Raw genomic sequence first — 54326 nt, forward strand, 5'->3', positions numbered from 1 at the left:
AAGCGCTGATCGTGTCAGCGCATCTCAGTCGCACGCCGGACTCCCTTGAAGAGGAAATCGTTGCGGTGCTCGAGGACAACTCGAATGCACGCTTGATTGGTCTGGTCATGACGCTTGTCGGCGCAGTCCTGTTGCCAGGACTCGGCGGCGCGATTGTCGCAGTGATCGGCAATGCAATCTTCGCAATGACAGGACAAGCCGATCTTAAAGACCGGCTCGAAACCTATCTTGGCTCGGTCGAGAATTTCTTCGAGCTGTACCGGCAATCGGTCCTGTTGACAAAGTATCAGGTGATCGCCCTGTTGGCCAAACACAGGCTGAGTTATGTCATCAAGATCACAGAACGCATCCGGCTGGACGCCAGTCCCGCCTAGAGGATGAACTTGGACAGGTCCGCGTTTCGCGCCAGCCCGCCCACTTTCTCACCGACATAGTCCGCATCGATCGTCAGGCTTTCGCCGGAGCGGTCCGAGGCGGTGTAGCTGATCTCCTCGCACACCTTCTCCAGAATGGTCTGGAGCCGTCGCGCGCCGATATTCTCGACGCTCGCGTTCACCTCGGCGGCGAAGTCGGCGATGGCGTCAATCGCGCTGTCGTCAAAGCTCAGCTCGAAGCCTTCGGTTTTCATCAGCGCCACATACTGAGTGATCAGGCTCGCTTCCGGTTCGGTCAGGATGGCGCGGAAATCATCACGGTTCAGCGCCTGCAATTCGACGCGGATCGGCAGGCGGCCCTGCAGCTCGGGCAGAAGATCGCTAGGCTTTGACACATGGAAGGCGCCCGAGGCGATGAAGAGGACGTGGTCGGTCTTCATCGGGCCGTACTTGGTGGACACCGTCGCGCCCTCGATCAGGGGCAGCAGGTCGCGTTGCACGCCCTCGCGGGAGACATCGGCGCCGCGCGCATCGGCGCGGGCGGACACCTTGTCGATCTCATCCAGGAAGACGATGCCCTCGTTTTCGGCAAGGCGAATGGCGTCGGACTGGATCTGGTTCTCATCGAGCAGCTTGTCCGCTTCCTCGTTGATCAGCGGCTCATAGGCTTCTTTCACCGTGGTGCGCAGGGTTTTGGGCTTGCCGCCAAACCCTTTGCCAAGCATGTCGCCAAGATTGATCACGCCCATCGAGCCCATGCCCGGCAGGTCCATGCCCTGGAACGGGTTGGCGCTGTCATCGATGATCTCGATCTCGATTTCCTTGTCATCGAGCTCGCCCGACAGCAGCTTCTTGCGGAAGGCGTCCCGCGTGGAGCTGCCGGCGTCCTTGCCCACCAGCGCATCCAGAACGCGCTGTTCGGCAGCGCCATGGGCCTTGGCTTTGACCTCTTCACGCTTTTTCTCGCGCACCAGCGTGATGGCGACTTCCACGAGATCGCGGGCGATGGAATCCACATCCCGGCCCACATAGCCCACTTCGGTGAACTTGGTGGCCTCGACCTTGAGGAAGGGCGCGCCTGCGAGTTTCGCCAGACGGCGGGAGATTTCGGTCTTGCCGACGCCCGTCGGGCCGATCATCAGGATGTTCTTCGGCGTGACCTCTTCGCGCAGCCCCTCGGGCAGGTGCTTGCGGCGCCAGCGGTTTCTCAGCGCAATGGCGACCGCTTTCTTGGCGTCGCCCTGGCCGATGATGTGGCGATCGAGCTCATGGACGATTTCGCGCGGAGAAAACTCAGTCATGACGCCCCATGTCTTTTGTTCGATTGGGTGGTAAGCATTGCAGACATGTAGGGGCTTACCGCCCCGAACACAAAGCCCGCATCTGCAGGGCCTGATGAAGGAGTGTGTGATGTCCCGTCCCCGTTTCCATCTGGCCTTCCCCGTGGATGACCTTGAAGCGGCGCGCCGCTTCTATGGCGAGGTGCTGGGCTGCCCGCAGGGCCGCGAGAGCGAGCACTGGATCGACTTTGACTTTCTGGGCCATCAGATCGTCGCCCATCTGGCCCCCGAAGAGTGCCATCTGGCCAGGACCGGCGCCGTGGATGGCAAGAACGTCCCCGTTCGCCATTTCGGCCTGATCCTCGACTGGGACCAGTTTGATCCGCTGGCCGAGCGCCTGCGCCGGGCCGGCACGCCCTTCGTCATTGATCCCTATGTGCGCTTTGCCGGCAAAGCGGGCGAGCAGAAGACGATGTTCGTCCATGACCCGGCGGGCAACGCCCTGGAATTCAAGGCGTTTCGCGATGATGCCATGGTGTTTGCGACAGAGCTTGATACCTGAACGCGCTTGCGGGCTGGCGCTTCTCCCCCAATTCACTTAATGAGTGAACTAACCAGTCAGGGAGGAGACCCGAATGTCGAACGCAGAATTTGACGTCGTGATCTATGGCGCAACCGGCTTCACCGGGCGCCTGGTGGCGGAATATCTCGCCAGCGAATATGGCAAGTCGATCAGCTGGGCCATGGCGGGCCGGTCCGAGGACAAGCTCAAGAGCGTGCGCGACGAGATCGGCGCGCCGTCTGACACCCCGCTCATTGTGGCGGACGCTTCTGATCCCGCCTCGCTCAAAGCCATGGCCGGGCGCACACGCGCCGTGATCACCACGGTCGGCCCCTACCAGCTTTATGGCGAAGCGCTGGTCAAAGCCTGCGTCGAGACCGGGACCGATTATGTGGACCTGTCGGGCGAACCGGCCTGGATGCATGACATTATCGCGGAGTATTCGGGCAAGGCGAAGGCCTCTGGCGCACGCATCGTGCATTCGTGCGGCTTTGACTCTGTGCCCTTTGATCTGGGCGTCTATTTCCTGCAGCAGCATGTGAAAGAGAAAACCGGCAAGCCGCTGTCGCGCATCAAGGGCCGGGTTCGCGCCATGAAGGGCACCTTCTCGGGCGGCACCGCGGCGAGCTTCGCCGAGACCATGAAACGGGCCGCCAAACAGCCTGAAATCATCGACTGGCTGAAAGACCCCTTCTCGCTGTGCGAGGATTTTGAAGGTCCCAAGCAGCCCCATGGCGCCAAGGTGATTTTTGAAGAGGATCTGGGCGTCTGGTCCGCCCCCTTCGTGATGGCGACGATCAACACCAAGAATGTGCATCGCTCGAACGCCCTGATGGGGCACGCCTATGGCGCGGACTTTGTCTACGACGAGATGTTCATGACCGGCCCCGGCGACAAGGGCGAGCAATTTGCTCACGCCATCGCCAATGATCGCTCCATGCAGGACAATCCGCCCAAGCCCGGCGAAGGCCCCTCAAAACAAGAGCGTGAAACCGGCTTCTATGATGTGATGTTCACCGGCGAGACCGCCGACGGCCAGCGCTTCACCGCGTCCGTGAAGGGCGACAAGGATCCGGGCTATGGCTCGACCTCGAAGATGATCGCTGAAAGCGCGCTGGCGCTGGTGAAGGATGTCAGCCGCGACCAGACGCCGGGCGGGGTTTACACCACCGCCCCCGCCATGGGCGACGCCCTGATCAAGCGCCTGTCAGACCATGCCGGCCTGACGTTCGCGATCGAGGAATAGGTTTCTTCTGTGAACTGTCATCCCGGACGCCACAGGCGATCCGGGATCTGGCGAAAACGCTCTGTTCTGATCATAGAGACGCTGTCACCAGATCCCGGCTCAGGGCCGGGATGACAGTTGAGAATGTCAGCCTAGATGTATGTTTGACCGTGCAGCCATCTAGAGAAAAACCCCGGCGCAAGGCCGGGGTTTTTTTAGTGTTCAGCTCTGAGCGCCCGGCTCTAACCCAGCGTCTCGACGGTCAGATTGCCGTTGGAATAGACGCAGATCTCGCTGGCGATCTTCATGGCCTTGCGGGCGATCACTTCAGCGTCTTCCTCGTATTCGAGCAGGGCGCGTGCTGCGGACAGGGCGTAATTGCCGCCCGAGCCGATGGCGGCGACGCCGTCTTCAGGCTCCAGCACATCGCCTGCGCCGGTCAGGGTGAAGGTCTCGGTCTTGTCCGCCACAATCAGCATGGCTTCCAGCCGCCGCATATAGCGATCGGTGCGCCAGTCCTTGGCCAGCTCCACACAGGCGCGCGCCAGCTGATCGGGATATTGCTCAAGCTTGCCTTCAAGGCGCTCGAACAGCGCAAAGGCGTCGGCCGTGGCGCCGGCGAAGCCGGTGATCACCTTGCCGCTGGCGATGGGGCGCACCTTGCGGGCGGTCGCCTTGACCACCGTGTCGCCTATGGACACCTGGCCATCGCCCGCCAGAACCACCTTGCCGTTCTTGCGCACGCTCAGGATCGTCGTGCCGCGCCAGCCGGGAAACTTGCGTTCGGTATCTGCCATTATGCAATCAGTTCAGGGTCTTCAGAGAACTGGCCGCCCTTGCGATAGCGCACCAGATAGGTCGGGGTGATGGCTTCGACGGTCTCAAGATCAATGTCGAAATCCGCCGTCGCGCCCAGATCCTCACCCGAGGCGCCGACCACATTGTCCGATTTCAGCAAGGTCACCTGATCACGGGTCAGGAAAGGCTGCACGAACGGGATCGCGCCCAGAATCTCACCCATCAGGCCCAGCGGGTAAGCCGCGATGAAGGGCACAGGCGCGAGGAACCGCTTGCGGCGGATGGTGGTCAGGATGAACTCCATCAGCTCCTTGAAGCTGTAGGTGCTCGGCCCGCCCAGCTCGAACGTGCGCCCGGCGTATTTTGAGGGCGCATCCACGGCTTTGAGCACGCACTCGGCCACATCGCCGGCGAAGATCGGCTGGAAGCGGGTCTTGCCGCCGCCGATCAGCGGCAGGGCCGGCGCAAAGCGTGCCATGGAGCCGAACTTGTTGAAGAAACCGTCCTCGGTGCCGAATACGATCGAGGGGCGCAGGATCACAGCAGACGGGATCGCCTCGCGCACGGCCTTCTCGCCCAGCGCCTTGGTGCGGGCGTATTCGGACTTGCTGTCCTCATCCGCGCCAATGGCCGAGATCTGCACGAAATTGGTGATGCCGGCCTCGGCGGCGCATTTGGCCACAAGGCCCGCGCCGTCCGCCTGCAGGGATTTGAAGCTCTGCTTGCCGCTCTGGGACAGGATGCCCACAAGATTGACCACCGCATGCGCGCCATCCACGGCGCGGCGCACGGAGTCTTCATTGCGCAGATTGGCCTGCATCAGCTGGACCTGGCCGACAACGCCCATGGGTTTGAGCTCATGGGCCAGATGCGGACGGCGGGTCGCGGCGCGCACCCGGTAGCCGGCCTTGGCCAGCTCACGCACCACATACCGGCCGATGAAGCCCGAAGCGCCGAAAACAGTGATCATTTCATTGCGAAGAGTCATGGTCCGCCCCTGAAAGGCTCGCGCGCGAAGCTGCGTGCGACATGTAAGATAGGTTTGATAGGGCGATAGACCAAAACGGGGTGACATGTCCATGCGGCGCAGTGATCGCGGCCCGCGCGTGCGGCCCGGCAAATGCAAGCGCCGCAGCCATCTGCACAGGATGTGCAGATCAACGGCGCCATCCCCGTTGACAGCCGCCATCCATCGCCGTATCACCCCCGCTCCTCACCTGCCCAGGTGGCGGAATTGGTAGACGCGCTGGCTTCAGGTGCCAGTTCCCGCAAGGGAGTGGAAGTTCGAGTCTTCTCCTGGGCACCATCCTTCCAAGGATGATCGAGACCAAAAAAGCCGCTGCACAAGCAGCGGCTTTTTTCGTTCCGGGCTGGGGCGGTGCGTATCTGCCTGCCAATTGGGCGTTGACGCATGAAAGCCAAGTTCGCTGACGAGTTTATGAGTTGAATCAACGCCCCAGTATTGCTTTAGGCAACCTTGTCTATATGATGACTATAAGTATCACCTGGAGAATCGGATGCTAGGCGCTTTTGACCTTAACGCCGTTTATGAGGGCGATTGCTTGGAAATGATTGAGAGTCTTCCAGACTCATCGATAGATATTGCGATTACCTCGCCCCCCTACTGGGGGCAGCGTCTCACAATAGGGATGGGAGTCGAGCCGGACCCCCGAGACTATCTTCTTTTTCTTAAAGAGGTTTTTGGGAAGCTTCTTCCGAAACTAAAACCGGAAGGCATTCTCTGGATTAATATAGGCGATGCCTATAATACGCCTGTGAATTGGCGAGTGGATGACCGTCAGTTCAGTACTTTAGGAGCTAAAAAAACGGGCCTACCTGAGAATAATTCAGCATATATAAAGCCACGAGCAAAAAGAAAGGCTTTTATAGACAAGAATCAAAATTGGCTTTCATACGGCAATTTATTGGCTCTACCCTATAGAATGGTAATTGATCTGTGTGACCAAGGATATTTATACAGGGGGGAGGTAATTTGGCGGAAGCGAAATCCCATGCCTGAAGGAAGATGCCGTCGTCCACATCGATATCATGAGTCTGTATATTTGTTCGCACGGGGGGAGAAACACAGCTTTCGAGTAAACCCGCCAGTTAAGAGTGTTTGGGATATTTCCAACGAGAAAATTGAAGGCGTCAAACATTTCTCACGGTTTCCTGAAGAGTTGCCCACACGTTGTATCGACGCATACGGCAAATCAGGTAAAGATGTGATAGTTTTTGATCCATTTTCTGGTTCAGGTACAACAGGTATTGCTGCATTGAAGCTTGGCTGCTCTTACATTGGCTTTGAAATCGACCCAGAACAGGTGGTGGCTTCCAATGAGCGCATGAAGCAAACGATTGAAGTAGAGAAGCAAAAACTCATTTAAAGCGATCGCTTTCAGATACTATAAATTCTAGAAAAGCGTCTTCTGGATTAGAGAAATCGCAAACTCTCACCTTTGCCTTCGCATCTACGAAGTCGGCGGGGGTCGGCGCAGTATTGCGATTATAGGAGAAGCAAGCAGAGAAATAAGCATCGTCTTCTATGTCTCTACGCTTGGCGCTTCTGCTATCGGGTCCAGAGCCTTTGTATGGCTTACCAAGTTCACCGCGGTTTTTAGGCTGAGCCGAGGGAGTGCTTTTACAATCCATTGTCCAAAGCGGAGAAATATATCCGGCTTCTACGAATGCTTGGCTCATTGGCACGTCATCTGTCCGCCTTTCTGCAAAGCTTGCTTTTACATGGACGACGCCAATTAGCTTTTCTTTTGAGCCCGTTCCGATTGTGAGTGCGATATCAATTTTATCGGCCTCGATGCGGTGACCGTTGAGCTCAAAACCCTTCAGTAATCGTGTTTTCTGCGCGCCATCTGCGATGATTAAGTTAACACCTTTGGCTGCAAGGGCTGGTCCATAGTGCCGCTCCAGAATTCGTTCAAGCGCCCAGCCACCAGTTCGTTTCCAGCTTTGTGTGAAATCGAGACGACAGTGCTCGGAGGGATGATTATACTGGTCGCAATATGCTCGATAAATCAAAAACCACCAAATATCGGACGGATTGGCGTGAGGCCATAAATTTACGGCCTTTAAAAAGGCGTTTGCGACACTTTCCGTTTTGATCGACTTCTCAATCTCTGTGCTAAGGTTCTCGGCGCTAAGTTGCGCGAGACCGTTGCGCATTGTGAGGATCACTTCGTTGTATTGTTCTATTGATGCATCGGCCAGATGATAGACTGCATCATACTTCGCATAATCAAAATGGATATCTATACCTCCATCGGCCTGAACTGCTTGGATTGTGCGGCTGATAGAAGGAACGCCACCTTCAACGCCTTTAGCCAAATCAGCAAGTGTCATTCCGTAGACCGAGATCATGCTTGTGACGAAATCGAGACTTGGATGAATATCGCCTCTTTCTACAGCTGATACCCAGCCAGGTCCGACGATCAAAGATTTTTCGACCTCCGAAACAGAAAGCCCACGTTCTTCGCGAGCTTGCTTTAAGCGATTTAATAGTTCTCCGAGATACTCAGAGTTCGAAATTGTCATCGAATAACTCACAAATGGAAATCTCTAAAGCGTCAGAGATTTTCTTTACATTTTTGAGGCCAATGTTTCGCTCGCCTCTTTCAATTCCACCCACATAAGTTCGGTCTAGTCCAGCAGTGTCAGCGAAAACTTCTTGCGACAGTCCGCGACTCAATCTGAGAGCGCGGACGCGGGCACCAAACCACCAAAGGATTGCATCAGAATCTGAAATCATGTCTTTTGATAAGCTGCATGATGCCGATAAGAACACGGACTATCCGTATCTTTATCAGGCCTGGCTCGACCATGCGCATCAGGCGCTGGATGAGGCGGTGGCCGAAGCCTATGGCTGGCCCGTTGAGCTGTCAGAGGATGACATCCTCGCCCGCCTGTTCGCGCTCAATCAGGAGCGCGCCAAGGCGGAGGCGAAAGCGGGTAAAGCCTAGCCCCCCGCGGATTGCGCTTTTTTCAGCGCTTCGGTGCGCAGATGGCCCAGCGCCTTGATCCAGGGTTTGAGATCCACATTCGCTTCGCTGGCCATGGCGTGCACGCAGGCAAGCGCGTCTGAGGCTTGCGCCTGCAGGGCGCGGCCCTGATCGGTCAGGCGGATGCGCACCACGCGCTCGTCCCTGGGGTCCCGCGTGCGGGTCAGATGACCCATGCCCTCAAGGCGTTTGAGCAGCGGCGTCAGCGTATTGGTGTCCAGAAACAGGCGCTTGCCCAGCGCGCCCACCGTCACATCGTCGGTCTCCCACAGCGCCAGAAGCGCGATGTATTGCGGATAGGTCAGACCCAGCTTGCTCAAATAGGGCCGGTACATGCGGTTGATCGCGGTGTTGGCCGAATAGATCGCAAAGCACAGCTGGTCATCCAGCGTGGCGAGATCGGGGGTCAGGGGAGGCGACGGGCTCATGCTCGGGTCCATGCTGGAAAATCGCACACGATAATATCGCTGCGCCTTGACGCCCGCAAGACGGTGATTATATCGTGCTCAGTAATATCGCACACGATATAAAGGAGCGACCCCATGCCTATCCTCTACACTGCCCGCGCCTCTGCGAACAAAGGCCGTCAGGGCCGCGCCTGGTCTGATGACGAGCGGCTGGATGTGCAGTTGTCCACCCCGTCCGAACTGGGGGGCGATGGCGGTCAGGGCACCAACCCCGAGCAGCTCTTCGCAGCGGGCTATGCCGCCTGCTTCATGAGCGCGATGGGTCTGGTCGCCCAGCAATCGAAGATCAAGCTGCCCGAAGGCGCGAAAGTGGACGCCGAAGTGGGCATAGGTCCGCGTGAAGAGGGCGGGTTCGGCCTGGAAGTGACGCTGATCGCGGATTTGCCGGGTCTGCCGACTGACCAGGCCAATGAATTGATGGCCAAGACCGAACAGGTCTGCCCCTATTCCAACGCCACCCGCGGCAATGTGAAGACCACGCTCAAGCTGGCCTGATCCGCAGACGGGAAAACGGGGCGCGCCTGATGCGCGTCCCTACCACCCGTAACGGACGCCGGCGCGCGCGCCCACGCGTCCGGTCTGGTCGCCATAGCCCACGCCCATATTGGCCGACAGCCGGGTGTTGATCCGTGCGGTGGCGGAGACGGCCAGCGCGTTGGAGCCGTCATACAGGCCCCAATTGGCGGTCAGGGCGAAATTCTCATCCGATTGCAGCCAGCTCGACCCGGCCAACGCATTGGCGATGGCGATGCCATCGGTATGCGCGTCGATCTGCCCGGACAGGGAATTGAACTGGCTGGCGAGATCTTTCACATCCATCTGAAGCGCGCTGACATCCGTGCGCAGGCCCGCAATGGCGCTGGTGTTGATGTCGATATCGGCGCGGTTGGCGGCGATGCCGGCCCGGTTCAGGGCGATCCCGGCTGTGTTTGTGTCGATATCGGCGCGATTGTCAGCAATCCGGGCGGTGTTGGCGTCAATATCGGTGCGGTTCACCCCGATGGCAGTCGTATTGGCGTCCACATCCGCCTGGGACGCCCCGCCCGTAGCCCCCAGAGCCGCCAGCTTGGCGTCGAGCGCCGCAATGGCGCTCATATTGGTGCTGATGCCGCCGGTATTGGTGGTGACCTGGGATTTCAGGCTGGTCAGGTCGGCTTGCAGCGCGGTGACGCTGGCCAGGCTCGCCGTGCCCGATTGCAGCAGCGAGATGGCGCTGGTGTTGGTGGAAATCTGGGTCAGGGCGGTGCTGTCATAGGCGATATTGCCATCCGCATCCGTGGTCAGAATGCCGGTCACCGGCCCCTGGGCGGTCTGGGAGGCGGCGCTGGTCACGCCCGCCAGCGTCAGGGTCTGGGTGCTGCTACCGATGGCGATCTGGTTGGCGCGGCTGGTGACGACGCCGCTGCCCAGCGCCATGGAGTCATCGTGCAAGGCTTGCGCTTCCGCGCCCAGCGCAATGGCGTGCTCGCCGTCCGCTTCAGCCAGAAAGCCGATGCTGATGGCTTCTTCCCGGCTGGCGAGGGCGTCGCCGCCAATGGCGATGGCGTCGGTGTCGCTGGCTTCTGCGCCGGTCCCGTCCCCGTCATAGTCCGCGCCGATGGCGATAGAGCCGTCCCCGAGGGCTGTGGCGTCTGCGCCGAGCGCCACAGAGCCCAGCCCGTTCGCCCAGGCGTCATTGCCGAACGCCGAGGCGCCGCCCTCATCGGCGGTCGCGCTTTCCCCGAAGGCGCTGGCGCTGTGGCCGGACGCTTCAGCGGCCTGGCCGACGGCGGTGGCGTTCTCGGCCAGCGCCCAGGCGCCTTCCCCGACCGCGGTCGTATCATCTTCGCTGGCTTCGGCGTTTGTCCCGATGGCGACCGATTGCGTGCCGGTCGCCAAGGCGCCTGCGCCCAGCGCGGTCGCATCTTCCTCGCTGGCCTCGGCCAGGAAACCGACCGCAGTCGTGCCATCATTGATGGCCGTGGAACCGGCGCCCAGCGCGGTCGCCCCGTATCCATTGGCGTAAGAAAACGCGCCGACCGCCGTGGAGGCTTCATCCGCCGCTTCCGCCACAGCGCCAAGGGCTGTGGAGCCTTCCCCGCTGGCAAGCGCATCCGTTCCCAAAGCGGTCGCGCCATTGGTGGCGGCGTCCGCGCCCGTGCCGCACTGGGTTGAGTCCACGCCCGCGCCATCCGCGCAGTCCGGTCCGGCATTGGCGACGAAGGGGGCGGAGACGCCCATGGGTTTGAGTTTGAGGGGGCCGGTCTGCACGCTCTGCAACGCCTCGAGCGCCTGGCTCAGGCCCGCGCGGGCGTCCGGTTCGAGCGCGTCAGAGCGTTCCAGCGCAATCACCAGACCTTCAAGCGCGTCCACAAGCGCCGGGTCGGTCATCTGCAGGGAGGGTGTGATCACGCCATGCGTGTAATCAGCAGGCGCGGAGGCGGTCTGAAGTCCCGCGCTGTCCTGACCCGGGGGCTGGGAGCGTTCGAGCCCGGCGGGGGCGCCTGCGCCGCTGTGATAGGACGGGCCGGATTTGGACTCCGGCGCCTTGTGCAGGGACAGAATGCTGGAAACCGCATTCTCCGACAATATGCTGGCGCTGGCCTGCACGGAGAGCCCCAGAACAAGCCCCGCACTGACGCAAACGATGTATTTCGTACTCATGATCCGCCCCCCGGCTTCACGTCCCCACCTGACGCGTTAAGAAGTTATAAAGGAAATACGCCCTGAAGGGCGAGTCAGAAACGCCTGGACGGGGCGCGATGACAGGCCGGTGATGCGCTGATGCGTGAGTCCAGATTGACGCTTCCCGGCGAACGTCCGATACCCTCGGGGTCTATGAGGACTGAAGCTGTGGAGCGCCAAGCATGACCATTCACTTCCATCGCGGGGATTTGCCGGACGGGCTGGATCTGGGCAAACGGGTCGCGATCGACACCGAAACCCAAGGCTTGTCGCTGGTGCGTGATGGGCTGTGCCTGGTCCAGCTCTCGGCCGGGGATGGCGAGGCGCATATCGTTCAGCCTGACCGCGCCACCTATGACTGCCCCAATCTCAAGGCCCTGCTGGCGGATACGAGCGTGGAGAAGCTGCTGCACTTCGCGCGGTTCGATCTGGCGATCATCGAGCGTGATCTCGGCGTCACCATGACGCCGGTCTTCTGCACCAAGATCGCCTCCAAGCTGGTGCGCACCTATACCGACCGCCATGGTCTCAAGGATGTCTGCCGCGAGATCGCCGGGGTTGAGCTGTCCAAGCAGCAGCAAAGCTCGGACTGGGCCTCTGAGGATCTGAGCGAGGCGCAGCTCAACTACGCCGCCTCTGACGTTCTCTATCTGCACGCCATTGCGGACGGGCTGTCGGCCATGCTGGAGCGTGAGGGCCGGATGGAGATTGCGCGGGCCTGTTTTGACTTCCTGCCCCAGCGCGCGCGCCTGGACCTGATGGGCTGGGACGAGACCGACATCTTCGCCCATTCGTAAGCCTGCTTGCGTGACGCGGCGATGACCGCCACAAAGGTCAGTTCAGATTTCTGCTTCGGAGCCCGCCTTTATGCCTGCGGCCCTGTCATTGTCAGATGGCCAGATGATCGGCCAGCGCCGCGCCAAGTCGCTGGCGACCGCCCGGGCGCGCTCGCGTTTTGTGGCGGGCCTGCGTCTGGTGCTGATCGCGGCGGCGGTGCTGGTGGCGCTCAACGCGCTGGTGCAGATCGTCCTGTCAGGCAGCCGCAGCACGCAAACCCCTGAAATCGCGATGAGTGCGGCGGGCGGCGAGTCCGAGCGCATCATCAATCCGCGCTTTACCGGGCGGGATGAGGGCGGCACGCCCTATGTCATCACCGCAGAGACCGCCGAGCGTCGCTCGGGCGCCGAACAGGCCCTGATCGACCTTGAGCAGCCGACGCTGGACTACGCCTTGCTGGATGAAGGGGCGGACGCCTCGCAGGTTCTGGCCCGGCACGGCGTGTTTGATGACGCCAACCTGTCCTTGCACCTTGAGACCGATGTACGGCTGACCACGCGCTCGGGCTATGTCTTCGACACCCAGTCCGCGACCTTGTATCTGCGCGAAGGCGTGGTGACGGGCCCCCGGCCCGTGCATGGCCTTGCGCCCTGGGGGGCGGTGCGCGCGGATGAATTTGAAGTGCGTGAGGATGGTCAGCATATCATTCTGAGAGGGGATGTGCGCACGCGCTTTGATGCGCCCGCCAACCCGGACACGCCCAACGATCCCAGTTCTGACGCCGGCGCGGGCCGGTCAGAGGAGAATGAGCCATGACACTGCGTTTCCTGATCGCCGCCTGTGCGGCGGCGCCGCTCCTTCTGACCGCTCCGGCGATGGGGCAGGCGCTGGGTTCGGGCGAGGGCCCGGTCGATATCAGCGCTGATGATTTCGAGGCCTTCGACGCCCAGGGCATGGGCGTTTACACCGGCGATGTGAATGTGGTGCGCGGCAATGTCCGCCTGCGCGCGGACCGGCTGGAAGCCTATTATGTGCGCCGTGAGACGGGCGGTCCCGAGCTGCGCCGCATCGTGGCTGAAGGCGATGTGTTCTACATCACCGAGAACGAGATCGCCCGCGGCGATCGCGGCACCTATGACCTGATGGGCGAGGTTATCGAGCTGATGGGCTCGGTGGTGCTGACCCAGGGCTGCAATGTCTCCACCGGCGAGCATCTGCACGCTGAGCTGGCCACGGGCGTCGCCCGTCTTGAAGGCGGCCAGAACAGCTCGGGCCGGGTGCGGTCGGTCTTCTTCACCGATGACGCCGCCGCCGCTGCGCAATCGTCCCAGGATTGCCCGCCGCCGGTCATTCCGGGCGATGGTCCGCGTCCCTATGAAGCGCCCGAAGGCTGAGACCGCGCGCTGAAAGCGCCGGACTTCACAGTTTTTTAGGCCGTCGGAGTTAAACATGACGACCATGGAATACGAGCGGATCGACACGCCGTCCGAGGCGTTCGCCGGGGAAGGAATTCAGGTTGAGAACCTGGGCAAGTCCTATGGCAAGCGCACGGTCGTCAAGAATGTCTCCCTGTCGCTGAAACGCGGCGAAGTGGTGGGCCTTCTGGGACCGAACGGGGCCGGCAAGACGACCTGCTTTTACATGATCACCGGCCTGGTTTCGGCCGATCACGGACGCATCATGCTCGACGGCGAGGACATCACCGGCTTCCCAATGTACCAGCGCGCGCGGCTGGGCATCGGGTATTTGCCGCAGGAAGCCTCGATCTTTCGCGGGCTTTCGGTCGGCGAGAATGTGGCTGCGGTCGCTGAAATCGTCGAGCCCGATCCCAAGCGTCGCGACACGCTGGTCGATGAGCTTCTGGAAGAGCTGCATATCGGACATTTGCGCCACAGCCCGGCCATGGCCCTGTCGGGCGGCGAACGCCGCCGGGTGGAGATCGCCCGGGCGCTGGCGGCGCAGCCGAGCTTTATGCTGCTCGATGAGCCGTTCGCGGGCATCGACCCGCTGGCGATCGCAGATATTCGCGATCTGGTGGATTACCTCAAGCAGCGCGGCATCGGCATTCTGATCACCGATCACAATGTGCGCGAAACGCTCGAGATCACCGACCGCGCAACCATCATTCATGATGGCGAAGTGCTGTTTGAAGGCGCCCCCGAGGCCGTTCGCAACGACCAGGATGTGCGCCGCTATTATCTGGGCGAACGGTTTTAACCAGGGACTTTAATGGCCGGACTGGGACATAAGCTTGAGGCCCGACAGGGTCAGGGTCTGGTGATGACCCCTCAACTGCAGCAGGCCATCAAGCTGCTGCAGTTGAACAATATCGAGCTGGCCGAGTTCGTGGAAACCGAGCTGGAGCGCAATCCGCTGCTGGAGCGTGATGAACGCTCGGACGTGCCTGCGCTCGATGAATCCGCCCCGTCCGAGCCTTCGGAGAAGACCCGCGACAGTGGCGACGAGCTGAGTTTCGATGCACCGGGCAAGGCCGATGAGGCCTTCGACGCGGATACCGAGGCGATGTATTCGGATTCCAAATCCGACATGGCGGGCGCGGATGCGACCGGCGGCGCGGTGGACTGGTCGCGCGCGGGTTCTGGCGGTTCCTTCAATCATTCCGAATTTGACGCCGCCGACCATGCCAGCCGCGAAAAGACCCTGCACGAGCATCTGCATGACCAGCTGGCCGATCTGGCCTTGCAGCCGGCGGATCGCCTGATCGCGGCGCATCTGATCGATCTCGCGGACGAAGACGGCTATCTGCGCGCCGACCTTGGTGAAACCGCCGAGCGTCTGGGCGTCACCCGGTCCGAAGTGGAAGCGGTGCTGGCGGCGCTGCAGAAGTTTGAACCCACAGGCGTCATGGCCCGCACTCTTCAGGAATGCCTGGCGCTGCAGCTGCGGGAACGCGATCGGCTCGATCCGGCCATGGCGGCGCTGGTGGACCATCTGCCGCTTCTGGCCAAGCATGACTATGCCGGGCTCAAGGCGCTGTGCGGGGTGGATTCCGAAGATCTCGAAGACATGATCGCCGAGCTCAAGCGCCTCACCCCCAAGCCGGGTTTGGGCTTTGGCGCCGATGGCGCGCGGGCGGTGGAAGCCGATGTCATGGTGCGCGAGCGCCCGGATGGCGGCTGGGCGGTGGAGCTCAATACCGATACCTTGCCGCGCGTCCTGATGAACAACCGCTATGCGGCCCAGATCAGCAAGTCCGCGCGCTCTGAAGACGAGAAGGTCTTCATCAGCCAGTGCACCCAGAACGCCTCCTGGCTCGTCAAAAGCCTCGATCAGCGCGCCCGGACGATCCTGAAGGTCGCCAGCGAGATCGTGCGCCAGCAGGACGCCTTCTTCGCCAAGGGCGTCGCCTGGTTGCGCCCGCTGAACCTCAAGACCGTGGCCGACGCGGTGGGCATGCACGAATCCACCGTCAGCCGGGTGACGTCGAACAAATACATGGCCACCCCGCGCGGCCTGTTCGAGCTGAAATACTTCTTCACCTCCGCCATTGCGTCTGCAGACGGGGGCGAGGCCTATTCCGCCGAGGCGGTCCGCTTCCGCATCAAGGCGATGATTGATTCCGAGACGGCGGACGACGTGATGAGCGACGACAAGATCGTCGAGCGTCTTCTGGCTGATGGCGTTGATATTGCGCGCCGTACGGTGGCCAAATACCGCGAGGCGATGAACATCCCCTCCTCGGTCAAGCGTCGGCGCAAGCTCAAGGGCATGAACGGCTGAGGCCTTTGCTGCACTGCATGATGCGATTGGCCTACCTGCCGTTCACCGTGTCGCACCAGTTCTCATTGACGGGCCCGCTTTGCTGCCTCTACCGTGAATGTCCGGTCTTTCTGACAGACCGGCCGCGCCCGGCGCGGGAGTGACCCTTGAGGGGTCCAACGCGCCGAAGGCGCGCTCTTGGACCCCCAGTTGAAGGGAGCTCTCATGTTTATCCAGTTCGTCTCCAAAGGCATCGATGTTTCCCCGGCTCTGCGCGAGCGCATGGAAACACGCATTACCGACGCCGGTTCGAAATATTTCAATCGACCGGCCGAAGCCTTTGTCGTCGCGAGCAAGGAGGGGTACGGCTTCAAAGTGGACATCTCGCTCCACCTGCCGTCAGGGGCTTTTCTTCAGGCGTCCGGTTCGGCCGAGGACGCCTATGGCGCAGCGGAAGACGCCGCCGGCCATCTCGAGAAACGATTGCGCCGTTATAAAAGACGCCTGAAAGATCACCATTCAGACATCAAGTCCGATTTGCCGGCCGCCGAACCGACCCCGGTTCTGGTGCTCCGCTCGGATCGTCGTCAGGCCGAGCTGCCCGATGATGATCATGACGAGGATGATGGCGGCGCGGTGGGCGGCGATGAGCCGGTGATTATCGCCGAACAGGCGGCCGAGCTGAAAACCCTCACGGTTTCAATGGCGGTCCTTGAAATGGACCTTGCAGACGCGCCGTTTGTGCTGTTCCGCAACGCCGCCAATGGCGCCATGAATTTCGTCTATCGCCGTCCTGACGGACATGTGGGCTGGATTGATCCGTCCCGAGGCGCTAAAGACGCGGCCAGCGCGGCTGCGGAGTAAATGAAACTCACAGCCGCTGGGGCAGCCAGCAGTTGAGCGTTTCATGGCTCTGAGCACTCTCATTCCGCCAGGCGGCGTTTCCGCCGAACTGGCAGCGACAAGTCGCAAGCAGGCCCTGGTGGGGCTTGCCGAACTCGCAGAACGGGCTCTGGGCGTCTCCGCACGGCCGGTCCTGGATGCGGTGATCGAACGCGAGAAACTCGGATCGACCGGGGTGGGGGATGGCGTGGCCATTCCCCATGCCCGCACCGATCTGGTGGATCGGGTGTGCGGCGTGTTCGCGCGGCTCAAGAACCCGGTGGATTTCGACGCCATCGATGGTCAGCCTGCCGATCTGATCTTCCTGCTGCTTGCGCCTGAAGACGCGGGCGCGGATCATCTCAAGGCGCTGGCCCAGGTGTCGCGCTTCTTCCGGCGTGAGGAACTGCGTCGGGCCGTGCGTGCGGCCCCGGATGCAGACGCGGTCGCCGCCCTGCTCAACAATGGCGTGGAAAGCGACGCGGCCTGATCCGCTGACCGTCCTGCAAAAGACCAAAGCCCCGACCTGATGGCCGGGGCTTTTTCTTTCTGGATCAGCTCATCTGCACATCGATGCGGCCGTCGGGATGGACGATGGCGCGCTTCATGCCCGGCGAATTGAACTGGGCGGTCACAGCGCCCGAGGCGTCCACAGCAATCAGCCCGCCTTCACCGCCCAGCCGCGCCACATCGCCAAGCGCGCCTTCAACGGCTTCGGCCAGCGGGCGTCCGGCGTATTTGACGCGGGCTGACACGTCCGCGGCAGCGTTGGCGCGCATGAAATACTCGCCCTGCCCGGTGCAGCTGACGGCCACGCGTTCATCCGCCCAGGTGCCCGAGCCGATGATTGGGGTATCGCCCACCCGGCCCCAGACCTTGTTGAGCGTGCCGCCCGTGGAGGTCGCCGCCGCGAGCCGGCCGTCGAGATCGAGCGCCACAGCCCCCACTGTTCCGGTCGGGATCGGGCGCGGATCAGGGTCGGCGGCGGATTTGTAATAGCTGTCCGGGTCTTCAACCTGCGCCAGGCCCGTCTTCTCGGCAAAGGCTTCCGCGCCCTTGCCGGCCAGCAGGACGTGCGGGGTGTGCTCCATCACGGCGCGCGCCGCCCGGATCGGAGACAGAAATCCGGTCAGCGCCGAGACCGCCCCGGCATTGCGGGTCGGGCCGTCCATCACGGCGGCGTCCAGCTCATACCGGCCCGCCGCGTTCGGGGCGCTGCCCTTGCCCGCCACATAAAGGCCCGAGGCTTCGAGATCGGCGACCGCCTCGACCACCGCGTCCAGCGCGGACTGGCCGGCCATCAGCGCGGCGCGCGTGCGATTGGCCAGATCGGTGAGGTGCGCGATCTCGCGCTCATAGCTGCGATCGGCCAGAACGCCTGCGCCGCCGTGAAGAACCAGAACCGGTGTGGTCATGCCGTCCTCGAAACTCGATGAATGAACTCAATGGATCGTGTGGCATTAACACCGTGTGAGGCGGGGTGAAAGCGCGGCGTCATGCCCATGTGACATGCATTCCAATTTGCCGGGCGAGGCGCTATGTCAGAGGGGAGATCGGCGAGGGCTCCATCCCGTCGCCTCCAAGCCTTAGAACACTCACACCCAGGGGAGAGAGACATGGATTTCAAAGGCATTGCAGCCGTCGTCACCGGCGGCGCATCGGGTCTGGGCGAAGGCACCGCCCGTCGTCTGGCCGCTGAAGGCGCCAAGGTCACCCTGTTTGACCTCAATGAAGAGCGCGGCGAAGCCGTGGCCAAGGAGATCGGCGGCGTGTTCGCCAAAGTGAACGTGGCGGACGCCGAGAACGTCAAGGCCGGCTTTGAAAAGGCCCGCGCCGCCCACGGTCAGGAACGCGTTCTGGTGAACTGCGCCGGCATTGGCTGGGCCGAGAAGACCGCGCGTCGCGCCTCCTCTGGCGATATCGTTATGCACCAGCTCGACAAGTTCCAGCTGGTGGTCAACGTCAACCTGATCGGCAGCTTCAACTGCGCCGCCATTTCCGCCTCGGGCATGCTGACGCTGGACCCGACCGAGTCCGGTCGTGGCGTCATCATCAACACCGCCTCGGTCGCGGCTCAGGACGGGCAGATCGGCCAGGTCGCCTATTCCGCCTCCAAGGGCGGGATTTACGGCATGACCCTGCCGATGGCGCGCGATCTGGCGCGTGAAGGCGTGCGGGTGAACACCATCCTGCCGGGCTTCTTTGAAACCCCGATCTACGAGCAGATGCCGCCGGAAGTGAAAGTGAACCTGGCCGCGAACCTGCAATTCCCGCAGCGCTTCGGCACCCCGGCCGAATACGCCGATCTGGTCGCCTTCATGGTGTCCAACGACTATATCAACGCCGAATGCGTCCGCCTGGACGCCGGCGCGCGCATGCCCCCGAAATAAGGGCGATGCAGCGCTGAAACACAAACCCCGGAGCCTGTGCTCCGGGGTTTTTTTGTCTCCGGGCCCAGACTTGTCCACGCGGGCGGGCCGAGCCGTACACTGGCGGCGCTCTTTCTCAGCCTGAATCTCGAACCCGACCCGAACCGACGGGATGGTAGTCGTAGTAGGAGCCCTCTCTTATGAGAGTCGCACGACTCCCACGAAAAAGCCGGACCCGAAGGCCCGGCTCTTGCGACTTTCAAATGTGAACGCGCTAATTCGTAACGGGTCTTTGAACGCGCGGACCCAGATTGGCGATGACCTCGCGGGCGTTGAACGCGTCCGGCGCATCCGGAATGGCGCCGCGGCCCAGCACGATCTCCGCCATCGCTTCATAGCGGGTGACCTCGCGCAGGTTCACATCATTCCAGAACGGATCGTACCGGCCATACCAGCCATAGGCCGGGTGGTAATAGCGGTACTGGAGCCCGAAACGGTCATAGCTGGATGACCCCACCAGCCGTGTATCGCTTTCGGTGTCGCGCTGGGTGAGACGGAAATAATCATAGCCCTGATCGAGCGTCAGCTCGGCGGCGCGATACAGAAGATAGGTCTCCACCGTGTCGCGATCGGTCAGCGAATTGCCGCTGAAGCTGATCCGGAAGCGGTCGGATTCCACTTGCTGTTCGGTCAGCCCGTAGCGGGACTCGCCGGCGGGGGCGTAGGGGGTGGGGCCGCTGGCGCAACTCGCCAGCACGGCTGCAAGGCTGATGACGGCGACTGTTCTCAGCATGATCGGATCCCTCTCATGACGTGCATCATGGTGAATATGGGGGGAAGTCGATGCCAAGTGAAGGCGCAGACGCCCAGATTTAATCCTTCAGGCCGGGCGGGCGCCTAGAACTGGATCAGCCGACCGCGCAGCAGGACCATGTTGCGATCCGCCTGCATGAGCTTGCGTCCGGCGGGGGACAGGGTGCGGCCTTGTCCGGCGTTCGCGGCGGTGCGGGCGGTTTTCCGGGCCAGCGCCAGAATGTTCATTGAGCGTCGCATGGGTCTCTCCTGAGCGGTCACTGGAAGAGCATGCGCGTCAGGGTTGTTCCTGAAAAGCCCTATCCCGTGCGGCGGGCGTCAATGATCTGGCCGCGCAACAGAAGAATATCAATGTTTTCAGGGTCCAGACGGCGCGCGGCCTCGATGTCAGACAGGGCGGCGTCAAAGTCGCCCTTGCCCAGACGGGCGCGGGCGCGCAGCTGATACGCCACAGGGTTCGCCGCATCCTGCTCCAGCGCCAGGCTGGAGGCGGCTTCAGCGGCGTCAAAATCCTCAAGCGCGATATGAACCCCTGCAATGCCGGCCTGAAGCTCGGCGCGCTCGGGCGCAAACGCCAGCGCCTGTTCGAAACTGATCCGGGCCTGCTCGTACTCCCCGGCGGCGACAAAGGCCTCCCCGGACTGGGCCAGCATGAGGGCGCGGCTCAGATCGCTCGCCATCTGGGCGGATTGGGCGGCCTCTCGCAGACGCAGCGCGCCGGGCGCTTCCTGACCCAGCGCAATCAGGGCCAGAGACACGCAATGCTCGGCCGGCCAGCCGCCGCCCTGATGACGCCAGGTCAGGGCGTCCTCATAGGCGTTCTCGGCATCATCCTGAATGGCGCTCAGACAGGCTTCCAGCCGCGCCTGATCGCTCGGGGGCGGGGTCTGGGCGAAGGCCAGAGACAGGGTCAGAAGGATCACAGGCGCCATGACGGGGTTTCCCAGAGGCTGAAATGACGTCTAAGCCTAGCGGGCCAGTCCGGGAGACGTCCATGAGCGCACGCAGCATCACCCTTTACGGCTTCGGCTTCACCGCCCGCGCCATCGCCCGGCGGATGCATGAGGATGGCTGGCGGGTGGTCGCGACAACGCGCTCCAGCGAACAGGCGCACGCGATCGCGGCGTCGGGCTATGAGCCGGTGCTTGCAGATCCCGCTGACGCCTCAGGCTGTCAGGCCTTGCAGGACGCCGCCCGGGCGTCAGATGCGCTGGTGCTTTGCGCCCCGCCCGGAGAGGGTGGAGATCCCTTTCAGCCTGCTCTGGCGTCGGTTGATCTGGGCGGTAAATGGCTCGGCTATCTGTCCACCACGGGGGTTTATGGTGATCGTCAGGGCGGCTGGGCGTTCGAATATGACGCCCCGACCCCGGGGCAGGATCGCTCCATCCGTCGAGCGCACGCCGAAGCGCACTGGCTGGACCGTGGCGCGCGTCTGTTCCGGCTGGCGGGGATTTATGGTCCGGGCCGCTCGGCCTTTGACCGGCTGGAGGCGGAGAAGACGGTGTTTGACAAACCCGGCCACGTCTTCTGCCGCGTGCATGTGGACGATATCGCCCAGGCGGTTTCGCGCGCCATCGCCCGGCCCGACGCGAGCGGCGCGTTCAATCTCGCGGATGACTGGCCGGACACCCAGCCCAATGTCATGACCGGGGCGGCGCAGATCGCCGGCCGTCCGGCCCCGCATATCGAACCCTTTGACCCACAGAACGCCACCCGCATGCAGGCGAGTTTTTATGCTGAATGTCGCCGCGTTTCGAACGCCCGCACCAAGGCCGCGCTGGGCTGGCGGCCTCGCTATCCGAGCTGGCGGGAAGGGCTTCAGGCGATTTGGGATCAGCGAGACTAGCTGCTGACGCTTTCAATCATCCGTACCAGCGCCTTGAGGTCCTCGGGCGCGCTCAGCCCGTGATCGCCCGCCTTGGACAGCTCATAGCGCACATCGTTTGAGGTGATCTGTTCGAGCACCCGCAGGCCATGGCTCCAGGGCACGTCCCGGTCATGCCAGCCATGCAGGATGCGCACCGGGCCTTCAAACGGAATGGGCGCGTTGAGCACACTCCAGTTCCGGCCATCCTCGATCAGTGTCTTGGTGATCGGATAGGGCGGGCCATAGGGGTTGGGACGCAGCCACTGGCCTTCGTCCTCGATCTGCTGGCGGATGTGGAAGGGTAATTGCTCCCAGATCAGGGTTTCGGTGAAATCCGCCGCCGGGGCGACCAGCACCAGCGCCTTCACTTTTTCAGGACGCGCCAGGGCCAGCAGCAGCGCCATCCAGCCGCCCATGGACGACCCGACAAGGATTTGCGGACCTGTGGTTTGCTGATCCAGCATGGCGAGCGCGTCCTCACGCCACTGGCTGATCGTGGCGTCCTCCCAGGCGCCGTCCGACGCCCCGTGCGCGCTGTAATCAAAGCGCAGGAAGGCGCGCCCGGCGTCGTCCGCCCACGCCTGCAACGCGGTCGCCTTGGTTCCGGTCATGTCCGACTTGAACCCGCCCAGAAACATCACGCCGGGGCCGGATCCATCCCGCTTGTGGAAGGCGAGGCCGGGCTGGCCGGGGCGTTCAAGGCGTTGCGGTTCGGTCATGGTGATCTCCCTGGCGGCGCCGTCATGGTTTACGGACCCGCCCGGTCGCGGTTATCTGAAGGGCTTGCGGGCCGTCAACCGGTCCGGCGATCAGAAGGCGTACGCGTTTGAACATCTTGCAGGTCATCCCCCAGATGCATGCGGGCGGCGCCGAGCGCACGGTGATCGAGGTGGCGCAGGCGATTGTCGAGGATGGCGGCAAGGCGATCGTGGTCAGTTGCGGCGGCCGGCTGGTTTCAGACCTTGAAGCGGTGGGCGCCCATCATGTCACCCTGGATGTGAAGACCAAGAACCCGCTGAAGATCTGGACCAATGCGGCCAGGCTGTCCAAGCTCATCGCGGATGAGCAGATCGACATCATCCATGCCCGCTCCCGCGCCCCGGCCTGGAGCGCGAAATGGGCGGCGCGTCGGGCGCTCATCCCGTTCGTGACCACCTATCACGGTTTCTACAAGGCCAGGGGCAAGCTCAAGCGCTGGTACAATTCCATCATGGCGCAGGGTGATCTGGTGATCGCCAATTCCGAGTTCACCGCCGCCCATGTGCGTGATGAGCATGAGATCGAGGAGCGCCGTTTGCGGGTGATCCCGCGCGGGGTGGATCTTGACCTGTTTGACCCCGCCAAGGTCAGCCCGGACCGGATCAAGGCGCAACGCGCCAGCTGGGGGGCGGGCCCGGAACGACTGGCGATCATGCTGCCCGGCCGCCTGACCCGCTGGAAGGGGCAGGGCCTGATGATCGAGGCGCTGGCGCGATTGAAGCTTGATCCGGCGCCCTTGCTGGTCTGCCTTGGGGAAGGCGGAGACAAGCTCGACTATCAGGCCGAGCTGAAGACGGCGGCGGAACAGGCCGGAATTGATCTGGCTCTGCCCGGACACACGACTGACATTGCGGCGGCTTATCTGGCGGCGGATCTTGTGGTCTGCCCCTCGCTTGAGCCTGAAGCCTTCGGCCGGACCGCGGCGGAGGCCCAGGCCATGGGCGCACGGGTCATTGTCGCGGATCATGGCGGCGCCCGCGAAGTCGTGCGCGAGGGTGAAACCGGCTGGCGCGCGGCGCCGGGCGACCCGGACGCCTGGGCGGAGGCGGTCAAAGCCGCCTTGTCACTGAACGCCGAAGGCGCCAACACTCTGGCGCAGGCGGCGCGCAAGAGGGTGCGGACGCATTTTTCCAAGACGCAACTGCAACAAGCCACCTTGCGGGTCTATCGGGAGCTTCTAGACTAAGCCCATGTCTGAAGACGATGCTGACAAAGAACAGGTTCTCGTGATCCATGAAGGCGACCTCACCGAGGTCGTCCGCATGCTCGCGCCCGCCAAGATGATCCGCAATCATCACCGCAAGGCGCGGATCACGCTGCTGTGCGGCGAGGAATATGAGGGCCTGCTCAAGCACTGCCCCTATTTCAATGCGGTCGAGACCAATCTCGAGGATACCGCCAAGCGCAGCTTCTTTGACCGCCTCAAGGCCGCCCGCAATTCCGGTTTCGACGTGATCTATGATCTGTGCGGCACCGAGGGCGCCAAGAAGATCGGCCGCGCTGTCCGCTTCTCGCGCACCCGCTGGGTCAGCGCCGCGCCGCGTTCGGATCGGCCCGGACACCCGCTTGAGCAGATGGCGGGCTATCTGGGCGAGGCGGGTCTGGGCCCGACCCATTATCGTCTGGGCGAGGCGACGCCGCCGGATCTGAGCTGGATTGATTTCGTCGCCAAGCGCTCGCGGACGCTCGAACCTGAATATTTTGGTCTTCTGGGCCGGTACGCCCTGTTTGCCCCGGCGGGCGATGATGTGGTTCCCGCGCAGCGCTGGCCCAAGGAGCGCTGGGCGTCCCTGGCGCACGAGCTTCTGGAAGCGGGCGTGGAGCCGGTGATTGTCGGCGGTCCCAACACCCGTGAGGTCGGGCGCTACGTGGCGCATGTCACACCCGGCGCGCGCGACCTGACCGGCCGGGCCAATCTGATCCAGCTGGCGGGGCTGGGCCGCAAGGCCAGCTGCGCCTTTGGTGAGGCCGCGGGACTGCTGCACCTGATGGCCGCTGCAGGTTCGCCCTCCGTGCTGTTCCATCCCGGTGAGAACGCGCCTCTGGAAAGCTCGCCGCGGGGCCAGTCTCCGACCTTGCTGATGCACGCGCCGACGCTGGCGCAGATCAACGCCAAGGAAGCGGTTCAGGCCATGCGCTGCGCTGGAGGCTTCTCAGACGCGTCAAACGCGGCCTGAGCACCTTGATTTTCGCGCCCTGATCGCGATATTCGCTACCGATCCCGCGCAAACTCGGTTAGCTTGCGCGCTTTACACGCAGTCGCCATGGAGAAGACGCATAGCTCGACGTCCGCATGCCGCGCCCCCGCCTAAGAAAGAAGGGCCGCGCATCAACAGAGAAATCCGCGTACCGCGGGTTCTGTTAATTGATGAATCTGGGGAAAAACAAGGTGAAATGCCGATCGACGCCGCGCTGGAAGCGGCGGCCGAGGTCGGGCTTGACCTTGTAGAGGTTTCGCCGAACGCCAATCCGCCGGTCTGCAAGATCGTTGATTACGGCAAGCTCAAATACCAAGAGCAAAAGAAGAAGGCCGAGGCCCGCAAGAAACAGAAGACCCAGGACGTCAAGGAAATCAAAATGCGTCCGAACATCGACATCCACGATTACCAGGTCAAAACCAAGGCGATGACCCGGTTCTTCGAGGATGGCGACAAGGTCAAGGTCACCCTGCGGTTCCGGGGGCGCGAAATGGCGCACCAGGAACGCGGCATGGATGTGATGAAGCGCGTCAAGGAAGACTTCGCCGAGCTGGCCAAGGTCGAGCTTGAGCCCAAGCTTGAAGGCCGCCAGATGATCATGGTGATGGCGCCGCGCTAAGCGCTCCAGAACCAGGGCTGATCTAAAAAAACCCTATCGCTCGTTGGCGGTAGGGTTTTTTCATGCGCCGTTCAGGTTTGTCCGGCCATCTTTCCCTCAACGCATTCGCGCAAAACGGTCGCAGGCGAAACGTTTCGTCTGGCCCTTTTAACCATCCCTGATTAGGGTGTGCAGATGAACCGCACAACTCAGCGGGGGACTATGGGGGACGTATCATGATGAAGACAATTGGCGCTCTGACGGCGGGAGTTCTCGCCGTGGCCGCACTGGCCGGCTCAGCTCTGGCGCAAGACTTTACCGAGGCGCCGTCCTTTGGCCGGGTCAGCCTGAGTGCAGGCTTCTCTCCGGATCCCTACGTGCGCAACCTGACGGCTGGCGGCTCGATCCGGGCTCAGGACCGGTTCTCCGATTGCCGCGGCTATATCGCCAACGCGCCGGACTTCTCGGTCAACTACACGTCCGGGTCCTTCCCGCTGATTTTCACAGTGGATTCCGATGCTGACACCACGCTGGTGATCAATGGTCCGGATGCGCGCTGGTATTGTGACGATGACGGCGCGGAAAGCCCGCTGAATCCGATGGTGCGTTTTTCCAATCCGCAATCGGGCCGCTATGACGTCTGGGTGGGCACCTATTCGCGTGGCGCAGGCGTGCCGGCGACACTGTTCGTGTCCGAGCTGGGCGAACACACCCGCGCCGGTCAGTCGGGCGGCGCCAATTATGGCGGCGGACTGGATATCACCCTGCCTTCGCGGTTCGCAGACATCACCCTGAATGGTGGTTTCCTGCCGGATCCGTATCAGCTGCGCCTGACGGCGGGCGGCACGGTCTCGGTCAGTGACGCTGTGCAATACGCTTCGGGGTCCTGCCGCGGATATGTCACGCGCGAACCCAGCGTCGAGCTTGATTACACCGGCTATGGCGACCTGTTCATCTATACCAATGGCGATGCCGACACCACGATGGCGATCAACGGTCCGGACGGCCAGTGGTATTGTTCTGATGACGAGATCGGCACGGACGCCGGGCTTGAATTCAACAATGCGACCCAGGGTGTCTATGACATTTATGTCGGGACGTATTCACGGGGCGATCGCCAGACGACGCTCATGATCTCCGAGATTGAAATGGGCTATCTGCCGTCTCGGAAATAAGGAGTTCGCGGGCGGGCAAGGGGCCCGTCCGCGATCATACAGACGGCGCGCCGTCTGGACGGCCCTGACAGCAAACGGGCCGAAGGGGACAGGAAAGGGACACGAATGTTTCGCACCATGCTTACTGCTGCCGTCGCCGTTAGTGCGCTGGCCGTCGCCGCCGAGGCTCAGAACTATTCACTGAGCCCCACCTACGGGACCGTCAGCCTGAACAGCGGCTTCTCGCCGGACCCGTATGTGGTCAACGTCCAGGCCGGCGGCTCGATCTCGGCCTCCAATGTGGGCTGCTCGGGCTATATCGCCAACGCACCGGATTTCCGCGTCAACTACAGCGCCGGCAGCTCTCTGCCGCTGATCATTTCGGTGAACTCCAATGCGGACACCACCCTGGTGATCAACACGCCGAGCGGCGGCTGGTCATGCAATGACGATGGCGGCAACGGCACCAACCCGTCGATCCGCTTCAACAGCCCGCAATCGGGTCAGTACGACATCTGGGTCGGCACCTATTCCAGCGGCGGCACCCAGCCGTCCCAGCTGCACATCTCCGAGCTCTACAGCCAGTAGACGTCGGAGCGCCGTCTTTCCGCCTGTGCAAGGGCGGCGCGCAAGATTGGCCGGCGGGTGATCCCGCCGGCCTTTTGCCAGGCGCAGGCGCGTATCGGTGGACAGGATTTCTCGCGATCGGCGCCAGACGGCCATCATCTGGCCCGCTTGTGCGAGATGATCAGGCAGATCAGACATTTAAATAAAGGGGGGCGCCATGACGCCATCATTGAAACTTACGGCTTCCGCTGCGGCTCTGGTTCTGGCGCTGAACGCGCCGGCGCTTGCCCAGTCGTTCAATGGCGAACCGGCCTATGGCATGATTTCGCTGCAGAACGGGGCCGCCGAAACCGGTGTCCGCGCAGGCGGCGCCTGGAGCGCAGACCTGCTCAGCCAGGGCTGCAACGGCTACATCACCGAAGTTCCGACCCTGTCGGTCAACTATCAGGGCGATGAGGATCTCTACCTGTCTGCAGGCGCGGATGAAGACACGACAATGGTCGTGCGCGCGCCGGACGGGTCCCTGCATTGCGATGATGACGGCGCCGGCGACTTCAATCCGGGTCTGGTCTTCGCCAAGGCAGACGCAGGCATTTACGAGATCTGGCTGGGCACCTATGCCGCGGGCATGGGCACGCCGCCGGTTCGTTTCCACGCCTCCACCTCCGGGTTCGACACCTCCAACCCCTACACCGTGAACCCGAACCCCGGCCTTCCGGCGGAGCAGACGGCGCGTCTGCGTGCGGGCTTCCGCAATGATCCGTTCGAGATCGAAGTCGTCGCCGGCGGCGAAGCCCGCCTCGAGACCCTGGGCGATATGTGCTATGGCTATGCCGGTGAAGCCGCGGATCTGGCGCTGACCTATCGCGCCGGCTCCCTGCCGCTCTATATCGCGATGGAGAGCGAGCGCGACGGCGTTCTGGCTGTGCAGACCCCCTCTGGCGAGATGCTGTGCAATGACGACGCCGTGGGTCTGAACCCGGGCATTCACATCGCCAGCCCCGAGCGCGGCGAATACCTGATCTGGGCGGGCCTTCTGGGTGATCGCGGCGCGACCGATGCCGGCATGCTGTCGATTTCCGAAGTTGGCTATCAGGGCGTTGACCGTCGTCTGGATCTGACGGCGCGGGCCCTGTTTGGCTCCCGCACCCTGCGTGCGGGCTTCCTGCCTGATCCGGTGGCGATCGAGGTCGAGGCCGGCGGCCCCATCGAAGCCAGCATGGCGGTTGATCAGGACGTGACGGCAATCGGCTGGTGTACGGGCGATGTCACCCGTGAGCCGACCTATGAGCTGACCTATGAAGGGGGCGAGAATGCGCCGCTCTTCATCTCAGCGGTCTCTGATGACGACACCACCCTGGTGGTGAACGGCCCGGACGGCGCCTGGATGTGCGATGATGATGGCGGCTCGGGCGTCAACCCGCTCCTGACCATCGAGGACGCGCCCAGCGGCGTCTATGACATCTATGTCGGCCGCTTCTTTGGCGACAGCGAAACCTCTGACGCCACGCTTTATATTTCCGAGATCGGCGGCGGCGCTGACCCGGTCAATTCCCGCGTGGACATCACCCTGCCGGCGATCTTCGGCGATCATGAGCTGGAAGCCGGCTTCGTGCCGGATCCCTATCGCATCATGGTCGAGGCGGGCGGTCCGATCGAGGCCGAGAGCTCGGGCATCAACTCGGATGCCGACTGGTGCAGCGGCAACTACACCATGGCGCCGTCCGCCCAGCTCGACTGGACGGGTCAGAACGGTCGTCTGTCGATCTATGTGGAAGGTGAGCGCGACACCACGCTGGCGATCAACATGCCCGACGGCAGCTGGCGCTGTAATGACGATGGCGGTCCGGGCCTGAGCCCGGCGCTGCAGTTCGATAACGCCATGAGCGGCGTCTATGACATCTATGTGGGTGTGTTCAGCGGCGAGCCGGCTTCGGCGGAACTCTTGATTTCGGAGTTCCCGGCGCCGGCCGACTAGGCTCGCGTCACACTGTAATAAAAGGCGCCTCGGCCCGTCCGGGGCGCCTTGCTTTTTGGGCGGGGACGCGTATAACCCCCGCTCTTACTCACCGGCCACCCCGGCCTTATCGACATGCCGGGCAGCCGAGAACGCTGGAATGACAGGCCTTCACAGGTCCGATTTCCCCGCAGGAATGGAGAGCGAAATGTCGAAACTGAAGACCAAGTCGAGCGCCAAAAAGCGTTTCAAGGTCACGGCCTCCGGCAAGGTTCTTGCTGGCGGTGCGGGCAAGCGCCACGGCATGATCAAACGCACCCCGAAGCAAATCCGTCAGAAGCGCGGCACGTCCGCCCTGGCCGCTCCGGACGCGAAAGTCGTCAAGCGCACCTATATGCCGTACAACCGCTAAGGCGGACGGCCCAGCCCACCTTGTAACGAGATTTAGGAGACAGCCCTATGGCTCGCGTGTCCTCCGGTCCGGCCCGTCACGCCCGGAAAAAGAAGATCATTTCCCAAGCGAAAGGCTATTATGGCCGTCGCAAGAACACCTTCCGCACCGCCAACCAGGCGGTGGAGAAGGCTGGTCAGTACGCCTATCGCGACCGCCGCGCGAAAAAGCGGACTTTCCGCGCGCTGTGGATCCAGCGGATCAACGCTGCTGCGCGTCTGAACGACTTTACCTACGCCCGCTTTATGGACGGGCTCAACAAGGCCGGTATCGAGCTGGACCGCAAGGTTCTCGCTGACATCGCTGTGCATGAGCCCGAAGCCTTCGCCTCTCTGGTCGCACAGGCCAAGCAGGCTCTGCAGGGCTAAGTCGAACCCTTTCGTTCGACAGCTTGTGACAAGCGCCCGTCTGCAGACTCTGCAGGCGGGCGTTTTCGCGTTTGAGATCAGGCGCGGGCCTCGCTAAACCCCTATCTGAATCACCGCTCGTCCGATCCCCGGAGTGACTAATGACCGCCTCTTCCGATCTTGATGCGCTGGAAGCGCGCCTGTCCGCTGATATTGAAGCGGCGTCCGACCTTGCCGCGCTCGACGCCCTGCGCGTGGGTGCGCTGGGCAAGAAGGGCGAGGTCTCCCTGAAAATGCGTGAGCTTGGCAAGATGAGCCCGGAGGAGCGCCAGGTGATGGGTCCGGCCCTCAATGGTCTCAAGGATCGCCTCAACACGCTGCTGGAAAGCCGCAAGACCCTTCTGGAAGACGCGGCGATGAACGCAGCGCTGGCCAGCGAGAGCGTGGACGTGACCCGCCCGGTCAAGCGCGAGGCGCAAGGATCGCTGCATCCGGTGGCGCAAGTGATGGAAGAGCTGGCGGTGATTTTCGCCGATATGGGCTTTGCGGTCGCTGAAGGCCCGGATGTGGAAGATGACTTCCATAACTTCACGGCCCTGAACTTCCCGCCCGACCACCCCGCGCGCGACACCCACGACACCTTCTTCATGAAGGCGGCCGAGGGCGAAACCGCGAAAGTCCTGCGCACCCATACGAGCCCGGTGCAGATCCGCACCATGCTCAAGAACAAGCCGCCGATCCGCATCATTGCGCCGGGCCGGGTCTATCGCTGTGACTGGGACCAGACCCACACGCCGATGTTCCACCAGGTCGAGGGCCTTGTGATCGACAAGGAGACCCATATGGGTCACCTCAAGGGCTGCCTGATGGATTTTGTGGCGGCCTTCTTCGAGACTGACACGGTCGAGGCGCGCTTCCGCCCCCACCACTTCCCCTTCACCGAGCCGAGCGCGGAGATGGATGTGCGCTATGAGCGCGTGGGCGATGCGGTGAAAGTCGGCTCGGGCGACAAATGGATGGAAATCCTGGGCTGCGGCATGGTCCATCCCAATGTGATCAAGTCCTGCGGTCTGGACCCGGACGAGTATCAGGGCTTCGCCTTCGGCATGGGCGTGGATCGCCTCGCCATGCTCAAATACGGCATGCCGGATCTGCGGCCCTTCTTCGAGCCGGACACCCGCTGGCTGTCGCACTACGGTTTCAGCCCGCTCCTGCAGGCGAACCTCGCCACCGGGCTGAGCTAGGACACACGCGATGCGGCTTGATTCCAATTACCTGCAGGCCATCGGCACCATGGCCGCCGCGATTGCGGCGCTGATTGCGCTGTTTGTCGCCTGGGATCAGGGCCGCGTCATGCGCCAGGAAATCCGCGCCTCGGTCTGGCCGGCCCTGCAGGTGGACGGGTTCTCGAGCCAGAGGGATGGCGACATCGTTCAGGGTTTGAATATCCAGAACGCCGGGGTGGGGCCTGCGCGGATCGACTCCATCGCCATTCGCTATCAGGGCGCGCTGGTGCCCGATCTTGAAGCGTTGTCCGAGCTGTTTCCGGGGCATACCGGACGCTCTGCGACCAGCTCGACCGGCCGGATCATCGGCGCAGGCGATACGGTGGAGGTTTTCGCCTTCCAGTCGCCGCGCGCTGAAGACGATGACGCGGTGGAAATGATGTACGACCTCGCCAGCAACTATACCGTGGACGTGTGCTATTGCTCGGTCCTGGACGAGTGCTGGATGGCGCATACCAGCGGGTCCGCCAACCCGAAACCTGAATCTGTGGACGCCTGCCCTGTCGAGGGCGTCAGCCAACTGTAATTCTCCGACCCTTTGGACCTGACCGATGAAATTCACCTATTCCTGGCTCAAAGAGCATCTGGACACCGATCTCACCCTCGCCGAGCTCGACGAGGCGATGACCATGGCAGGTCTGGAGATCGAGGAGATTGAAGATCCCGGCGCCAAGCTCGCCGAGTTCTCCACCGCCTATGTGAAGGACGCCCAGCCGCACCCGGATGCGGACAAGCTGCGCGTGTGCACGGTGGAGACCAGGGACGGCATCAAGCAGATCGTTTGCGGCGCACCCAATGCGCGTGCGGGCATGACCGCTATCTACGCCCCGCTGGGCGCGTACATCCCCGGTCTCGATTTCAGCCTCGACAAGAAGCCGCGCAAGATCCGCGGCATCGAAAGCTCGGGCATGATGTGCTCGACCAAGGAGATCGAGGCGGGCGAGGACCATGACGGCATCGCAGATCTTCAGGGCGACTGGCCGGTGGGCACCCCCGCCGCCGAGGCGCTGGGTCTGAACGATCCGGTCATCGACTTTGAAGTCACCCCCAACCGTCCCGACTGGCTGGGCGTTTACGGCATTGCGCGCGATCTCGCGGCGGCGGGCGCGGGCACGCTGAAAACCGGCCCGGTCAAAAAGATCCCCGGCAGCTTCCCCTGCCCGGTGACGGTCAAGCTCGACTGGCCTGAAGCCTGCCCGATCTTTGCCGGTCGGGTGATCAAGGGCGTCAGGAACGGCCCGTCGCCCGAATGGATGCAGAAGCGTCTGAACGCCATCGGCATCAAGCCGAAGAACCTGCTGGTGGATGTCACCAACTATATCTCGTTTGACTATGCGCGCCCGCTGCACGTCTACGATCTCGCGAAAATCGGCCCGGTGCTCTACGCCCGCAAGGGAAGGGGCGAGGCGGACCAGCATGTGGCGCTCGATGACAAGACCTACACCCCGTCTGAAACCCATTGCGTGATCGCCGATGATGAGCGGGCGCTGGGCCTCGGGGGCATTATGGGCGGCCAGTCTTCAGGCTGCTCGTCCGAGACCACGGACGTCTTCATCGAGAGCGCCTGGTTTGATCCGGCGATCATCCGCAAATCCGCGCGCGAGCTGGGCATTGATTCAGATGCCAAATATCGTTTCGAGCGCGGTGTGGACCCTGAAAGTCCGGTGGACGGCATTGAACTCGCCACGGCGCTGATCCTGGAATATGGCGGCGGTGAAGCCTCTGAAGTGACCGTGTCGGGGCAAGCTCCGGCGCGTCCGGACGACATCGCGTTCGACCCGTCCCGCATCAAGCGTCTTCTGGGCCTTGAGCTGTCAGAAGACCGGATCGAGGAGATCCTCGTCTCGCTGGGCTTTGGCGTCACCCGCGGCGAACGCTGGACGGTGAGCGTGCCCAGCTGGCGTCGTGACGCCACCCTGCAGGCCGACCTCATCGAGGATGTGGCGCGCATTGCGGGCTATGACAATCTGCCGGTCGTCTCCTTCCGCCGTCCCGAAGGTGAGCGATTTGAAGCCCCGGCGACCGAATTGCAGAACCGGGTGCGCGCGGCGCGTCGGGCGGCGGCCAATCGCGGCTATCGCGAAGCCATCACCTGGTCTTTCTGCCGGTCTGATCAGGCCGATCTGTTTGGCGGCGTCGGCGCAGGCCTGGTGCTGGAAAACCCGATCAGTTCCGAGCTTGATGTGATGCGTCCCACCGCGCTGATCCATCTTCTCACCAGTGTGCAGAAAAGCGCCGATCGCGGCTTTGACGATGCGCGCTTCTTTGAAGCCGGCCCGATCTACCTCAACGATGCGCCCGATGGTCAGGAAACCGTGGTGGCTGGCGTGCGCCGGGTCATTGCGGCGCGTGACTGGCGCGGCGCGGGCGCTCCGGACGTGTTCGACATCAAGGCGGACGCCATGGCGGCGCTGGAAGCAGCCGGCGCTCCTGTCGAGAAGCTGCAAGTGACCGCCGATGCGCGCGATCACTGGCATCCGGGCCGGTCCGGCGTGCTGCGTCTGGGTCCGAAAGTGCTGGCCGAGTTTGGCGAAATCCATCCCAGGACTCTCAAGGCGCTCGATGTGGATGGCCGCGTGCTGGCGTTTGAAGTGTTCCTGGACGCCATCCCGACGACCAAGAAGAAGCCGCTCAAGGCGCGTCCGCCGCTCGAACTGTCTGATCTGATGGCGGTCAAGCGCGACTACGCCTTCCTGATGGACGCGTCGGCTCCGTCGGCGGAGCTGATCAAGGCGGTCAAGGGCGCTGAGAAACAGCTCATCACCGATGTGGCGCTGTTTGATGTCTATCAGGGCCAGGGCGTGCCCGAAGGTCAGGTCTCTCTGGCGCTGGAAGTGACCATCCAGCCTAATGACAAGACCCTGACGGACAAGGAGATCGAGGCGATCAGCGCCAAGATCATCGCCAACGCCCAGAAGGCCGGCGCCACCCTGCGGGGATAGCGGACAAGAAAACGCCCCGGAGGCTTGAGGTCTCCGGGGCGCTCGCATCGCCCAGCCCCGTCCCTGAAATCCTAGACCCTCAGATTGAGACCGCTTTGGGCGATCTCCTGCGGGGTCACGGCGCTATCAAGATTGTTATCAAGCGGTTGGGTCACCTGCCTGACGCGCTGAGGCTCCTGAGCGGTCTCGCCCAGTCGATCCACGAGTGAGGGGAGAGGATCGGTCTGGCTGAGCCCGTTATCACGGGTGGAGAGCCCGCTGTCGGCGCGGTCGAACCGCGTATCAAACCGGGTATTGGGCGTTGTCACTTCAGTTTCGGCGTCACCAATGCTGGCGCCGTTTTCCGGACGCGTGACGGCGTCAGGCCCGGAGTCATCTGTATTTTCAGCATCATCGACTTGAAGCGCCGGTTCCGCGCGCAACGCCGCCGTCTCGTCAGGTGATTGCGCCTCTTCCAGCGCGGCGGTGGTCGGGTTCACCTCTTGTGCGGCGCGGGCGGCGGCGTTCAGGCCGTCATCGGCAGGGTTATCCGCCTCGCCCGCGGGCGCTTCGGGGCGGGCGTTCAGCTCGGGCTCTCGCTCTCGAGTGAAGGCGTCAGAGCGCGCCTGATTGTCCTCGATGCGCGTCTCGATCCGATCACTCTGACGGGCGCCGGCGTCATCGCGCTGGGTCTCGCGAAGCTGATCGGTCTGTTGTCGATCATCCTCGACCAGGGTGCTGATCTGGTCCGTGCGCTGTTCGCGCGCTTCAATCGCGTCAACGCGTGTCTGTTGGCGCGCGGCCTCTTGCGCCTGCGCCTCGCTCAGGCGTTCAGCAACGCTGGGCGCGTTTGCAGCGGGCTCCTCGGTCTCTCGTCGCGCGACGACGCTCGCTTCAGGCGCCTCACGGGTCGCTTGCGGCGGTTCGGGGCGGACGGCGAGGCGCTGCTCCTGGACTTCCAGAAGCGCGGAATTGGTCGAGGCGTTGAGCCGGTCCTGACTGACCTGGGCAAAGCCTTCCGCTGCGGCGGAGCGGTTCGGCGTTTCATCGCCGGAGTTGCGGTTCTGTGCGCTATTGCGGTCCTGACGATCCTGCGCCGCCTCGCTGCGGTCCACAGGCCGGATCGCCGCCGCATCACTGGCGCCGGTCGAGTTGATCAGAACGGGGTCAGACTCGCGGGGCGGTGTCCGGTAAAGATCAACCAGATAGCCTGCACTGCCTTGTATATCGGCGACCATCGCGCACCTCTGCACATCTCGCGTCTCACCAGACTATACAGATTCAGCGAAATCGAGTGGCCTGCGACCGTGCATGAGGGTTTCTGAAGGGTAAAGAAAAGGCCCCGACGCGGAACGCCGGGGCCTGAACGTTTGGAAGAGAGGGCGTTCTAGCCTTCGCTGGCGTCGGCCTCGTTCTCATCCATCAGCTCTTCCATCAGGAAGGTGTATTCGAGCGCCAGACGACGCGCGCTTTCCTGAAGGTTGGCGGCGGCGGAGTGACCGCCCTCCATGTTTTCATAATACAGCACGTCCTGATCCATCTCGTTGAGCAGATAGGCCAGTTTCCGGGCGTGGCCGGGGTGGACGCGGTCATCCTTGGTGGAGGTCAGAAGGAAGAGCGGCGGATAGTCGACGCCGGTCTCCACATTGTGGAAGGGCGAGATCGAACGCAGGAAGGCGCGCTCTTCAGGGTTCTCGTCCGGGAAGCCGTACTCGTCCTGCCAGCTGGCGCCCGCCAGAAGCGTGTGGAAGCGCAGCATGTCCAGCAGCGGCACCTGGCTGATCACCGCGCCCCACAGATCCGGACGCTGGGTGTACATCACGCCGGTCAGAAGGCCGCCGTTCGAACCGCCCTGAACCGCAAGCTGGTCAGAGGTGGTCACACCGTCATCAATCAGGTCTTCGGCGACCGCGATCAGGTCGTCATAGATACGCTGACGATTGGTGCGCAGACCCGCCTGGTGCCAGGCCGGGCCAAACTCGCCGCCGCCGCGGATGTTCGCCAGCACATAGGTGCCGCCGTTTTCCAGCCACATGCGGCCGCGGGTGCCCGAATAGGACGGAGTCAGGCTGACCTGAAAGCCGCCATAGGCATAGAGCAGCGTCGGCTGCGGGCCTTCAGCGCCTTCAGCATGGACGATGAAATAGGGGATCATCGTGCCGTCAGTGCTCTCGGCCTGACGCTGTTCGACCACAAGGCCCTCGGCCTCAAACCAGGACGGGGCGGATTTCGCCGGTTCCAGTTCGAGATCGGCGGTGAGGCGGTAGAGCGCTTCAGGCTCCAGGAAGCCTTCCACATTCACATAGGCGAGATCGGAATGATCATCGGCGGTGACGATGGAGAGCGAGGCGTTCTCCGGCGTCTCCACGCTTTCGCTGGTCCAGCCGGCATCGGTGCGGGTGAAGGCTTCAAGACCGCCCACCACATTGTCGTTGATCACCATCAGAAGGTGGTTCTGGGTGGTGGCGACGCCATCGATGGACTGACGCTCGTTCGGCGTGAACACCACTTCGACGCCCGGCAGTTCGCCGGTCTCGACGAACTCGCCCATATCAAAGCTCAGGATCGAGCCGGTGGCGTAGGTTTCACCGCCCTCGACCGGGGTCCACTCTTCCTCGATCGAGAAGACCAGCTGGCCGTCAAACAGGGTTTGCGGGCTCGATTTGCGCGGCAGCGGCATCTGCACCGGATCGCCGGTCGCACCGTCAGGCAGGTAGAAATAGACGCTTTCAAAGAAACTCGCGGCCTGAATGGCCATCATATAGGCGGTGCCGTCTGCCTGCTCGAAGCGGGCGGGCCAGACGCCCACATTGGTCACATCGCCGGTGACGACGACTTGCGCCTCTTCGATCGGCGTGCCGCGGGTCCAGCGTTTGACCACGAAGGGATAGCCCGACTGGGTGGCTTCGGCGGGATCAAGCGCGGTCGCGATCAGCAGCGTGTCCTCGTCGATCCAGGCGGTCGAACCCTTGGTCTCGTCGATGGTGAACCCGTCCTCGATAAACTCGCGGGTTTCCATGTTGAATTCACGGCGCACCGCGGCGTCAGACCCGCCATCCGACAGCGTGATCATGCAGCGGGTGTAATCGGGCGCCAGGCAATCGGCGCCGCGCCAGACCCAGTTATGGCCTTCCGCTTCGCCCAGGGCGTCCAGATCAAGCACCACATCCCATTCCGGCGCGTCGGTGGCGTAGCTTTCGACCGAGGTCTTGCGCCACAGGCCTTTGACGTGATCGGCGTCCTGCCAGAAGTTCCACAGCTCGCCATTGCGCACGCCCACATAGGGGATGCGGTCGGTCGATTGCAGCACTTCCAGCGCCTGATTGTACAGGGTGTCATAGCGCGGGTCGGAGGTGAGGCGGTCGAGCGATTGCGCGTTCATCTCGCTGGCGAAGGCGAGGGCGCGTTCGCCTTCCACCTCTTCCAGCCATTCCAGGCTTTCTTCTTCCGCCTGGATCGCAGCGTTCAGCTGTGCGCCGGGCAGGTTGGCGGTGTCGGTCACACCGGACTCCTCGGTTTCAGTCGATTGGGTTTGTTCGGACGGCGAACAGGCCGCAAGCGCCAGGACGGCGGCTGCGGCGGACAGGTGATAAGTCCAGCGGCGCATCATGCTCTCCCCTTGTTGAGCGTCTGGGCGCATTGAACAGGGCGTTGAGCTCTGGGTCAAAGTGATCCTGTATGAAAGCCGCGTTATCTTGCAGGGCGCAGTAGACAGGCGTATCGCTGGGCGCATGAGAGCTTACGCCATGAACGGGGCGGGCAACGCCTTTATCGTTCTCGACCGCCGCGACGCGTCCGGACCCGCCGCCTATACGCCGCAGGACATTGCGGCGATGGAGGTCGTGCACGCCTTTGACCAGCTCATCGTGCTGGACCCGTCGTCCGAGGCGGACGCCGATTTGCGGGTCTGGAATAATGATGGCGGTGAAGTCGGCGCCTGCGGCAATGGCACGAGGGCGGCGGCCTGGCTGTTGTTTGAAGGCGGGGCGAAGTCGCAGCTCAGCTTCACCTCCTCTGGCGGCCCCATGCGGGCGCAACGGCTTGGCGATGGCGCAGCGGAAGTGGATCTGGGACCGGCGCGGCTCGACTGGCGGGACATCCCGCTATCTCTGCCGATGGATACGGTCCGGCTCGATTTCGGCGTCACCCTGCCTGATGGTCGCCGGCTTGAAGGCCCCGGTGCGGTCAGCATGGGCAATCCCCATGTGGTGTTCGCGGTGGAGGATCTCGCCTCCATCCCCATTGCCGAGATCGGCCCGCGCATCGAGCATGACCCGCTCTTTCCCGAACGGGTCAATACCGGATTCGCGCAAGTGCGCGGCCGGAACGATATCCGGCTGAAGGTGTTTGAACGCGGCGCGGGTCTGACACTGGCGTGCGGCACCGGGGCCTGCGCGGCGCTCGTCGCCCTTCATCGTCAGGGACTTGTGGACCGTGAAGCGGTAATCGAGGCCGATGGCGGCAAGCTGCCCGTGCGCTGGGATGATCAGGGCCATGTGCACCTGTCCGGCCCGGTCGTGCTGGAGCGCGAGCTCGATCTGCGGGGCGTTTGACGCATACCCGCCTTGCAGACTCCCTTCCCCGCTTGACCGAAGGGCGTCTCAACCCCACTTTGCGCGGCCATGAGCACACCTGTGGAAAACCCGGCCCCGTCCCCTGAGACTTCAGAGGGGCGCGATGTGGAGATCGTCACCTTTGGCTGCCGGCTGAATGCCTGGGAGTCCGAGGTGATGCGCGATCATGCGCGCGCGGGCGGGCTGGAAGATGCGGTGATCATCAATACCTGCGCGGTGACTAATGAGGCCGTGCGTCAGGCGCGCCAGACCATTCGCCGGATGAAGCGCGAGCGGCCCGATGCGCGCATGATCGTCACCGGCTGCGCCGCCCAGATCGACCCCGAGCAATTCGCGAAAATGGCCGAGGTGGATCAGGTGATCGGCAATGCCGAGAAGCTGCGCCCGGAAACCTTTAAATCCACCGTCATTGGCGGCGGCGACAAGGTGAAGGTGGATGACATCATGGCGGTCAGCGAGATCGCCAGTCATCTGGTGGATGGCCTTGATGGCCGCGCCCGCGCCTATGTGCAGGTGCAAACCGGGTGCGATCACCGCTGCACCTTCTGCATCATCCCCTATGGCCGCGGCAATGCACGCTCCGCCCCTGCTGGCGAGGTGGTCGATCAGGTCAAACGCCTTGTGGAGACCGGCCATTCCGAAGTGGTGCTGACGGGCGTGGACATGACAAGCTGGGGGCAGGACCTGCCGGGTACGCCCAAGCTCGGCCGTTTGGTGCGCGCCATCCTCAAGCAGGTTCCCGATCTGCAGCGTTTGCGCCTGTCCTCGATTGACGCGATCGAGATTGACGAGGATTTGTTCCGCGCCATCGCCGAGGAAGAGCGGCTCTGCCCCTACATGCACCTGTCGCTTCAGGCGGGCGATGACATGATCCTCAAGCGCATGAAGCGTCGCCATTCCCGCGATGACGCGATTGCGCTGGCCAAACGCTTGCGCGCCGTGCGCCCGGACATCGCCTTTGGCGCGGACCTGATTGCAGGCTTCCCCACCGAGACCGAAGAGATGTTCGAGAACTCGCTGCGGCTGGTGGATGAGTGTGATCTCGCCTTCGTCCATGTCTTCCCCTACTCGCCCCGCCCCGGCACGCCCGCCGCGCGCATGCCGCAAGTGGACCGCGAAGTGGTGAAAGAGCGCGCCGCCCGTCTGCGCGCCAAATCGCATGAGGCGCTGCAACGCCATCTCGCCTCGCGCGTTGGCCATGAGATGACGGTGCTGGTCGAGAAGCCCGGCTTCGCCCGCGCCGATGACTTCACGCCTGTCCGGATGAAATCGGGCGCCCGTCCCGGCGCGCTTGTCCGGGCGATGATCACCGGGCATGACGAGAAAGCCCTGTTCGCAACACCGCTGGAGGCTGCCCGGTGAGCTGGTTCAAATTCGGTTTCGGCAAGAAAAAGCAAAAGGACGACGCCTCGTCCGAAGCTCCGGCGCTTGAGGCGCCCGAGGCTGAGATCGAATCTGAAGCGCCCGTTGAATCCGCGGTTATCGCCGAAGTCGAAAAAGCGCCCGAAAGCCTTGAGGCGCCGCGACCGGCCGAACCCGCTCCGGCCCCGGTTGACCCGGAACCGGAGCTGGAAGAGCAAGCGGAAGCGGTTGCCGAAGACGAAGCTCCGAACCCGGATGAAATTGCTGAAACGCCTGCTCAGGCAAGTGGTCTCGAGGCATTGGCGGAGACCCTCGCGACACCTGAACCCGTTGTTCCGTATACGGAAGAAGCCGAGCTTGCCACAGAAGCTGAGCCCGAACCGGTCTTGGAACCCGTGGAAGAGAAGAAGGGCTTCTTCGCCCGCCTCGCCGCGGGTCTGAAGAAATCCTCCTCAAAGCTCAGCGACGGGCTCAGCTCGCTCTTCACCCAACGCAAGCTCGATCAGGAGGCGCTGGACGAGCTTGAGGAATTGCTGATCGCCGCCGATATCGGCGCGCCCACCGCCGCCAAGGTCGTGGCGCGTCTTGCGAAAGACCGCTTTGACAAGGATGTCAGCGATCTTGAGATCCGCGAAGCGCTGGCCGATGTGGTGGCTGAAACCCTGCAGCCCTATGAGCAACCGCTCGATATGACCGGGGCGACGCCGAGTGTGGTGGTGTTTGTGGGCGTGAACGGCTCGGGCAAGACCACGACGCTGGGCAAGATCGCCGTGAAGATGACGCGCGAAGGCGCGGATGTGATTACGGCGGCGGGCGATACCTTCCGCGCCGCCGCCGTCGAGCAGCTTCAGGTCTGGTCCGAACGCGCGGGCGCGAAATTCCTGTCGCGGGAGCTGGGCGCGGATGCGGCGGGCCTTGCCTTTGACGCCATCCAGCAAGGGCGCAGCGAGCAATCTGATGCCGTGCTGATCGACACCGCCGGCCGGTTGCAGAACAAGGCCGAGCTGATGGATGAGCTTCGCAAGATCATCCGGGTGATCCGGAAGATCGACGACACCGCGCCGCATCATGTGCTGCTGGTGCTCGATGGCACGGTGGGCTCGAACGCGATTTCCCAGGCCGAGGCCTTCATGGAGACCGCCAATGTCACCGGCGTCATCATGACCAAGCTGGATGGCACGGCGAAAGGCGGCGCGCTGGTGCAGGTCGCTGAACGCTTCAAGCTGCCCATCCACTTCATCGGCGTGGGCGAAGGCGAAGCGGATTTGCAGGCCTTCAAGGCGAAAGAGTTCGCTCGCGCGCTGGCAGGGCTTGAGGGCTAACCCAGCGTCTTTACCCACTCCGGCACGACTTCGGTGGCCGGGCCGTAATGGTGCTCTTCAAACAGATCACTGATCTCGCCCGGCTCCAGTGTCAGCTCGGCCGTATGGGCGCCGCAGCGGCGGGCCTCGGAGACAAAACCCGCAGCAGGGTAGACCGTGCCTGAGGTGCCGATGGCGACGAAGAGATCACAACGTTCAAGGCTTTGGTAGATCTGATCGAGCCCCAGCGGCATTTCCCCGAACCAGACCACATGCGGGCGCAACCCGCCCGGCTTCCCGCACCCCGGACAGGGGCGGGTGCGGGTCATGTCCTCACGATCAAAGAACAGATGCCCGCACCGGGTGCAGCGGGTTTTGAGCAATTCGCCATGCATGTGCAGCAGGTTCACCGACCCCGCCTGTTCATGCAGATCGTCGATATTCTGGGTGACCAGCAGAGCGTTCGCCCGGCCATCGAGCAGCCAGTTCTGTTCCAGCTCGGCCAGGGCGAAATGGGCGGCATTCGCTTTGGCGTTCGACAGGTTCGCCCGGCGGGCGTTGTAGAACCCCAGCACGGTGTCGGGATCCGCCTCGAACGCTTCGGGCGTGGCGAGCTTCATGGGATCAAACTTCGCCCACAGCCCGCCTTCATCGCGGAAGGTGCCCAGCCCGGATTCCGCCGACACGCCCGCCCCGGTCAGAATGACGATGTTCTCATACCGCGCCATCGGGATCAGCCGTTGGGAAAGCGGGTCTGAAGCCATCCCAGCATCAGTTCGGACAGCTCGGCGGGCGCTTCATACTGGGTCCAATGGCCGATCTCCTCGATCACATTCATGTCGAGATCCTTGCACAGGATCGGCATCCAGCCCGCCAGCTTGGGCGGCAGCATGTAATCACACTCGGTGGAGATCATCTGGCACGGCATGGAGAGCCGGTGATCGACCCCGCCCAGCCGCTCCCAGTTCGCATCAAAATTGCGATACCAGTTCATCCCGGTGCGAAAGCCGGTCTTGGCATAGGTCTCGGCGTAGACCTTGCGGATTTCGGGTGGGACCACGCAATCATCCTCGCTCTTCAGCCCGCCGCGTTCGACGAATTTCTCAAAGCGCTTGGGCAGATGGGTGATGGAATCGGGCAGCTTGTCGAGGTCGGCGCTGGGCGGCGGACCCGCGAAGGTGAAGGCGAAGAAGTCCTCTTCCCGGCCCTTGTAGAAGTCATCCATCGCCTCGTCCTGAAAAGCGATGATGTAATGATCCTCGCCGCCGCGTTCGCGGAACACCTCGGTGGGCGGAACCGAGCCGCGCGGCAGGTGCGGGGTGTTCACCCCGATCGCGCCCAGAAAGCGCTCCGGAACCAGGCAGGCGGCGTGCCACATCAATATGCCGCCCCAGTCATGGCCGACCCAGACCGCTTTCTCGATGCCGAGCGCGTCGAGCAATCCGGTGAAGTCGCCCACCAGATGATCCACGCCATAGGCCTCGACCGGATAGGGCGCGTCCGAAGCGCCGAAGCCGCGATTGTCCGCCGCGATCACCCGGTAACCGGCGTTGGCCAGATCCTCGATCTGCTGCGCCCAGCTCAGCGCTAGCTCCGGCCAGCCATGCATCAAGAGCACAGGCACGCCGTCTTCAGGGCCAGCGAGATGCACCGACAGGCTCACCTCGCCCACATTGATCCTTTGAGCGGGCGGCATGGGCGGGTGAGTCATGGTGTCCTCCGAAGCGTCAGGCGGGTCGTTTGCCCGCCCGTTTTTGTTGTCGCTCGAAGTGTAGAAGCTCGACCACGAACACCGCCAGCCCTGACCAGATGAAAATGAAGGTGGCGAGGTACGCCAGGCTGAAGGGTTCGCCATAAGCCAGCCCGACGATGAACTGCAGGGTAGGGGCGACGAACTGCAACACGCCGATGATCGCAAAGCTCAACCCCCGCGCGCCGGAGAGGAAGAGCAGAAGCGGGACCACGGTCATGGGCCCTGTCATCATCAGCAGGAAGGCCTCGCTCGGACCATTGAAGAAATGGCCCGCCTGCTCACCGCCCTGAATTTCAAACACGGTGAGCACGACGATCGAGGGGATCGCCATGATCAGCGTCTCCCAGAACAGGCCGACACGGGCATCCACCTGAATGGTCTTGCGCACATAGCCATAGGCGGTGAAGGAGCCGGCCATGAACAGGGCCAGAATGGGCAGATGGCCCACGGTGACGATCTGGTTGATCACCCCCAGCACCGCGAGCCCAATGGCGATGGCGCGCAGCTTTGAGAAGCGCTCATGGGCGACGAATACGCCCACCGCCACATTCATCAGCGGGTTGATGTAATAGCCCAGCGAGGCTTCCAGCACGTGGCCTGAGTTGACCGAGAAGATATAGACCCACCAGTTCGCCCCGATCAGGAGCGAGGTGCAGACCAGCAATAACAGCGTCTTGCGGTCATTGAGCACGGCCAGCGCCGGGCCCAGCCGGCGGCTGAGATACAGGATCGCCAGCAAGATGGGCGCGGACCAGACCACCCGTTGCAGCACGATCTCGGTCGGGTTCGCGAACGCCAGGAACTTGTAGAAGATCGGCGACAGGCCCCAGATGAAATAGCCCGAAAAGGCGGCGAGCGCAGCCTGTTTGGGGTCAAGACGGTCGGAAACAGGCGGGGGGAGCTGGCTCATGCAGGCCATTTAGGCGCCGCCTGCCTCCGTGTCATCTCACACCGCTGCGCGTGTCATGATTTATTCGCGTGCGGGTGCTCTTGATGCGATGACCCGGCCCAGCCGCCAGGCCAGCCAGACCGCGCTCCAGACATTTCCAAGCACCGGCAGGGGCAGGATGAACACCAGCGCGATCAGCTTGCTCGGCTCAAACACCCAGATCAGGATCGCGAGCAGCACAAAGCCGAGATACAGATCAATCAGGCTGACCACGCCCCAGGGCTCGGAGACGAGCCAACCCACAGCCTCGCTCAGCGACTGCCCGGCGGTCATCCCCGCCCAGACAATGGCGAGTGCGAGGGCGATAGCGCCGAGGGCTGCGATGATCCGGAAACTCGCTGTCATGTCCCGCTCCTGTGAGGGCCTCACAAGGACATACGGGAGGATGGGCGGTTTGGATTACCCGTCCACTTCGCAGCTGTTCACGCGTTCGCGGTGGTTTTGCGGGAAGCGTCCGATCCAGCATTGGTCAAAGACCGAGCAATAGCAGACCTGCACTTCGGTTTCCCAGCGGGCGGCGTTGAGGCGCTCCCAATAGGCGCGATCAGGCGAGTCTTCAGCGGGCCGGGTGAAGTGGATGAAGCCAGCCTCATCATCGGGCGCCAGCAATTGCGGGGCGACGGTATTGGTCAGTACCTGATTGTCTTCAAAGATCTGTAGGAAAGCCTCTACCCGTCCCTCGGGATCGTCGTCATACCCTTCGACCAGGCTGGCAAAATAGGGGATGGGACCCCGATATGTCTCGCCCTCATGGATGAAGTGCACCCAGCGGATATCGACCGGACCAAGGCCGCGATTGCCGATGTAATAGCTCAGCCGGTGGACCTCTTCACCGCTGTCGTAATTGCCGTGGGAGACCGTGGGGATGGGCAGCACGCTGGCTTCCAGCTGACGCTGCATCACCACGCCCTGATAGACCGCCACAAACAGGGAGGCGACCGAGATGATCGTGACGGCGACCGCCACGATGATCTCGATCAGACGGATGCGGCTTGAGCGCATCCCGGCCTAGTCCCGGTCAGCGTCGGCCACGTCCGGCGTGGTTTTCGGCTCATAGGGCTGGTCGGCGGGATGGCGATAGCAGTCTTCATCCAGCTCGCCTTCCCATTTGGCCACGGCCGTCGCCACGGTGGCGTCGCCGGTGACGTTCAGCGCGGTGCGGGCCATGTCCATGATCCGGTCCACGGGCAGGATGACGCCGACAATGATCGCAACGTGTTCAGGGCTGACATCGAAGGTATTGAGCACGATGGCGAGCAGGAAGAGTGAGGCCGAAGGAATGCCGGCCGCGCCGATCGAGACGATGGCGGCGGTGAAGGCGATCAGGAAATAGTTCGCCAATGTCAGGTCATAGCCGAAGGCCTGAGCCGTGAAGAGCGCCAGAATGCCAAGGTAAAGCGCCGTGCCGTCCATGTTGATGGTGGCGCCCAGCGGCAGCACTGAACCGGCAATGGAGCGTTTGACGCCGAGGTTTTCGGTGGCGTTGGCGATGGTCACCGGCAAGGTGGCGCTGGAGGAGGCGGTGGAATAGGCCACAGCGATGGCGTCCAGCATACCGCGCAGGAAGTTCATCACCGGCAGGCCGAGTACGAAGCGGATAAAGACCCCGTAGACGACCACAGCATGGGTCAGAAGACCCAGATAGACCGCTACGATCAGCACGGCGATGGCGGCCAGGGCTTCTAGGCCCTGCATCGCGACCGTGAAGCTGATCAGCGCAAACACACCAAACGGCGCCACTTCCATCACCAGATGGGTGACTTTCAGGACCACATTGGCAGCCTGGGTGAAGAAATCCCCCACCAGCTTGCCGTCACGGCCCGCCATCAGGATGCCGACGCCCAGAAGCACGGCGAAGAAGATGATCGCGAGCACATCGCCGTCAGCTAAGGCCGCAACGGGATTTTCGGGTATGATCGCGACCAAACGTTCGGCGATTGATGGCGCATCCGTAGATGGCGGTACGGCGTTCGTTGGATTGAAGGTTTCAGCCATCCCTTCGCCGGGACGGAACACCAGGCCAAAAATGATGCCGATGATGTTTGCGAAGAATGTTGTCCCAAAATACAGGGCGAAAGTTTTTAGACCGATAGATCCGAGTTTCTTCGGGTCGCCCATCGCGACGACACCAGAGATGAGCGTCGTAAGGATCAGGGGAACGATCAGCATCTTGATGAGCTGAATGAACGATTTTCCGACCCAGCCAATGCTTTGTTGGATTCGGTAAGCGGCAGCTTTCGAACCTGTAAGCGGATAAACTGTAGCTTCAGGATAGTTGGCCCCGTTCCCGTCAACCCAAGGAGGGCCGTCGTTAACAGATAAGGGCTCGCCATCGCCGTCAATTATGAGTGTGGGGAGTTGCTCGCTCGTATAAGCGACCAGGACTTCACCAGACTCGTTCGTTACTGACCAATTCAAATGTGTGAAGACATTGGACAGTACAGCGCCGAAAATGACGCCGACCACGAGCGCGCCGAGCACGCGCTGCCACAGCGCGATCTTGAACCAACCTCTCATGAAGCCCCTCCCCGGTGGCTGTCATAACAATCGCGCCAGCCTAAGCCCGGATGCGAGGAGGTCAACGATCTGACGCCGTAGGGTTATCAGATATCAATCACGTTTCAGACTGGCGGGTCGCCTGACCGACGGCTTTGAGCACGCCCATGCGCACGCCATAGACCAGCCAGACTACGCCAATGATGAGCATCCAGGGCGCGGTGGGCAGGGCCGGATTGAGCCGCGACAGGATCACCAGCACGCTCGCCATGACCACATGTCCGGCCACGACACGCCAGCTGAGATCGCGATAGCTTTCCGCCATGCGGATCGTGGCTTCGGAAAACCAGCGCCAGGCCCGGTTCACCGAGCCTGAATCCCGCTCCCGGCGGGCCGTTTCGGATTGATCGGGCTGATAGGACATTTTTTCAGGATACGGACTTGTTGAAACCCTGTCAAAATGACGTTTCGTCAGGCCCTGCACAAAAAAACCCGCCTGAGCGGCCGTGTCTGACCGCCCGGCGGGCTCAGGAGAGATCGTGAGATCCGGGTTTAGCCGAGCGCGGCTTCGGCGCGGATCGTCGCGGCGGCCGCGTTCACCACGGAGGCGATGCGGACAGCGGCCTGGATCTGTTCGGTGGTCAGACCCGCCTTGCGCAGCTCGTGCTCATGGGAATCGATGCACATGCCGCAGCCATTGATGGCGGAGACGGCCAGGGACCACAGCTCGAAATCAGCCTTGTCCACGCCCGGATTGCCGATCACGTTCATGCGCAACTTGGCCGGCATGGTTTTGTAATCGCTGGCGGAAACCAGGTGATTGAAGCGGTAGTAGACATTGTTCATGCCCATGATCGAGGCGGCGGCCTTGGCGGCGTTCACCGCTTCGGGGGACAGCTTGTCCCCGACCTCGGCGACAATGTCGTTGAGCGTTTCGCGCTCGCCGACGGCGTAGGCGGAGGCGAGGAAGACGCCATATTTCTTCTGGTCGTCCAGAACGGTTTCGCGGGCCAGGGAGCTGAGGTTCAGCTTGATGTCCTTGGCGTGTTCGGGAAGGCGGTTCTTCAGGGCGTCAAGGCTCATGGCGCGTCCTTTCATTCTTCTGTCGGGTTTGGACCGGCCGTCCGGCAGGGCAGGATCGCCCGTCTCCAGATGGGGGGATGGGTGCGGGCGGGGGACATTGGGCGGCCGGTCCGGCTTTGCTCATGGCGGACCATGAACACAGCGGGGCGGGCCGTCGCCGGACGGCCCCGAAGGGCCGCCCGGTTCGGGTGCGTTCGACCTAGAGCGTGTCGCCGCCAGCCTGACGGTTGCACGGGCACAGTTCGTCGGTCTGAAGGGCGTCGAGGACGCGCAGGGTGTCTTCCGGGTTGCGGCCAACATTGAGGTTGGTCGCGTAGACGTGCTGGATGACGCCATCCGGATCGACGATGTAGGTGTAGCGGTAGGCCACGCCCTCGGGGGAGCGCACGCCCAGGCCATCGACCAGGGAGCCGGTGGTGTCAGCGAACTGCCACTGGTTCAGGCTCTTCAGGTCCGGGTGCTCGCGGCGCCAGGCCAGCTTGCAGAACTCGTTGTCCACAGAGCCGGTCATCACGACGGCGTCACGATCGGAGAACTCGTCTTCGAGGTTCGCGAAGGCCACGATCTCGGTCGGGCAGACGAAGGTGAAGTCCTTCGGATAGAAGACGATGACTTTCCATTTGCCCGCGAAGGACTCATGGGTCACCGGCTCGAAAGCGGACTCGCCGTTTTCTTCGTGCTGATTGAATTTCGGCTTGACGCCGACGACTTCAAATTCGGGGAGCTTGTCGCCAATACCCAGCATGTGTGTCTCTCCTGGCAGGTTTGAATGTTCTGGTGAGGGCGGTTGTTGAGGGGCCGCCCTTCGACGTCGATGGATATGCCCCCGAGCTATCGATAAATCCAATGGATTGTTCCTGTTGCTCCCATAGGATTTATCAATATGCCAATTTAAGGGATTAAAGCCGATATAAAACAGTAAGATGGATCATTGCCGCACCAGAAAAGCCGACTGCAACGGGGCCTTGATCCCCATCCGGGAGGCGCCAAATCCGGTGTATCGGCTCACTCTATGGGCGCCCCTGAATAAATCGATTTGATAAATGTATGGGCCTCGCGTCATCCTGATTGCCATCTAGACGTTCTGATCCGGGAGGACATGACCATGGACGGACACGATAAGACGGCTTCAGGCGGCTGCCCCTTTCACCACGGCGGCAATACCGCAATGGACAAGCCGGTCACCAAATGGTGGCCCAACGCGCTCAATCTCGACATTCTCCATCAGCGCGGCGCACGCACCAATCCGATGGACCCCGACTTTGATTACAAGGCGGCGGTGAAGTCCCTCGACTTCGAGGCGGTGAAAGCCGACGTCAAAGCCCTGCTGCATGACAGCCAGGACTGGTGGCCGGCGGATTGGGGCCATTATGGCGGCCTGATGATCCGGCTCGCCTGGCACTCGGCCGGTTCCTATCGCCTTGCGGATGGCCGCGGCGGCGGCGGTGCGGGCAATATCCGCTTCGCCCCGCTCAACTCCTGGCCCGATAACGCCAGCCTGGACAAGGCGCGTCGCCTGTTATGGCCGGTGAAGAAAAAGTACGGCAACAAGCTCAGCTGGGCCGATCTCATTATCCTGTCGGGCACTGTGGCCTATGAGGATATGGGGCTGGAGACCTTTGGCTTCGGCTTTGGCCGCGAGGATATCTGGGGTCCCGAGACCGATGTCTACTGGGGTTCGGAAGCGGAATGGCTGGCCAAGTCCGAAGAACGCTATGGCGATCTTGAGGACGCCTCCACGCTCGAAAACCCTCTGGCGGCGACCCATATGGGCCTGATCTATGTCAATCCCGAGGGCGTGAACGGCAATCCTGATCCGTTAAAGACCGCCGCCCAGGTGCGCGAAACCTTCAAGCGCATGGCGATGGATGACGAGGAAACCGCAGCCCTCACTTGCGGCGGCCACACTGTGGGCAAGGCCCATGGCAAGGGCGCCGTGGACAAGATCGGCGCGGAGCCGGAAGGCTGTGGTGTGGACTCCCAGGGCTTTGGCTGGGCCAATCCCGGTCATGAGGGCAAGGCGACCAACGCCTTCACCTCCGGCATTGAGGGGGCCTGGACCCAGCATCCCACCCAGTGGGACATGGGCTATTTTGACTATCTGTTCGGCTATGAGTGGGAGCTGAAGAAGTCCCCCGCCGGCGCCTGGCAGTGGGAGCCGGTCAACATGCCCGAGGACCACAAGCCGGTGGACGCCACCGATCCGTCCATTCGCCACAACCCCATCATGACCGATGCGGACATGGCGATGAAGATGGACCCGACCTACAACGCGATCTGCCAGAAATTCCGCAAGGACCCGCAATACTTTGCGGACACGTTCGCGCGGGCCTGGTTCAAGCTCACCCACCGCGATATGGGCCCCAAGGCCAATTATGTCGGCCCCTTCGTGCCGTCCGAGGATTTGATCTGGCAAGACCCGATCCCGGCAGGCCCGACCGGGTATGATGTGGATGCGGTGAAAGCGAAAATCCGCAACAGCGATCTGACCCCGGCCGAGCTGATCGCCACCGCCTGGGACAGCGCCCGCACCTATCGCGGCTCTGACAAGCGCGGCGGCGCCAATGGCGCGCGCATCCGGCTTGCGCCCCAGAAGGACTGGGAGGGCAATGAGCCGCTGCGTCTGCATCGCGTGCTGACCGTGCTCGAACCCATTGCCGAGGAGACCGGCGCGTCAGTCGCTGATGTCATCGTGCTGGGCGGCGTTGTGGGTCTGGAAGACGCCATCGCCAAAGCCGGCTCTGATGTGGCTGTGCCCTTCGCGCCCGGTCGCGGCGATGCAACCGCCGCGCAGACCGATGCGGACTCCTTTGAGCCGCTCGAACCGCTGGCGGATGGCTTCCGCAACTGGATGAAAGAGCGCTATGCGGTCAGCGCCGAGGAATTGATGCTTGATCGCGCCCAGCTTCTGGGCCTGACGGCGCATGAGATGACGGTGCTTGTGGGCGGCCTGCGCGTGCTGGGCGTCAATCACAACGGATCGTCCCATGGCGTCTTCACCGACCGCGTCGGACAGCTGACCACAGACTTCTTCGTCAATCTCACCGACATGGCCAATAGCTGGCATCCGGTTGAGAACGGGCTCTATGAAGTGCGTGACCGCAAGACCGGCGCCGTGAAGTGGAGTGCGACGAGCGCCGATCTGGTGTTCGGCTCGAACTCCATCCTGCGCGCCTATGCCGAGGTCTATGCCCAGGACGACAATAAAGAGAAGTTCGTCAAGGACTTCGTCGCCGCCTGGACCAAGGTCATGAATAATGACCGGTTCGATCTGAACTAGACCAGTAAGGGAGCGCTCCTGTTTCAGGGGCGCTCCTTCATGACTGACCCCAGCCGATCAGGACGCCGAATGAGCAGCCATCTGCCCACGCTTCGACAACTCACCTTTCTTCTGGCCCTGGCCGAGCACGGCTCGTTCTCTCGCGCCGCCGAAGCCGCCCATGTCACCCAGCCCACCCTGTCCGCCGGGATCAAGGAGCTGGAGACGATACTGGGCGCGACGCTGGTGGAGCGCGGCGCCCGGGGCGCCGCCCTGACGCCGGCTGGCGAAGCCGCCGTGTCGCGGGCGCGGATCGTGCTGACCGAGGCCGAGGATCTGGTGCATATGGCGCGGGCGGCGGGCGAGCCCTTGTCCGGCCCGTTCCGGTTGGGGGTCATCCCCACCATTGCGCCCTTCTTGCTGCCCAAAGCCCTGCCCAGCCTGCGCGAGCAGTATCCCAAGCTGGAATTGTTCCTGCGCGAGGATCTGACCCATCGCCTTGTGGAGGCGCTCAAGGATCGGCGTCTGGATGCGGCCCTGATCGCCCTTCCCTATGACGCGCCGGGGATCGAGACGACGGGGCTTCTGGAAGACGAGTTCCTGTTCGCGGCGACCCCGGACCATCCGCTCGCCAAGGTGGACAAGCTCAGTCCGGCCATGCTGGCCGATGAGCCGCTCTTGCTGCTCGAGGATGGTCATTGCCTGCGCGACCACGCCCTGTCGGTGTGTTCAGCCAGCAGGCCTGACACCAATGACGCCCGATCGGACTTCGCCGCCACCTCGCTGCACACGCTGGTGCAGATGGTGAAATCGGGGCTCGGCGCGACGCTGCTGCCCAAACTCGCCATTGATGCGGGGCTGGCGGACCGGCTTGATCTGGCCATCCGCCCGTTTGATCCGCCTGTGGCTGGCCGGGAAATCGGCGTCGCCTGGCGCAAGGGCAGCGCCCGCGAACACGAAGCGCGCATGCTGGCCGATGCGGTGCGAGAGGCGCTGAAGGGGTAGGGGGAGGCGCTGAATTCCCGGGCGAGCAAAGCGAAGACCCGGGACCTTGTTCCGCATAAAGCGCCTTATCCTGATGGAGGCCCCGGCTCGGCGCTGCGCTTGGCCGGGGTTTCACTCAAATCCAACAAAAAACCCCGGCGTTTCCGCCGGGGTTTTCGTTTGCGCCGGGCGCAGACCCTAGTCGGGGCGGCCCAGAATGATGGTGCCGTTGGTGCCGCCAAAGCCGAAGGAGTTCGACAGCACGGTGTTGAGCTCGGCCTGTTTCGTCTCGGTGACGATGGGCAGATCGGCCAGTTCAGGATCCATCTCGTCGATATTGATGGAGGGGGCGATGAAGCCCTCTTTCATCATCAGCAGCGAGTAGATCGCTTCCTGAACGCCCGCCGCGCCCAGCGAGTGGCCGGACATGGATTTGGTCGCCGACAGGGCCGGGACATCCTTGCCGAACACCGCGCGCAGGCCTTCAGATTCCTTCACATCGCCCACAGGCGTAGAGGTGGCGTGCGGGTTGATGTAGTCGATCTTGCGGCCCTTGGCTTCTTTGAGCGCAATCTGCATGCAGCGCGCTGCGCCTTCGCCGGACGGCTGGACCATGTCGTGGCCGTCAGACGTCGCGCCATAGCCGAGCACTTCGGCGTAGATAGTTGCGCCGCGCGCTTTCGCCCGCTCATACTCTTCGAGCACCACAATGCCGGCGCCGCCGGCGATGACGAAGCCGTCGCGGTTCTTGTCGAACGCGCGCGAGGCCACAGCCGGGGTGTCGTTATAGTTCGAACTCATGGCGCCCATGGCGTCAAACAGGTTCGAGAGCGCCCAGTGCAGCTCTTCGCCGCCGCCTGCGAACATCACGTCCTGCTTGCCCCACTGGATCTGCTCTGCGGCCGCGCCCATGCAGTGCAGGGACGTGGTGCAGGCCGAGCTGATCGAATAGTTCAGGCCCTTGATCTTGAACGGGGTGGCGAGCGTCGCCGAGCCCGTCGAGCACATGGCTTTGGGCACCGCGAACGGACCGATGCGCTTGGGCCCCTTTTCGCGGGTGATGTCGGCGGCTTTCACGATGGCTTCCACAGACGGACCGCCCGTGCCCACGATCAGGCCGGTGCGCTCGTTGGAGACATCGCTGTCTTCAAGCCCTGCATCGGCGATGGCCTGCTGCATGGACATGTACGCCCAGCCCGCGCCTTCGCCCATGAAGCGATAGGCGCGCTTGTCCACATGCTCGGACGGATCGGCCTTGGGACGCGCATGCACCTGGCATTTGAAGCCCAGCTCTGCGTATTCGGGTGCAGCGATGACGCCGGACTTGCCCGCTTTCAGACTGGCGGCGACTTCCTGCGCGTTATCGCCAATGGATGAAACAATGCCGATACCGGTGACGACGACACGCCTCATGCTTGCTCTCCGCCCTTGTTGGTTGCTTCAGGCTGGAACAGACCCACCCGCATATCCTTGGCGGTGTAGATCGTGGTTCCGTCCGCCTCTACGTGACCATCGGCAATGCCGAGCACAAGGCGACGATTGATCACACGCTTGAGATCAATGACATAGCGGACCTTTTTCACATGCGGTTCGATCTGGCCGGTGAATTTCACCTCGCCCACGCCGAGCGCGCGGCCTTTGCCCGGCGCGCCGGTCCAGCCCAGATAGAAGCCCACCAGTTGCCACATGGCGTCCAGGCCCAGACAGCCCGGCATCACCGGATCGCCTTTGAAGTGGCATTCGAAGAACCACAGATCCGGGTTCACATCGAGTTCGGCGATCAGATGGCCTTTGCCATAGGCGCCGCCATCGGAGCTGATCTCGGTGATGCGATCAAACATCAGCATGGGGGGCAGCGGCAATTGCGCATTGCCGGGACCAAACAGATCGCCTTTGCCGCAGGCGATCAGGTCATCGTAATCATAGCTGTTTTTCTGGTCTGTCATGGGGTCCGTCGAGCCGGTCCGGCCAAGTGAGCCGGGGTCGGAAGTTGCGGCGAACGCGCCAGCGCTGCACGGAGATCGCACCGCGCCAGGCTCTCATCCTGGGTTCAGATCCGTCAGTCGGCTGAAGCGGAGTTTTCCGGGCCCGCCCCGAGCGCGTCTGGTTCAGACGCAGAGCGGTAGCATGACGTTTGCCCCCCCTCAAGCGCGGGGGTCGGCTGGGTCTCTTCGGGATAGACGCCCCAGAAGGCGTCTGAACGGGCCCAACCGCGACGGTCATCAGCCTCCAGACGGCACCAGCCGGCGCGGCAGCGTTCCAGCCAGAGCACTGCGCCCGCTTCCACATCCGCGATCAGGGAGGCGGTTTCGTCCGGTCTCGACAACAGGCGTGTCGCCTCTGTCGCCCAGACCGACCGGCGACCGGTCAGGGTGCGACGATGCATCCACACCTCCTCGCCCTCGGGATCGCGCACCCGGCGCCAGTCAGGGGTCTCGGCGACCACCTCCATGGGCAGGCCCTTGCGCTGGTACAGCCAGGCGACGGGGTGGGTGAAAGAGGGTCCGGCCCGCCCC

The 54326-nt window shown here is 62.8% G+C and carries 56 protein-coding genes, 1 tRNA gene and 1 pseudogene (2 of these 58 cut by a window edge); 32 read left to right on the plus strand and 26 right to left on the minus strand.

Translation table 11 applies throughout. The features are described 5' to 3' along the window. Positions 1–374, plus strand: the 3' portion of a protein-coding gene (locus ACFELO_RS14345) for a hypothetical protein (protein WP_440958453.1). 346 nt of this gene lie to the left of the window's left edge; only the last 374 of its 720 coding nucleotides appear in the window; its start codon lies beyond the left edge, outside the window; it ends in the stop codon at positions 372–374. Here ACFELO_RS14345 and hslU read toward each other — a convergent pair. After that, positions 371–1675, minus strand: coding sequence for an ATP-dependent protease ATPase subunit HslU (hslU, locus tag ACFELO_RS14350; RefSeq protein WP_440958454.1), 1305 nt, complete (start codon positions 1673–1675; stop codon positions 371–373). The two genes, ACFELO_RS14345 and hslU, sit on opposite strands and share 4 nt — an antisense overlap. A gap of 109 nt (positions 1676–1784) precedes the next feature. Here hslU and ACFELO_RS14355 point away from each other — a divergent pair, with 109 nt between their 5' ends. After that, positions 1785–2216, plus strand: a complete 432-nt coding sequence (locus ACFELO_RS14355; protein ID WP_440958455.1) for a VOC family protein — start codon at positions 1785–1787, stop codon at positions 2214–2216. 73 nt (positions 2217–2289) lie between these two features. Beyond that, the gene (locus tag ACFELO_RS14360) at positions 2290–3462 is read left to right on the plus strand and encodes a saccharopine dehydrogenase family protein (protein ID WP_440958456.1); all 1173 of its coding nucleotides are present in this window, start codon (positions 2290–2292) and stop codon (positions 3460–3462) included. Between the two features lie 221 nt (positions 3463–3683). Here the strand turns inward: ACFELO_RS14360 and hslV are convergent, their stop codons facing one another. Then, the gene (gene hslV, locus ACFELO_RS14365) at positions 3684–4238 is read right to left on the minus strand and encodes an ATP-dependent protease subunit HslV (RefSeq protein WP_440958457.1); all 555 of its coding nucleotides are present in this window, start codon (positions 4236–4238) and stop codon (positions 3684–3686) included. Next, positions 4238–5227: a complex I NDUFA9 subunit family protein gene (locus ACFELO_RS14370; RefSeq protein ID WP_440958458.1), complete on the minus strand. Its 990-nt coding sequence runs from the start codon at positions 5225–5227 to the stop codon at positions 4238–4240. Before ACFELO_RS14370 ends, hslV begins: the two co-directional genes overlap by 1 nt. A 231-nt stretch (positions 5228–5458) precedes the next feature. Here ACFELO_RS14370 and ACFELO_RS14375 point away from each other — a divergent pair. Both ACFELO_RS14375 and ACFELO_RS14380 read left to right on the plus strand, forming a co-directional pair. Beyond that, positions 5459–5545, plus strand: a tRNA-Leu gene (locus ACFELO_RS14375). Between the two features lie 211 nt (positions 5546–5756). Further along, a complete protein-coding gene (locus ACFELO_RS14380) occupies positions 5757–6626 on the plus strand; it encodes a DNA-methyltransferase (RefSeq protein WP_440958459.1) in 870 nt (289 codons plus the stop codon). On the opposite strand, the gene ACFELO_RS14385 is transcribed toward ACFELO_RS14380, so the two are convergent. Both ACFELO_RS14385 and ACFELO_RS14390 read right to left on the minus strand, forming a co-directional pair. Further along, entirely contained in the window at positions 6619–7788 is a 1170-nt protein-coding gene (locus tag ACFELO_RS14385) for a helix-turn-helix domain-containing protein (RefSeq protein ID WP_440958460.1), read from the minus strand. The two genes, ACFELO_RS14380 and ACFELO_RS14385, sit on opposite strands and share 8 nt — an antisense overlap. After that, positions 7769–8002: a helix-turn-helix domain-containing protein gene (locus tag ACFELO_RS14390; RefSeq protein ID WP_440958461.1), complete on the minus strand. Its 234-nt coding sequence runs from the start codon at positions 8000–8002 to the stop codon at positions 7769–7771. Before ACFELO_RS14390 ends, ACFELO_RS14385 begins: the two co-directional genes overlap by 20 nt. A 58-nt stretch (positions 8003–8060) precedes the next feature. Between ACFELO_RS14390 and ACFELO_RS14395 the strand changes: the two are divergent. After that, positions 8061–8213, plus strand: a pseudogene (locus ACFELO_RS14395) (hypothetical protein); the annotation flags it as partial. Here the strand turns inward: ACFELO_RS14395 and ACFELO_RS14400 are convergent. After that, complete coding sequence (locus tag ACFELO_RS14400) at positions 8210–8680, minus strand: MarR family winged helix-turn-helix transcriptional regulator (protein WP_440958462.1); 471 nt, start codon at positions 8678–8680, stop codon at positions 8210–8212. The pseudogene ACFELO_RS14395 and the gene ACFELO_RS14400 overlap by 4 nt on opposite strands. Positions 8681–8794: 114 nt before the next feature. Here ACFELO_RS14400 and ACFELO_RS14405 point away from each other — a divergent pair, with 114 nt between their 5' ends. Next, entirely contained in the window at positions 8795–9214 is a 420-nt protein-coding gene (locus ACFELO_RS14405; protein WP_440958463.1) for an organic hydroperoxide resistance protein, read from the plus strand. Positions 9215–9253: 39 nt separating this feature from the next. On the opposite strand, the gene ACFELO_RS14410 is transcribed toward ACFELO_RS14405, so the two are convergent. Next, complete coding sequence (locus ACFELO_RS14410) at positions 9254–11362, minus strand: YadA-like family protein (protein WP_440958464.1); 2109 nt, start codon at positions 11360–11362, stop codon at positions 9254–9256. A 203-nt stretch (positions 11363–11565) separates the two neighbouring features. On the opposite strand from ACFELO_RS14410, the gene ACFELO_RS14415 reads away from it, so the two are divergent. From ACFELO_RS14415 to ACFELO_RS14445, 7 genes are all read left to right on the plus strand, one after another. After that, positions 11566–12180: a ribonuclease D gene (locus tag ACFELO_RS14415; protein WP_440958465.1), complete on the plus strand. Its 615-nt coding sequence runs from the start codon at positions 11566–11568 to the stop codon at positions 12178–12180. A gap of 70 nt (positions 12181–12250) precedes the next feature. Further along, entirely contained in the window at positions 12251–12976 is a 726-nt protein-coding gene (gene lptC, locus ACFELO_RS14420) for an LPS export ABC transporter periplasmic protein LptC (RefSeq protein WP_440958466.1), read from the plus strand. Continuing rightward, a complete protein-coding gene (locus ACFELO_RS14425) occupies positions 12973–13554 on the plus strand; it encodes an LptA/OstA family protein (protein WP_440958467.1) in 582 nt (193 codons plus the stop codon). Before lptC ends, ACFELO_RS14425 begins: the two co-directional genes overlap by 4 nt. A gap of 64 nt (positions 13555–13618) precedes the next feature. After that, a complete protein-coding gene (gene lptB / locus ACFELO_RS14430) occupies positions 13619–14377 on the plus strand; it encodes an LPS export ABC transporter ATP-binding protein (RefSeq protein ID WP_440959927.1) in 759 nt (252 codons plus the stop codon). 12 nt (positions 14378–14389) lie between these two features. Next, positions 14390–15901, plus strand: coding sequence for an RNA polymerase factor sigma-54 (rpoN, locus tag ACFELO_RS14435; RefSeq protein WP_440958468.1), 1512 nt, complete (start codon positions 14390–14392; stop codon positions 15899–15901). 204 nt (positions 15902–16105) lie between these two features. After that, positions 16106–16744: a ribosome hibernation-promoting factor, HPF/YfiA family gene (gene hpf / locus ACFELO_RS14440; RefSeq protein WP_440958469.1), complete on the plus strand. Its 639-nt coding sequence runs from the start codon at positions 16106–16108 to the stop codon at positions 16742–16744. A 43-nt stretch (positions 16745–16787) separates the two neighbouring features. Next, positions 16788–17252: a PTS sugar transporter subunit IIA gene (locus ACFELO_RS14445; protein WP_440958470.1), complete on the plus strand. Its 465-nt coding sequence runs from the start codon at positions 16788–16790 to the stop codon at positions 17250–17252. Positions 17253–17316: 64 nt separating this feature from the next. Here the strand turns inward: ACFELO_RS14445 and ACFELO_RS14450 are convergent, their stop codons facing one another. Then, positions 17317–18177: an isoaspartyl peptidase/L-asparaginase family protein gene (locus ACFELO_RS14450; RefSeq protein ID WP_440958471.1), complete on the minus strand. Its 861-nt coding sequence runs from the start codon at positions 18175–18177 to the stop codon at positions 17317–17319. Between the two features lie 201 nt (positions 18178–18378). Here ACFELO_RS14450 and ACFELO_RS14455 point away from each other — a divergent pair, with 201 nt between their 5' ends. Next, positions 18379–19152 (plus strand): SDR family NAD(P)-dependent oxidoreductase, encoded by a 774-nt coding sequence (locus tag ACFELO_RS14455; protein WP_440958472.1) that lies wholly within the window; start codon positions 18379–18381, stop codon positions 19150–19152. A 253-nt stretch (positions 19153–19405) separates the two neighbouring features. Here the strand turns inward: ACFELO_RS14455 and ACFELO_RS14460 are convergent, their stop codons facing one another. The 3 genes from ACFELO_RS14460 to ACFELO_RS14470 form a co-directional block, all read right to left on the minus strand. After that, positions 19406–19924 carry a CC0125/CC1285 family lipoprotein gene (locus ACFELO_RS14460; protein WP_440958473.1) on the minus strand — a complete coding sequence of 173 codons (519 nt, stop codon included), beginning with the start codon at positions 19922–19924 and terminating at the stop codon, positions 19406–19408. A 104-nt stretch (positions 19925–20028) separates the two neighbouring features. Then, positions 20029–20184, minus strand: coding sequence for a hypothetical protein (locus ACFELO_RS14465; protein ID WP_440958474.1), 156 nt, complete (start codon positions 20182–20184; stop codon positions 20029–20031). A 59-nt stretch (positions 20185–20243) separates the two neighbouring features. After that, positions 20244–20876: a tetratricopeptide repeat protein gene (locus tag ACFELO_RS14470; RefSeq protein WP_440958475.1), complete on the minus strand. Its 633-nt coding sequence runs from the start codon at positions 20874–20876 to the stop codon at positions 20244–20246. Positions 20877–20938: 62 nt separating this feature from the next. Between ACFELO_RS14470 and ACFELO_RS14475 the strand changes: the two genes are divergently transcribed. Then, positions 20939–21790 carry an NAD(P)-binding domain-containing protein gene (locus tag ACFELO_RS14475; protein ID WP_440958476.1) on the plus strand — a complete coding sequence of 284 codons (852 nt, stop codon included), beginning with the start codon at positions 20939–20941 and terminating at the stop codon, positions 21788–21790. On the opposite strand, the gene ACFELO_RS14480 is transcribed toward ACFELO_RS14475, so the two are convergent. Beyond that, positions 21787–22530: an alpha/beta fold hydrolase gene (locus ACFELO_RS14480; RefSeq protein WP_440958477.1), complete on the minus strand. Its 744-nt coding sequence runs from the start codon at positions 22528–22530 to the stop codon at positions 21787–21789. The genes ACFELO_RS14475 and ACFELO_RS14480 overlap by 4 nt on opposite strands. Positions 22531–22637: 107 nt before the next feature. On the opposite strand from ACFELO_RS14480, the gene ACFELO_RS14485 reads away from it, so the two are divergent. From ACFELO_RS14485 to pheT, 11 genes are all read left to right on the plus strand, one after another. Further along, positions 22638–23756, plus strand: coding sequence for a glycosyltransferase family 4 protein (locus ACFELO_RS14485; RefSeq protein WP_440958478.1), 1119 nt, complete (start codon positions 22638–22640; stop codon positions 23754–23756). Positions 23757–23760: 4 nt separating this feature from the next. Next, positions 23761–24747: a glycosyltransferase family 9 protein gene (locus tag ACFELO_RS14490; protein ID WP_440958479.1), complete on the plus strand. Its 987-nt coding sequence runs from the start codon at positions 23761–23763 to the stop codon at positions 24745–24747. Positions 24748–24847: 100 nt separating this feature from the next. Beyond that, on the plus strand, positions 24848–25387 hold the full coding sequence (infC, locus tag ACFELO_RS14495; protein WP_440959928.1) for a translation initiation factor IF-3: 540 nt from the start codon (positions 24848–24850) through the stop codon (positions 25385–25387). Positions 25388–25602: 215 nt separating this feature from the next. Then, positions 25603–26541: a peptidase gene (locus tag ACFELO_RS14500; RefSeq protein WP_440958480.1), complete on the plus strand. Its 939-nt coding sequence runs from the start codon at positions 25603–25605 to the stop codon at positions 26539–26541. Positions 26542–26646: 105 nt separating this feature from the next. Beyond that, positions 26647–27108: a peptidase S1 gene (locus tag ACFELO_RS14505; RefSeq protein ID WP_440958481.1), complete on the plus strand. Its 462-nt coding sequence runs from the start codon at positions 26647–26649 to the stop codon at positions 27106–27108. Between the two features lie 196 nt (positions 27109–27304). After that, positions 27305–29065, plus strand: coding sequence for a hypothetical protein (locus ACFELO_RS14510; RefSeq protein WP_440958482.1), 1761 nt, complete (start codon positions 27305–27307; stop codon positions 29063–29065). Positions 29066–29252: 187 nt separating this feature from the next. Next, positions 29253–29456: a 50S ribosomal protein L35 gene (gene rpmI / locus ACFELO_RS14515; RefSeq protein ID WP_440958483.1), complete on the plus strand. Its 204-nt coding sequence runs from the start codon at positions 29253–29255 to the stop codon at positions 29454–29456. Positions 29457–29503: 47 nt separating this feature from the next. After that, positions 29504–29863 (plus strand): 50S ribosomal protein L20, encoded by a 360-nt coding sequence (gene rplT / locus ACFELO_RS14520; RefSeq protein WP_009802355.1) that lies wholly within the window; start codon positions 29504–29506, stop codon positions 29861–29863. Positions 29864–30003: 140 nt separating this feature from the next. After that, a complete protein-coding gene (pheS, locus tag ACFELO_RS14525) occupies positions 30004–31086 on the plus strand; it encodes a phenylalanine--tRNA ligase subunit alpha (protein ID WP_440958484.1) in 1083 nt (360 codons plus the stop codon). A 10-nt stretch (positions 31087–31096) separates the two neighbouring features. Next, entirely contained in the window at positions 31097–31654 is a 558-nt protein-coding gene (locus ACFELO_RS14530; protein WP_440958485.1) for a hypothetical protein, read from the plus strand. 25 nt (positions 31655–31679) lie between these two features. Further along, entirely contained in the window at positions 31680–34070 is a 2391-nt protein-coding gene (gene pheT / locus ACFELO_RS14535; RefSeq protein WP_440958486.1) for a phenylalanine--tRNA ligase subunit beta, read from the plus strand. 71 nt (positions 34071–34141) lie between these two features. On the opposite strand, the gene ACFELO_RS14540 is transcribed toward pheT, so the two are convergent. Together ACFELO_RS14540 and ACFELO_RS14545 are read right to left on the minus strand one after the other, a co-directional pair. Further along, positions 34142–35287 (minus strand): hypothetical protein, encoded by a 1146-nt coding sequence (locus tag ACFELO_RS14540; protein ID WP_440958487.1) that lies wholly within the window; start codon positions 35285–35287, stop codon positions 34142–34144. A gap of 149 nt (positions 35288–35436) precedes the next feature. Beyond that, positions 35437–37656 (minus strand): prolyl oligopeptidase family serine peptidase, encoded by a 2220-nt coding sequence (locus ACFELO_RS14545; protein WP_440958488.1) that lies wholly within the window; start codon positions 37654–37656, stop codon positions 35437–35439. Positions 37657–37780: 124 nt separating this feature from the next. Between ACFELO_RS14545 and dapF the strand changes: the two genes are divergently transcribed. From dapF to ftsY, 3 genes are all read left to right on the plus strand, one after another. Beyond that, positions 37781–38602, plus strand: coding sequence for a diaminopimelate epimerase (gene dapF, locus ACFELO_RS14550; protein WP_440958489.1), 822 nt, complete (start codon positions 37781–37783; stop codon positions 38600–38602). Positions 38603–38671: 69 nt separating this feature from the next. Then, positions 38672–39985 (plus strand): tRNA (N(6)-L-threonylcarbamoyladenosine(37)-C(2))-methylthiotransferase MtaB, encoded by a 1314-nt coding sequence (mtaB, locus tag ACFELO_RS14555; RefSeq protein ID WP_440958490.1) that lies wholly within the window; start codon positions 38672–38674, stop codon positions 39983–39985. Further along, entirely contained in the window at positions 39982–41307 is a 1326-nt protein-coding gene (gene ftsY, locus ACFELO_RS14560) for a signal recognition particle-docking protein FtsY (protein WP_440958491.1), read from the plus strand. The genes mtaB and ftsY overlap by 4 nt, the downstream gene beginning before the upstream one ends. Here ftsY and ACFELO_RS14565 read toward each other — a convergent pair. The 9 genes from ACFELO_RS14565 to ACFELO_RS14605 form a co-directional block, all read right to left on the minus strand. Further along, positions 41304–42050: an NAD-dependent deacylase gene (locus ACFELO_RS14565; protein ID WP_440958492.1), complete on the minus strand. Its 747-nt coding sequence runs from the start codon at positions 42048–42050 to the stop codon at positions 41304–41306. The genes ftsY and ACFELO_RS14565 overlap by 4 nt on opposite strands. Continuing rightward, positions 42020–42997, minus strand: coding sequence for an alpha/beta fold hydrolase (locus ACFELO_RS14570; protein WP_440958493.1), 978 nt, complete (start codon positions 42995–42997; stop codon positions 42020–42022). The genes ACFELO_RS14565 and ACFELO_RS14570 overlap by 31 nt, the downstream gene beginning before the upstream one ends. 16 nt (positions 42998–43013) lie before the next feature. Then, complete coding sequence (gene rarD, locus ACFELO_RS14575; protein WP_440958494.1) at positions 43014–43949, minus strand: EamA family transporter RarD; 936 nt, start codon at positions 43947–43949, stop codon at positions 43014–43016. Positions 43950–44009: 60 nt separating this feature from the next. Continuing rightward, positions 44010–44333, minus strand: a complete 324-nt coding sequence (locus tag ACFELO_RS14580) for a hypothetical protein (RefSeq protein WP_440958495.1) — start codon at positions 44331–44333, stop codon at positions 44010–44012. A 54-nt stretch (positions 44334–44387) separates the two neighbouring features. Then, positions 44388–44990, minus strand: a complete 603-nt coding sequence (locus ACFELO_RS14585; RefSeq protein WP_440958496.1) for a hypothetical protein — start codon at positions 44988–44990, stop codon at positions 44388–44390. Between the two features lie 6 nt (positions 44991–44996). After that, positions 44997–46505 carry a dicarboxylate/amino acid:cation symporter gene (locus ACFELO_RS14590; protein WP_440958497.1) on the minus strand — a complete coding sequence of 503 codons (1509 nt, stop codon included), beginning with the start codon at positions 46503–46505 and terminating at the stop codon, positions 44997–44999. A gap of 97 nt (positions 46506–46602) precedes the next feature. Continuing rightward, the gene (locus ACFELO_RS14595; protein ID WP_440958498.1) at positions 46603–46908 is read right to left on the minus strand and encodes a hypothetical protein; all 306 of its coding nucleotides are present in this window, start codon (positions 46906–46908) and stop codon (positions 46603–46605) included. 128 nt (positions 46909–47036) lie between these two features. Continuing rightward, positions 47037–47567 carry a carboxymuconolactone decarboxylase family protein gene (locus tag ACFELO_RS14600; RefSeq protein WP_440958499.1) on the minus strand — a complete coding sequence of 177 codons (531 nt, stop codon included), beginning with the start codon at positions 47565–47567 and terminating at the stop codon, positions 47037–47039. 199 nt (positions 47568–47766) lie between these two features. Next, the gene (locus ACFELO_RS14605) at positions 47767–48312 is read right to left on the minus strand and encodes a peroxiredoxin (protein WP_440958500.1); all 546 of its coding nucleotides are present in this window, start codon (positions 48310–48312) and stop codon (positions 47767–47769) included. A gap of 360 nt (positions 48313–48672) precedes the next feature. Between ACFELO_RS14605 and katG the strand changes: the two genes are divergently transcribed. Together katG and ACFELO_RS14615 are read left to right on the plus strand one after the other, a co-directional pair. Then, positions 48673–50847 carry a catalase/peroxidase HPI gene (gene katG, locus ACFELO_RS14610; protein WP_440958501.1) on the plus strand — a complete coding sequence of 725 codons (2175 nt, stop codon included), beginning with the start codon at positions 48673–48675 and terminating at the stop codon, positions 50845–50847. Between the two features lie 69 nt (positions 50848–50916). Next, positions 50917–51831, plus strand: coding sequence for a hydrogen peroxide-inducible genes activator (locus tag ACFELO_RS14615; RefSeq protein WP_440958502.1), 915 nt, complete (start codon positions 50917–50919; stop codon positions 51829–51831). 177 nt (positions 51832–52008) lie between these two features. On the opposite strand, the gene fabB is transcribed toward ACFELO_RS14615, so the two are convergent. From fabB to ACFELO_RS14630, 3 genes are all read right to left on the minus strand, one after another. Continuing rightward, positions 52009–53223: a beta-ketoacyl-ACP synthase I gene (fabB, locus tag ACFELO_RS14620; protein ID WP_440958503.1), complete on the minus strand. Its 1215-nt coding sequence runs from the start codon at positions 53221–53223 to the stop codon at positions 52009–52011. After that, positions 53220–53756 carry a bifunctional 3-hydroxydecanoyl-ACP dehydratase/trans-2-decenoyl-ACP isomerase gene (gene fabA, locus ACFELO_RS14625; RefSeq protein WP_440958504.1) on the minus strand — a complete coding sequence of 179 codons (537 nt, stop codon included), beginning with the start codon at positions 53754–53756 and terminating at the stop codon, positions 53220–53222. Before fabA ends, fabB begins: the two co-directional genes overlap by 4 nt. Before the next feature lie 113 nt (positions 53757–53869). Beyond that, positions 53870–54326 carry the 3' portion of an SH3 domain-containing protein gene (locus ACFELO_RS14630; protein ID WP_440958505.1) on the minus strand. 134 nt of this gene lie beyond the right edge of the window, so the window shows 457 of its 591 coding nt (coding positions 135–591); the start codon falls outside the window, past its right edge — the gene reads right to left on this strand; it ends in the stop codon at positions 53870–53872.

Source organism: Oceanicaulis sp. LC35, assembly GCF_052055585.1.
In the GTDB taxonomy this organism is placed as follows: Bacteria; Pseudomonadota; Alphaproteobacteria; order Caulobacterales; family Maricaulaceae; genus Oceanicaulis.

Excerpts from the sequence above, each read along its gene's own strand:
- hslU (WP_440958454.1), bottom strand. The coding sequence starts at position 1,675 with ATGACTGAGTTTTCTCCGCGCGAAATCGTCCATGAGCTCGATCGCCAC.
- ACFELO_RS14355 (WP_440958455.1), top strand. The coding sequence starts at position 1,785 with ATGTCCCGTCCCCGTTTCCATCTGGCCTTCCCCGTGGATGACCTTGAA.
- ACFELO_RS14360 (WP_440958456.1), top strand. The coding sequence starts at position 2,290 with ATGTCGAACGCAGAATTTGACGTCGTGATCTATGGCGCAACCGGCTTC.
- hslV (WP_440958457.1), bottom strand. The coding sequence starts at position 4,238 with ATGGCAGATACCGAACGCAAGTTTCCCGGCTGGCGCGGCACGACGATC.
- ACFELO_RS14370 (WP_440958458.1), bottom strand. The coding sequence starts at position 5,227 with ATGACTCTTCGCAATGAAATGATCACTGTTTTCGGCGCTTCGGGCTTC.
- ACFELO_RS14380 (WP_440958459.1), top strand. The coding sequence starts at position 5,757 with ATGCTAGGCGCTTTTGACCTTAACGCCGTTTATGAGGGCGATTGCTTG.
- ACFELO_RS14385 (WP_440958460.1), bottom strand. The coding sequence starts at position 7,788 with ATGACAATTTCGAACTCTGAGTATCTCGGAGAACTATTAAATCGCTTA.
- ACFELO_RS14390 (WP_440958461.1), bottom strand. The coding sequence starts at position 8,002 with ATGATTTCAGATTCTGATGCAATCCTTTGGTGGTTTGGTGCCCGCGTC.
- ACFELO_RS14400 (WP_440958462.1), bottom strand. The coding sequence starts at position 8,680 with ATGAGCCCGTCGCCTCCCCTGACCCCCGATCTCGCCACGCTGGATGAC.
- ACFELO_RS14405 (WP_440958463.1), top strand. The coding sequence starts at position 8,795 with ATGCCTATCCTCTACACTGCCCGCGCCTCTGCGAACAAAGGCCGTCAG.
- ACFELO_RS14410 (WP_440958464.1), bottom strand. The coding sequence starts at position 11,362 with ATGAGTACGAAATACATCGTTTGCGTCAGTGCGGGGCTTGTTCTGGGG.
- ACFELO_RS14415 (WP_440958465.1), top strand. The coding sequence starts at position 11,566 with ATGACCATTCACTTCCATCGCGGGGATTTGCCGGACGGGCTGGATCTG.
- lptC (WP_440958466.1), top strand. The coding sequence starts at position 12,251 with ATGCCTGCGGCCCTGTCATTGTCAGATGGCCAGATGATCGGCCAGCGC.
- ACFELO_RS14425 (WP_440958467.1), top strand. The coding sequence starts at position 12,973 with ATGACACTGCGTTTCCTGATCGCCGCCTGTGCGGCGGCGCCGCTCCTT.
- lptB (WP_440959927.1), top strand. The coding sequence starts at position 13,619 with ATGGAATACGAGCGGATCGACACGCCGTCCGAGGCGTTCGCCGGGGAA.
- rpoN (WP_440958468.1), top strand. The coding sequence starts at position 14,390 with ATGGCCGGACTGGGACATAAGCTTGAGGCCCGACAGGGTCAGGGTCTG.
- hpf (WP_440958469.1), top strand. The coding sequence starts at position 16,106 with ATGTTTATCCAGTTCGTCTCCAAAGGCATCGATGTTTCCCCGGCTCTG.
- ACFELO_RS14445 (WP_440958470.1), top strand. The coding sequence starts at position 16,788 with ATGGCTCTGAGCACTCTCATTCCGCCAGGCGGCGTTTCCGCCGAACTG.
- ACFELO_RS14450 (WP_440958471.1), bottom strand. The coding sequence starts at position 18,177 with ATGACCACACCGGTTCTGGTTCTTCACGGCGGCGCAGGCGTTCTGGCC.
- ACFELO_RS14455 (WP_440958472.1), top strand. The coding sequence starts at position 18,379 with ATGGATTTCAAAGGCATTGCAGCCGTCGTCACCGGCGGCGCATCGGGT.
- ACFELO_RS14460 (WP_440958473.1), bottom strand. The coding sequence starts at position 19,924 with ATGCTGAGAACAGTCGCCGTCATCAGCCTTGCAGCCGTGCTGGCGAGT.
- ACFELO_RS14465 (WP_440958474.1), bottom strand. The coding sequence starts at position 20,184 with ATGCGACGCTCAATGAACATTCTGGCGCTGGCCCGGAAAACCGCCCGC.
- ACFELO_RS14470 (WP_440958475.1), bottom strand. The coding sequence starts at position 20,876 with ATGGCGCCTGTGATCCTTCTGACCCTGTCTCTGGCCTTCGCCCAGACC.
- ACFELO_RS14475 (WP_440958476.1), top strand. The coding sequence starts at position 20,939 with ATGAGCGCACGCAGCATCACCCTTTACGGCTTCGGCTTCACCGCCCGC.
- ACFELO_RS14480 (WP_440958477.1), bottom strand. The coding sequence starts at position 22,530 with ATGACCGAACCGCAACGCCTTGAACGCCCCGGCCAGCCCGGCCTCGCC.
- ACFELO_RS14490 (WP_440958479.1), top strand. The coding sequence starts at position 23,761 with ATGTCTGAAGACGATGCTGACAAAGAACAGGTTCTCGTGATCCATGAA.
- ACFELO_RS14500 (WP_440958480.1), top strand. The coding sequence starts at position 25,603 with ATGATGAAGACAATTGGCGCTCTGACGGCGGGAGTTCTCGCCGTGGCC.
- ACFELO_RS14505 (WP_440958481.1), top strand. The coding sequence starts at position 26,647 with ATGTTTCGCACCATGCTTACTGCTGCCGTCGCCGTTAGTGCGCTGGCC.
- ACFELO_RS14510 (WP_440958482.1), top strand. The coding sequence starts at position 27,305 with ATGACGCCATCATTGAAACTTACGGCTTCCGCTGCGGCTCTGGTTCTG.
- rpmI (WP_440958483.1), top strand. The coding sequence starts at position 29,253 with ATGTCGAAACTGAAGACCAAGTCGAGCGCCAAAAAGCGTTTCAAGGTC.
- rplT (WP_009802355.1), top strand. The coding sequence starts at position 29,504 with ATGGCTCGCGTGTCCTCCGGTCCGGCCCGTCACGCCCGGAAAAAGAAG.
- pheS (WP_440958484.1), top strand. The coding sequence starts at position 30,004 with ATGACCGCCTCTTCCGATCTTGATGCGCTGGAAGCGCGCCTGTCCGCT.
- ACFELO_RS14530 (WP_440958485.1), top strand. The coding sequence starts at position 31,097 with ATGCGGCTTGATTCCAATTACCTGCAGGCCATCGGCACCATGGCCGCC.
- pheT (WP_440958486.1), top strand. The coding sequence starts at position 31,680 with ATGAAATTCACCTATTCCTGGCTCAAAGAGCATCTGGACACCGATCTC.
- ACFELO_RS14540 (WP_440958487.1), bottom strand. The coding sequence starts at position 35,287 with ATGGTCGCCGATATACAAGGCAGTGCAGGCTATCTGGTTGATCTTTAC.
- ACFELO_RS14545 (WP_440958488.1), bottom strand. The coding sequence starts at position 37,656 with ATGCGCCGCTGGACTTATCACCTGTCCGCCGCAGCCGCCGTCCTGGCG.
- dapF (WP_440958489.1), top strand. The coding sequence starts at position 37,781 with ATGAGAGCTTACGCCATGAACGGGGCGGGCAACGCCTTTATCGTTCTC.
- mtaB (WP_440958490.1), top strand. The coding sequence starts at position 38,672 with ATGAGCACACCTGTGGAAAACCCGGCCCCGTCCCCTGAGACTTCAGAG.
- ACFELO_RS14565 (WP_440958492.1), bottom strand. The coding sequence starts at position 42,050 with ATGGCTTCAGACCCGCTTTCCCAACGGCTGATCCCGATGGCGCGGTAT.
- ACFELO_RS14570 (WP_440958493.1), bottom strand. The coding sequence starts at position 42,997 with ATGACTCACCCGCCCATGCCGCCCGCTCAAAGGATCAATGTGGGCGAG.
- rarD (WP_440958494.1), bottom strand. The coding sequence starts at position 43,949 with ATGAGCCAGCTCCCCCCGCCTGTTTCCGACCGTCTTGACCCCAAACAG.
- ACFELO_RS14580 (WP_440958495.1), bottom strand. The coding sequence starts at position 44,333 with ATGACAGCGAGTTTCCGGATCATCGCAGCCCTCGGCGCTATCGCCCTC.
- ACFELO_RS14585 (WP_440958496.1), bottom strand. The coding sequence starts at position 44,990 with ATGCGCTCAAGCCGCATCCGTCTGATCGAGATCATCGTGGCGGTCGCC.
- ACFELO_RS14590 (WP_440958497.1), bottom strand. The coding sequence starts at position 46,505 with ATGAGAGGTTGGTTCAAGATCGCGCTGTGGCAGCGCGTGCTCGGCGCG.
- ACFELO_RS14595 (WP_440958498.1), bottom strand. The coding sequence starts at position 46,908 with ATGTCCTATCAGCCCGATCAATCCGAAACGGCCCGCCGGGAGCGGGAT.
- ACFELO_RS14600 (WP_440958499.1), bottom strand. The coding sequence starts at position 47,567 with ATGAGCCTTGACGCCCTGAAGAACCGCCTTCCCGAACACGCCAAGGAC.
- ACFELO_RS14605 (WP_440958500.1), bottom strand. The coding sequence starts at position 48,312 with ATGCTGGGTATTGGCGACAAGCTCCCCGAATTTGAAGTCGTCGGCGTC.
- katG (WP_440958501.1), top strand. The coding sequence starts at position 48,673 with ATGGACGGACACGATAAGACGGCTTCAGGCGGCTGCCCCTTTCACCAC.
- ACFELO_RS14615 (WP_440958502.1), top strand. The coding sequence starts at position 50,917 with ATGAGCAGCCATCTGCCCACGCTTCGACAACTCACCTTTCTTCTGGCC.
- fabB (WP_440958503.1), bottom strand. The coding sequence starts at position 53,223 with ATGAGGCGTGTCGTCGTCACCGGTATCGGCATTGTTTCATCCATTGGC.
- fabA (WP_440958504.1), bottom strand. The coding sequence starts at position 53,756 with ATGACAGACCAGAAAAACAGCTATGATTACGATGACCTGATCGCCTGC.